At 69.4% G+C, this 55,228-nt stretch carries 56 protein-coding genes and 1 tRNA gene (1 of these 57 only partly in view); 32 read left to right on the top strand and 25 right to left on the bottom strand.

Features of this window, described 5'->3' with window-relative positions; genetic code table 11:
* The 6 genes from ACFV8T_RS24765 to ACFV8T_RS24740 all read right to left on the bottom strand — a co-directional run.
* Window positions 1–618 carry the 5' end (the start) of a hypothetical protein gene (locus tag ACFV8T_RS24765; RefSeq protein ID WP_385331220.1) on the bottom strand. 717 nt of this gene lie to the left of the window's left edge, so 618 of the gene's 1,335 nt are visible here — the first part of the coding sequence; its start codon is at window positions 616–618; its stop codon lies beyond the left edge, outside the window.
* A 25-nt stretch (window positions 619–643) separates the two neighbouring features.
* On the bottom strand, window positions 644–1,096 hold the full coding sequence (locus ACFV8T_RS24760; RefSeq protein ID WP_385331217.1) for a hypothetical protein: 453 nt from the start codon (window positions 1,094–1,096) through the stop codon (window positions 644–646).
* A gap of 874 nt (window positions 1,097–1,970) precedes the next feature.
* Window positions 1,971–2,459, bottom strand: coding sequence for a toxin-antitoxin system, toxin component, PIN family protein (locus tag ACFV8T_RS24755; protein WP_385331214.1), 489 nt, complete (start codon window positions 2,457–2,459; stop codon window positions 1,971–1,973).
* Window positions 2,347–2,994 (bottom strand): DUF433 domain-containing protein, encoded by a 648-nt coding sequence (locus ACFV8T_RS24750; protein WP_385331211.1) that lies wholly within the window; start codon window positions 2,992–2,994, stop codon window positions 2,347–2,349. Before ACFV8T_RS24750 ends, ACFV8T_RS24755 begins: the two co-directional genes overlap by 113 nt.
* Before the next feature lie 149 nt (window positions 2,995–3,143).
* Window positions 3,144–4,406, bottom strand: coding sequence for a cytochrome P450 (locus ACFV8T_RS24745; RefSeq protein ID WP_385331208.1), 1,263 nt, complete (start codon window positions 4,404–4,406; stop codon window positions 3,144–3,146).
* Entirely contained in the window at window positions 4,403–5,197 is a 795-nt protein-coding gene (locus tag ACFV8T_RS24740; protein WP_385331205.1) for an alpha/beta fold hydrolase, read from the bottom strand. Before ACFV8T_RS24740 ends, ACFV8T_RS24745 begins: the two co-directional genes overlap by 4 nt.
* A gap of 438 nt (window positions 5,198–5,635) precedes the next feature.
* On the opposite strand from ACFV8T_RS24740, the gene ACFV8T_RS24735 reads away from it, so the two are divergent.
* Entirely contained in the window at window positions 5,636–6,001 is a 366-nt protein-coding gene (locus ACFV8T_RS24735) for a type II toxin-antitoxin system RelE/ParE family toxin (protein ID WP_385331203.1), read from the top strand.
* On the top strand, window positions 5,998–6,315 hold the full coding sequence (locus ACFV8T_RS24730; RefSeq protein ID WP_383765750.1) for a helix-turn-helix domain-containing protein: 318 nt from the start codon (window positions 5,998–6,000) through the stop codon (window positions 6,313–6,315). Before ACFV8T_RS24735 ends, ACFV8T_RS24730 begins: the two co-directional genes overlap by 4 nt.
* Before the next feature lie 68 nt (window positions 6,316–6,383).
* On the opposite strand, the gene ACFV8T_RS24725 is transcribed toward ACFV8T_RS24730, so the two are convergent.
* The 4 genes from ACFV8T_RS24725 to ACFV8T_RS24710 form a co-directional block, all read right to left on the bottom strand.
* Window positions 6,384–8,462, bottom strand: coding sequence for an ATP-binding protein (locus tag ACFV8T_RS24725; protein WP_385331199.1), 2,079 nt, complete (start codon window positions 8,460–8,462; stop codon window positions 6,384–6,386).
* Window positions 8,459–9,283: a DUF4255 domain-containing protein gene (locus ACFV8T_RS24720; RefSeq protein ID WP_385331196.1), complete on the bottom strand. Its 825-nt coding sequence runs from the start codon at window positions 9,281–9,283 to the stop codon at window positions 8,459–8,461. The genes ACFV8T_RS24725 and ACFV8T_RS24720 overlap by 4 nt, the downstream gene beginning before the upstream one ends.
* Before the next feature lie 28 nt (window positions 9,284–9,311).
* Window positions 9,312–11,399: a VWA domain-containing protein gene (locus ACFV8T_RS24715; protein WP_385331193.1), complete on the bottom strand. Its 2,088-nt coding sequence runs from the start codon at window positions 11,397–11,399 to the stop codon at window positions 9,312–9,314.
* 198 nt (window positions 11,400–11,597) lie between these two features.
* Window positions 11,598–12,224, bottom strand: a complete 627-nt coding sequence (locus tag ACFV8T_RS24710) for a response regulator transcription factor (RefSeq protein WP_266416590.1) — start codon at window positions 12,222–12,224, stop codon at window positions 11,598–11,600.
* A 210-nt stretch (window positions 12,225–12,434) separates the two neighbouring features.
* Here ACFV8T_RS24710 and ACFV8T_RS24705 point away from each other — a divergent pair, with 210 nt between their 5' ends.
* Window positions 12,435–13,769, top strand: a complete 1,335-nt coding sequence (locus tag ACFV8T_RS24705) for a hypothetical protein (protein WP_385331190.1) — start codon at window positions 12,435–12,437, stop codon at window positions 13,767–13,769.
* Window positions 13,770–13,891: 122 nt separating this feature from the next.
* Here the strand turns inward: ACFV8T_RS24705 and ACFV8T_RS24700 are convergent, their stop codons facing one another.
* On the bottom strand, window positions 13,892–14,701 hold the full coding sequence (locus ACFV8T_RS24700) for a DUF4157 domain-containing protein (RefSeq protein ID WP_385331186.1): 810 nt from the start codon (window positions 14,699–14,701) through the stop codon (window positions 13,892–13,894).
* A 210-nt stretch (window positions 14,702–14,911) separates the two neighbouring features.
* Here ACFV8T_RS24700 and ACFV8T_RS24695 point away from each other — a divergent pair, with 210 nt between their 5' ends.
* On the top strand, window positions 14,912–15,529 hold the full coding sequence (locus ACFV8T_RS24695) for an HhH-GPD-type base excision DNA repair protein (RefSeq protein WP_385331183.1): 618 nt from the start codon (window positions 14,912–14,914) through the stop codon (window positions 15,527–15,529).
* 25 nt (window positions 15,530–15,554) lie between these two features.
* On the opposite strand, the gene ACFV8T_RS24690 is transcribed toward ACFV8T_RS24695, so the two are convergent.
* Entirely contained in the window at window positions 15,555–17,414 is a 1,860-nt protein-coding gene (locus ACFV8T_RS24690) for a helicase HerA-like domain-containing protein (RefSeq protein WP_385331180.1), read from the bottom strand.
* A gap of 102 nt (window positions 17,415–17,516) precedes the next feature.
* Here ACFV8T_RS24690 and ACFV8T_RS24685 point away from each other — a divergent pair, with 102 nt between their 5' ends.
* Complete coding sequence (locus ACFV8T_RS24685; protein WP_072488263.1) at window positions 17,517–17,813, top strand: type II toxin-antitoxin system VapB family antitoxin; 297 nt, start codon at window positions 17,517–17,519, stop codon at window positions 17,811–17,813.
* Between the two features lie 195 nt (window positions 17,814–18,008).
* Window positions 18,009–18,605, top strand: a complete 597-nt coding sequence (locus tag ACFV8T_RS24680; protein ID WP_385331409.1) for a LytR C-terminal domain-containing protein — start codon at window positions 18,009–18,011, stop codon at window positions 18,603–18,605.
* A 63-nt stretch (window positions 18,606–18,668) separates the two neighbouring features.
* Here the strand turns inward: ACFV8T_RS24680 and upp are convergent, their stop codons facing one another.
* The gene (gene upp, locus ACFV8T_RS24675; RefSeq protein ID WP_385331177.1) at window positions 18,669–19,304 is read right to left on the bottom strand and encodes a uracil phosphoribosyltransferase; all 636 of its coding nucleotides are present in this window, start codon (window positions 19,302–19,304) and stop codon (window positions 18,669–18,671) included.
* Window positions 19,305–19,407: 103 nt separating this feature from the next.
* On the opposite strand from upp, the gene ACFV8T_RS24670 reads away from it, so the two are divergent.
* From ACFV8T_RS24670 to ACFV8T_RS24630, 9 genes are all read left to right on the top strand, one after another.
* The gene (locus ACFV8T_RS24670) at window positions 19,408–19,635 is read left to right on the top strand and encodes a hypothetical protein (RefSeq protein WP_385331174.1); all 228 of its coding nucleotides are present in this window, start codon (window positions 19,408–19,410) and stop codon (window positions 19,633–19,635) included.
* 196 nt (window positions 19,636–19,831) lie between these two features.
* Window positions 19,832–20,401 carry a hypothetical protein gene (locus ACFV8T_RS24665; protein WP_266425606.1) on the top strand — a complete coding sequence of 190 codons (570 nt, stop codon included), beginning with the start codon at window positions 19,832–19,834 and terminating at the stop codon, window positions 20,399–20,401.
* A gap of 81 nt (window positions 20,402–20,482) precedes the next feature.
* Window positions 20,483–20,911 (top strand): tRNA adenosine(34) deaminase TadA, encoded by a 429-nt coding sequence (gene tadA, locus ACFV8T_RS24660; RefSeq protein WP_385331406.1) that lies wholly within the window; start codon window positions 20,483–20,485, stop codon window positions 20,909–20,911.
* Between the two features lie 45 nt (window positions 20,912–20,956).
* Window positions 20,957–21,044: transfer RNA gene (locus tag ACFV8T_RS24655), tRNA-Ser, on the top strand.
* A gap of 745 nt (window positions 21,045–21,789) precedes the next feature.
* Window positions 21,790–21,954: a hypothetical protein gene (locus tag ACFV8T_RS24650; RefSeq protein ID WP_176729265.1), complete on the top strand. Its 165-nt coding sequence runs from the start codon at window positions 21,790–21,792 to the stop codon at window positions 21,952–21,954.
* A 9-nt stretch (window positions 21,955–21,963) separates the two neighbouring features.
* Window positions 21,964–22,257 (top strand): Dabb family protein, encoded by a 294-nt coding sequence (locus tag ACFV8T_RS24645; RefSeq protein ID WP_385331171.1) that lies wholly within the window; start codon window positions 21,964–21,966, stop codon window positions 22,255–22,257.
* 204 nt (window positions 22,258–22,461) lie between these two features.
* On the top strand, window positions 22,462–23,343 hold the full coding sequence (locus tag ACFV8T_RS24640) for an RNA polymerase sigma factor SigF (protein ID WP_385331168.1): 882 nt from the start codon (window positions 22,462–22,464) through the stop codon (window positions 23,341–23,343).
* A 235-nt stretch (window positions 23,344–23,578) separates the two neighbouring features.
* Window positions 23,579–24,445, top strand: coding sequence for an RNA polymerase sigma factor SigF (locus ACFV8T_RS24635; RefSeq protein ID WP_266416598.1), 867 nt, complete (start codon window positions 23,579–23,581; stop codon window positions 24,443–24,445).
* A 66-nt stretch (window positions 24,446–24,511) separates the two neighbouring features.
* Complete coding sequence (locus tag ACFV8T_RS24630; protein WP_385331164.1) at window positions 24,512–25,315, top strand: hypothetical protein; 804 nt, start codon at window positions 24,512–24,514, stop codon at window positions 25,313–25,315.
* A 42-nt stretch (window positions 25,316–25,357) separates the two neighbouring features.
* On the opposite strand, the gene ACFV8T_RS24625 is transcribed toward ACFV8T_RS24630, so the two are convergent.
* Complete coding sequence (locus ACFV8T_RS24625; protein ID WP_148837043.1) at window positions 25,358–25,567, bottom strand: hypothetical protein; 210 nt, start codon at window positions 25,565–25,567, stop codon at window positions 25,358–25,360.
* Between the two features lie 545 nt (window positions 25,568–26,112).
* Between ACFV8T_RS24625 and ACFV8T_RS24620 the strand changes: the two genes are divergently transcribed.
* The 4 genes from ACFV8T_RS24620 (at window position 26,113) to ACFV8T_RS24605 (ending at window position 30,590) form a co-directional block, all read left to right on the top strand.
* A complete protein-coding gene (locus ACFV8T_RS24620; protein WP_385331161.1) occupies window positions 26,113–26,634 on the top strand; it encodes a MarR family winged helix-turn-helix transcriptional regulator in 522 nt (173 codons plus the stop codon).
* Between the two features lie 23 nt (window positions 26,635–26,657).
* Entirely contained in the window at window positions 26,658–29,144 is a 2,487-nt protein-coding gene (locus ACFV8T_RS24615) for an MFS transporter (RefSeq protein WP_385331158.1), read from the top strand.
* A 150-nt stretch (window positions 29,145–29,294) separates the two neighbouring features.
* Window positions 29,295–30,110, top strand: a complete 816-nt coding sequence (locus tag ACFV8T_RS24610) for a YceI family protein (RefSeq protein ID WP_385331155.1) — start codon at window positions 29,295–29,297, stop codon at window positions 30,108–30,110.
* A 9-nt stretch (window positions 30,111–30,119) separates the two neighbouring features.
* A complete protein-coding gene (locus tag ACFV8T_RS24605) occupies window positions 30,120–30,590 on the top strand; it encodes a PPOX class F420-dependent oxidoreductase (RefSeq protein ID WP_385331152.1) in 471 nt (156 codons plus the stop codon).
* 60 nt (window positions 30,591–30,650) lie between these two features.
* Here the strand turns inward: ACFV8T_RS24605 and ACFV8T_RS24600 are convergent, their stop codons facing one another.
* Complete coding sequence (locus tag ACFV8T_RS24600; protein ID WP_385331149.1) at window positions 30,651–31,409, bottom strand: TetR/AcrR family transcriptional regulator; 759 nt, start codon at window positions 31,407–31,409, stop codon at window positions 30,651–30,653.
* 100 nt (window positions 31,410–31,509) lie between these two features.
* Entirely contained in the window at window positions 31,510–33,039 is a 1,530-nt protein-coding gene (locus ACFV8T_RS24595) for an MFS transporter (protein ID WP_385331146.1), read from the bottom strand.
* 131 nt (window positions 33,040–33,170) lie between these two features.
* On the opposite strand from ACFV8T_RS24595, the gene ACFV8T_RS24590 reads away from it, so the two are divergent.
* Window positions 33,171–34,043 (top strand): endonuclease/exonuclease/phosphatase family protein, encoded by an 873-nt coding sequence (locus ACFV8T_RS24590; protein ID WP_385331143.1) that lies wholly within the window; start codon window positions 33,171–33,173, stop codon window positions 34,041–34,043.
* A 17-nt stretch (window positions 34,044–34,060) separates the two neighbouring features.
* Here the strand turns inward: ACFV8T_RS24590 and ACFV8T_RS24585 are convergent, their stop codons facing one another.
* The 6 genes from ACFV8T_RS24585 to ACFV8T_RS24560 form a co-directional block, all read right to left on the bottom strand.
* Window positions 34,061–36,220 (bottom strand): ArnT family glycosyltransferase, encoded by a 2,160-nt coding sequence (locus ACFV8T_RS24585; RefSeq protein ID WP_385331140.1) that lies wholly within the window; start codon window positions 36,218–36,220, stop codon window positions 34,061–34,063.
* A complete protein-coding gene (locus tag ACFV8T_RS24580; RefSeq protein ID WP_385331137.1) occupies window positions 36,217–37,557 on the bottom strand; it encodes a glycosyltransferase in 1,341 nt (446 codons plus the stop codon). Before ACFV8T_RS24580 ends, ACFV8T_RS24585 begins: the two co-directional genes overlap by 4 nt.
* Before the next feature lie 26 nt (window positions 37,558–37,583).
* A complete protein-coding gene (locus ACFV8T_RS24575; protein WP_385331134.1) occupies window positions 37,584–39,182 on the bottom strand; it encodes a sensor histidine kinase in 1,599 nt (532 codons plus the stop codon).
* Window positions 39,175–39,918, bottom strand: coding sequence for a response regulator transcription factor (locus ACFV8T_RS24570; protein WP_266416622.1), 744 nt, complete (start codon window positions 39,916–39,918; stop codon window positions 39,175–39,177). Before ACFV8T_RS24570 ends, ACFV8T_RS24575 begins: the two co-directional genes overlap by 8 nt.
* An 83-nt stretch (window positions 39,919–40,001) precedes the next feature.
* Window positions 40,002–40,880, bottom strand: a complete 879-nt coding sequence (locus ACFV8T_RS24565; RefSeq protein WP_385331131.1) for an amidohydrolase family protein — start codon at window positions 40,878–40,880, stop codon at window positions 40,002–40,004.
* Window positions 40,881–40,918: 38 nt separating this feature from the next.
* The gene (locus ACFV8T_RS24560; protein ID WP_385331128.1) at window positions 40,919–41,803 is read right to left on the bottom strand and encodes a DUF2797 domain-containing protein; all 885 of its coding nucleotides are present in this window, start codon (window positions 41,801–41,803) and stop codon (window positions 40,919–40,921) included.
* A gap of 136 nt (window positions 41,804–41,939) precedes the next feature.
* On the opposite strand from ACFV8T_RS24560, the gene ACFV8T_RS24555 reads away from it, so the two are divergent.
* Window positions 41,940–42,485 carry a hypothetical protein gene (locus tag ACFV8T_RS24555; protein WP_385331125.1) on the top strand — a complete coding sequence of 182 codons (546 nt, stop codon included), beginning with the start codon at window positions 41,940–41,942 and terminating at the stop codon, window positions 42,483–42,485.
* Between the two features lie 34 nt (window positions 42,486–42,519).
* Here ACFV8T_RS24555 and ACFV8T_RS24550 read toward each other — a convergent pair whose 3' ends face one another.
* Window positions 42,520–42,939, bottom strand: a complete 420-nt coding sequence (locus tag ACFV8T_RS24550) for a MarR family winged helix-turn-helix transcriptional regulator (RefSeq protein ID WP_385331122.1) — start codon at window positions 42,937–42,939, stop codon at window positions 42,520–42,522.
* A gap of 56 nt (window positions 42,940–42,995) precedes the next feature.
* Here ACFV8T_RS24550 and ACFV8T_RS24545 point away from each other — a divergent pair, with 56 nt between their 5' ends.
* From ACFV8T_RS24545 to ACFV8T_RS24530, 4 genes are all read left to right on the top strand, one after another.
* On the top strand, window positions 42,996–43,520 hold the full coding sequence (locus ACFV8T_RS24545) for a DUF6790 family protein (RefSeq protein ID WP_385331120.1): 525 nt from the start codon (window positions 42,996–42,998) through the stop codon (window positions 43,518–43,520).
* A gap of 535 nt (window positions 43,521–44,055) precedes the next feature.
* Window positions 44,056–44,907, top strand: a complete 852-nt coding sequence (locus ACFV8T_RS24540; protein ID WP_385331117.1) for a Hachiman antiphage defense system protein HamA — start codon at window positions 44,056–44,058, stop codon at window positions 44,905–44,907.
* Window positions 44,908–48,048: a DEAD/DEAH box helicase gene (locus ACFV8T_RS24535; RefSeq protein ID WP_385331114.1), complete on the top strand. Its 3,141-nt coding sequence runs from the start codon at window positions 44,908–44,910 to the stop codon at window positions 48,046–48,048.
* 122 nt (window positions 48,049–48,170) lie between these two features.
* A complete protein-coding gene (locus ACFV8T_RS24530; RefSeq protein WP_329873357.1) occupies window positions 48,171–48,704 on the top strand; it encodes an NUDIX hydrolase in 534 nt (177 codons plus the stop codon).
* Here ACFV8T_RS24530 and ACFV8T_RS24525 read toward each other — a convergent pair.
* Window positions 48,682–50,031, bottom strand: coding sequence for a hypothetical protein (locus ACFV8T_RS24525; RefSeq protein WP_385331111.1), 1,350 nt, complete (start codon window positions 50,029–50,031; stop codon window positions 48,682–48,684). The genes ACFV8T_RS24530 and ACFV8T_RS24525 overlap by 23 nt on opposite strands.
* A gap of 123 nt (window positions 50,032–50,154) precedes the next feature.
* Here ACFV8T_RS24525 and ACFV8T_RS24520 point away from each other — a divergent pair, with 123 nt between their 5' ends.
* The 5 genes from ACFV8T_RS24520 to ACFV8T_RS24500 all read left to right on the top strand — a co-directional run bounded on the left by ACFV8T_RS24520 (window position 50,155) and on the right by ACFV8T_RS24500 (window position 53,118).
* Entirely contained in the window at window positions 50,155–50,355 is a 201-nt protein-coding gene (locus tag ACFV8T_RS24520) for a hypothetical protein (RefSeq protein WP_385331108.1), read from the top strand.
* Window positions 50,355–50,684, top strand: coding sequence for a hypothetical protein (locus ACFV8T_RS24515; RefSeq protein WP_385331105.1), 330 nt, complete (start codon window positions 50,355–50,357; stop codon window positions 50,682–50,684). The genes ACFV8T_RS24520 and ACFV8T_RS24515 overlap by 1 nt, the downstream gene beginning before the upstream one ends.
* A 193-nt stretch (window positions 50,685–50,877) precedes the next feature.
* The gene (locus ACFV8T_RS24510; protein ID WP_385331102.1) at window positions 50,878–52,002 is read left to right on the top strand and encodes a radical SAM protein; all 1,125 of its coding nucleotides are present in this window, start codon (window positions 50,878–50,880) and stop codon (window positions 52,000–52,002) included.
* On the top strand, window positions 51,999–52,163 hold the full coding sequence (locus ACFV8T_RS24505; protein WP_162952559.1) for a hypothetical protein: 165 nt from the start codon (window positions 51,999–52,001) through the stop codon (window positions 52,161–52,163). Before ACFV8T_RS24510 ends, ACFV8T_RS24505 begins: the two co-directional genes overlap by 4 nt.
* A gap of 88 nt (window positions 52,164–52,251) precedes the next feature.
* Window positions 52,252–53,118: a GNAT family N-acetyltransferase gene (locus tag ACFV8T_RS24500; RefSeq protein ID WP_385331098.1), complete on the top strand. Its 867-nt coding sequence runs from the start codon at window positions 52,252–52,254 to the stop codon at window positions 53,116–53,118.
* 145 nt (window positions 53,119–53,263) lie between these two features.
* Here ACFV8T_RS24500 and ACFV8T_RS24495 read toward each other — a convergent pair whose 3' ends face one another.
* Window positions 53,264–53,530 carry a hypothetical protein gene (locus tag ACFV8T_RS24495; RefSeq protein WP_361629674.1) on the bottom strand — a complete coding sequence of 89 codons (267 nt, stop codon included), beginning with the start codon at window positions 53,528–53,530 and terminating at the stop codon, window positions 53,264–53,266.
* Between the two features lie 107 nt (window positions 53,531–53,637).
* On the opposite strand from ACFV8T_RS24495, the gene ACFV8T_RS24490 reads away from it, so the two are divergent.
* Both ACFV8T_RS24490 and ACFV8T_RS24485 read left to right on the top strand, forming a co-directional pair.
* Window positions 53,638–53,862, top strand: coding sequence for a hypothetical protein (locus ACFV8T_RS24490; RefSeq protein WP_385331095.1), 225 nt, complete (start codon window positions 53,638–53,640; stop codon window positions 53,860–53,862).
* A gap of 34 nt (window positions 53,863–53,896) precedes the next feature.
* The gene (locus ACFV8T_RS24485; RefSeq protein WP_385331093.1) at window positions 53,897–54,556 is read left to right on the top strand and encodes a hypothetical protein; all 660 of its coding nucleotides are present in this window, start codon (window positions 53,897–53,899) and stop codon (window positions 54,554–54,556) included.
* Window positions 54,557–55,228 lie beyond the last annotated feature (672 nt).

Below are 55,228 nucleotides of genomic sequence, written 5' to 3'. Positions count from 1 at the left end.
TACCCGCGCGTTCCGCAGATGCTTGCGCACCGGCTCGGGTGGTCCGCCGGCCATCAACCGACGGCACGCCTCCAACGCTGGAGCGAGCATCAGTTGCAGGCGCACGAAAGGGAGGCTCCCCACCTGGGCGTTGACATCCGCAACAACAGAGGCAAGCCCCGCGACGGTCTCCATGTCCAGGAGCGACGAATCCGCGAGAGCCTGCCCCAGGCCGACACCGGCTTGGGGTGCCAGCAGAGTGAGCAGACCGCCGCCGTCATCCATCACCACCCCCACCAGAGTGCTCCGCAGCTCCTCGATCCGATGTTTACTCGCCCCGAGTTCCCCCAGCGCATCGAGGTACCGCGCGAAGTCCGATCCCGCCCCGAGCGAGCGGCTTCCGACAGGCGTAGTCGCGTACAGATGGGCAAGCAGGAGTTGGTAGCGCTCGTCGGGCATCGTCGCCGACTTCGACTCCCAGCGCGCGACCGAGCGCTGGACACTCGCGACCTGCGGCAGCCTGGGCATGTCCAGGTCCTGAGCGATCTGTGCCAAAGCACGTGCCATGTTGGCCAAAGACAGGCCGCGCCGAGTCCTCAGCCTCTTCAGCGCCGCCGCGCCCGCGGTTGAGCTGTCCATCCCGTCATCGTGACGCAGACCGGCGCTATACGGGGACAATCAGCCGCGGCTTCCCCTGATCTGCGGTGTAGTTGATGGTTTGCCACGTACCCGATGACGGCTCAGTCGCGTGAGGAAAACCGATCGTCAGTGCGGAACGATCGACCATCCAGCGGTTGCGTGCGTGGTACGCCTCGGCGGACAGGACAGGAGCTCCGAGCTCGACAATCTCCTTGATGCGGTTGCCATTGTGGGCACGGGAGACGGCCTGCTGAGCCTCTTCCGGTTGCTGGGCCACCGTGCCCGGAACGACGATCGTGATGTCCGCGGATGTACTTTCCGTCAGCCACAGCAAAGCCCATGAGTCGATGCCCTTTGCACCACCGATGTAGAAGGCGCTGCGAGCGAACGCCCCGAGGTACGCGGCAAAGAGCGCCACGTACTCGTCTTGCGGGCGATGGTCTGTTGACCGAGTGCCCGTAATCGCCACGGTGTGCATGATCAACTCCGTGTCATAGATTGTCGTCTCCCGTCAGGCTCCCACGCTTGGGACCGTCGGTGCGTGGACACCTACAGGACGAACAGCGATACGCGCGGCTCCAGGATGCTTCCGGCCCCTGACTGCCTCTCGCAGGCCCAGCAGCGCGGCGCACACTGCGTGTGGTGCGATGTCGCCCTGACCCCGCGCACAGCGGTGGACCTTGGCCCGAGGAGCAGGGGCGGTCACGGTTGCACCGCCGTCTGGTTCCCTCGCTGCTGCAACACCTGCGGGAAGCGAGAGACGTCATGAAGATCTGCTGCCACTGCCAGGAAGTCATCACCGGCGAGGCCGAGGTGGTCGGCGACGGCTTCTCGATGAGCGGGGCACGGGCCAATGTCCACGCCCATCCGGAATGCGCCCTGTTCACGGTCTCTGGCGCAGATGAGGTTCCCCTGAGCTCGCCGGAGTGTGACTCAGGCGTACGTCGGTCATGAGTGTTGCGGCCCGGCTGGGCTCCAATACCCCGTACCGCTCACCGGAGTGCAGGGCTGCGAGCAACGAATGGCCCGAAGCACACCGGCTCTGCCACGGCGAACAGGCCATCCGCGTCAGGCCCGGCGAGCCACCGTTCGCGTACCTGCGTTGCGCGTGCAACTGCCACCGTGAGCGGTGTCTGCCCTCGACCTGAAGAGCTGTTCCACGACAACGGAGATCGCCGAGTGTCGCAGGAGCTTGAACGGCCGGCTCGCTGACGACCAATAAAAGAAGTGGTAGTACACGGGGCTGTCATGGGCGCGTGCAATGACGTCCCCGGCGGTGGTCGGCAGATCCGTCACTGGTCCTCCAGCAGCTTCCCGGAGCATCAGCCGATGGCCGACAGGGCTCTCCCTTGTCACGACCAGGTCAGCCGGAGGCCATCCGCTCCGATCGCGTAGGAAGCCGGTCCCTTCCTCCTGGCCGCGCGGTAGATCTCGTCCTGCGCCGCATGGATTCGGCGCACCATTTCGGCAATCGGTAACTGCTGGTTGTCCAGGTAGAAGAGGACACCGGCCTCGTCTACAAGCGGTTGCCGCTCATGGGCACGTGTCTTGATCCGGCCGTCCTTGCACAGCGGATGCCACCCGTGTTCAAGGCCGTACGCGATCCACGCCTCGTCAGGGATGTCCTGGGCATCGTCCGGGAACTCCTCGGCGATCACATGGATGCGCCATCCGAGTTCGACCAGCCGAGCCGGCACTGTCTTGCCGAGGTTGCGGTCCAGCAGGAACTCAGGCTGATTGGGCGGCTCGGAGAATGGCCTCGACCTCGTCACGCGACAGGCCGAACTCGTCGCCGACGACCTCCAGCGGCTCGCCCGCTCGCCAGAGGTCGACGATCGCATCCACCTGAACCTTGTTGGACGCAACCACCGGTGCTCCCCAGCCGAACCGTGGATCGATGATCACCGGGGCGACATCCGGGTACTGCATCAGGCGCAGCCGCTGCGGGGTCCGCCCGTCGGCTTCCCACGTGATGTAGCGCAAGTAGTCCTCGATGACCTCGCGGATCGGCCGTTGCCCATCGCGAGCCCGTGCCAGATCGCCTGCGTGGTCCACGAAGATTTCGACGCCGTCGGTCGCGATCCTGCGCGTGGCCAACCCGTAGGGTTCGCCGAACTCCCGCCGAACAGCTTCCGCAGCCTCGCGAATCTTGTGAAGGCTGAGTCCCAGGTCCCGAAGCGCGTGCAACACGTACGCCTCGACCACGGCGACGAACGGTACCGACGGCCCGCCCCTCTTCTCGGCCTCGACGGCATGGACCAGCGGCTCGCCGGCTGCCTTCTCGTGAAGCCAGCGGTACAGCGTTCTCTCGTTGATTCGAAGATGCCGAGCGGTCTCCAGCGGCGTCATGATCGGGTCCCGGAACTTGTTCACCATCAACGGCACCTCCCTCAGGCCCAGCGTTACACATCGAGTGGCTCACCCCCAGACTCAAGCGGTTCAGGAACCGTACGTTTGGTCTGAATGCCACCAGACAGCTTTCTCTGTCCGGTCACCCGTGGGGGTGAGGCCAGGGGCGGGACCAGCTACCAGGCGCCACCCACCCACACCGGCAGCGACTTCAGACCGTTGATGAAGTTCGACACCAGGCGCCTCGGTGAACCCGCAGGTTCGAACGATGCCGGAAGGGCCCGGCACACCTCCTCGTACAGCGCCCGTAGTTGCAGCCGCGCGAAGTGCGCACCCAAACAGACATGCGGGCCGTCGCCGAAGGAGACGTGGGGGTTCGGGGACCGGGAGAGGTTCAGAACGTGCGGGTCCGGGAAGGCGCGTTCGTCGTGGTTGGCGGAGGCGTGGAAGACGACCACCTTGTCGCCGGTGCGGATGCGGGTGCCCGCCAGCATCGTGTCCTCGCGGGCCGTGCGGCGGAAGGTGAGGACCGGGGGGTGGCGGCGAAGAAGTTCGTCCACGGCCGTCGCGAACCCCACCTCGCCGTTGCGCAGGCGGCGGTACGCCTCGGGGTTCTCCGCCAGTAGGTGCAGGCCGCCGGGGGCCGCGCTGCGTACGGTGTCGTTGCCTGCGATCACCAGCAGGAAGAAGAACATCTCCAGCTCGGAAGCGGTCAGTTCGGGGTCCGTGGCCAGGGACGTCATCACGTCGTCGGCGGGGTGGCGGCGCTTGTGGGCGGCCAGGGAGTGGGCGTAGTCGAACATGTCGCGCAGGGCGGACGGGGAACGCGGGTTGAGCGGTTTGCCGTCCGGGCCGAGCTCCGGGGTCCCGGCCTCGTCGGGGTCCTGGTAGCCGATGACGCGCTGGGTCCAGTGGAGGAGGAGAGCGCGGTCGGTGTCCGGTACGCCCAGCAGGTCGGTGAGGTTGAGCAGGGCGTAGTCGTCGGTGACCTGGGCGACGAGGTCGCAGGTGCCGTCGCCGGCCCGCGCCTCGGTGACCGCGCGGCTGAGCAGGAAGCGGGCGCGTTCACGGACGACGGCCTCGAAGCGGTCGATGCGCTTCGGGGTGAAGGCGCGGCTGACGAGTACGCGCAGGCGCCGGTGGTGCGGCGGGTCCTGGTTGAGCATCATGCGGCGGATGAACGGAAGGTCGGCGGGGTCCGGGTCGCGGATCTGGGTGGCGCCCACGTACGAGGAGTACGTCGCGGAGTCCTTCAGGACCCGGACCACGTCCTCGTGCCGGGTGACCGCCCAGAAGCCGGGGCCCGCCGGCCAGCCGAGCACCTCCGGCTCCTCCTGCCACGCCACGGGGTGGCGGTCGCGCAGGAGGCGGTAGTGGTCGTGGGGGATGCCCCGCCCGTACTGCCTGGGGTCGAAGACGTCCGGCACGGACCCGGTCATGCGTTTGCCCCGACGTCCTCCGCGTCCGCCCGCAGGAAGTCCTCCACCACGCGGATCAGGTCGAGCGGGGCCTCGTCCATCGCGTAGTGGCCGCACGACGGCAGCTCCACCAGTTCGGCCCGGGGGAACCAGCGCATCCAGGTGGCGCGCTGCAGTTCGGCGGACAGGGCCGGGTCCAGCGCACCCACGACGGCGAGAGCGGGCACGGGCGAACCTTCGACCTGGTCATGGAAGTCCTCGCCCGCCCAGGAGTCCAGCCACGCCCGGAACGCCTTGGCGTCACTGCACGCGACCGAGCGGCGCACCATGCGGTCCAGCCAGCCCGCCGGGCGCCGGCCCCCGGTGGTGGTGTCGAGGATGATCCGGCGGTTCTGCGGGGTGTGCGCCGCCGCGGCGAACAGTTCCCACTGCTCGGGCGGGAGCGGCAGGCCGGACGCGGGTACGGGCGAGACCCCGACGATCCTGCGCACCCGCCCCGGCGCGGCGGCCAGTGTCCGCTGGATGACGGAACCGCCCATCGAGTGACCGATCAGCGAGAACTGCTCCCAGCCCAGCCGGTCGGCCAGCGCGAGCACGTCCTCGGCCCCCTCGGCCGTGGTGTACGAGCCGTCCACGTCCCGGGCCTCGCCGTATCCCCGCAGGTCCACCACCGCGTACTGGAACGAACCGAGGTCCAGATCCGGCAGCACGGGGGCGTACGCGGAGCGGTCGGCGAGCCAGCCATGCACCGCGATCACCTTGTGCGGGCCGTCGCCGTGCAGTTCGTGGGGCAGAACAGGCAATGCGGTCACGCGGACTCCTGTCGCCGTACGGAGTGGCCCGGTCGGTCACCGGCCCGGCCCGGCCCTGACCACGGTGGCGGCAACCCCGATCTCGCGCAAGGCTCCACGCAAATGCCTCTGAAGCCAGGCCGGCAGCATCACTCCGGCAACCCCAGGTACGGCCCGGCGCATCCGGACGGAGCCACGGGCTGACGTCGACCGCCAGGGGAAGCCGTTCGAAGCCCGATGGTGAACAGCGAACTCAGTCGGGCAGTGCAATGGTGAGGTCCACCTCGACGAGCAGACCCGACACCAGGGCACAGAGACCGTGCCAGCTTCTGCGGGGCTCCGCGCGCCACCCGTTTGAGGGACAACTAACACGTTTCGGTCTCGCCTCGCCCACAGCATGCCAGCGTACTAGTATGCATACGTACTATACGGCGAGGGTATATGTCCTGGAGCCTTGAAATGGTGGGCGAGGTCCGCGAGTGGCTGCTCGGCTTGCGAAAGGATGACCGGGGCACAGCTCGGCTTGTGGGGCAGGCACTCCAAGCGCTTGTCGAGGAAGGGCCCGACCTTGGACGCCCTCTGGTGGACAGGATCAAAGGGTCGTCGATACACAACCTCAAAGAACTGCGGCCCGGCTCTGGCGGGAGAAGCGAAATTCGCATCCTGTTCGTCTTCGACCCTGACCGCAACGCGGTTCTACTGGTAGCCGGCAACAAGTCGGGAAGGTGGCGTGAGTGGTACAGCCAGTCGATCCCCGTAGCCGAGGGGCGGTACGACGACTGGTTGGCACACTTGGCTCAGCGGCAGAAGGGCACGTCGAAATGACTACTTTCCATTCCTGGGACGAAGTTAAGAATGAGGTCTTCGACGCCGAGGATCTTGAGGAGATCGAGCGCGGAGCCCATCGCATGGTGGCCGAGGCGCGAGCGCATCGGCTGGTCGAAATGCGGAAACAACTGGGTCTGACCCAGAGCGAGATCGCTGATCGTATGCATGTGCGGCAGGAGCGAGTGTCGGCCATCGAACGTGGGAGGACAACAGCCACGGAGGTCGGAACCATCGCTGCGTACATTGCCGCGCTCGGTGGGCAGTTGGAGATCGTTGCCAACTTCAACGGCTCCCGTGTCGTGATCGCCTGACGCTGAGCCCGACCGGCTCGTCGGGCACAGCAAGCGGATCTTCCAGGCGATCAACAGATGTCGGGCGCTCAGGCCAGCAGCTCCAGATACGGGCCGAACTCCGACGCCAGGGTCAGCCGGCCCAGCTTCTGGTACTCGCGCTGGATCGCGTGGATCAGCGTCGGCATCGTCACCGGCTCGTCCGTGTCCGCCGCCAGATACGCGGACGTCACCGCGATCGAGCGGATGTTGCCGCCCGCCAGCTCGAAGTTCTCCGCGCAGAAGGCGAGGTCCAGGTCCTTGCCCCGGGGGAGTACGGGGCCCAGGCAGCGCTCCCAGAGGACAAGGCGCTGTTCGGGGTCGGGGACCGGGAAGTCGATGACGAGGTCCAGGCGGCGGGTGAACGCGTCGTCCAGGTTGGCCCGGAGGTTGGTGGCCAGGATGGCCAGGCCGTCGAAGGACTCCATGCGCTGGAGGAGGTACGCGCTCTCGACGTTCGCGTAGCGGTCGTGGGCGTCCTTCACGTCCGAGCGTTTGCCGAAGATCGCGTCCGCCTCGTCGAAGAGCAGCACTCCGTTCACGCCCGCCGCTTCGGAGAAGATCCGTTCCAGGTTCTTCTCCGTCTCGCCCACGTACTTGTCGATCACCGTCGCCAGATCGACCGTGTAGAGGTCGAGGCCGAGGTCGGCGGCGATGACCTCGGCCGACATCGTCTTGCCGGTACCGGAGTCGCCCGCGAAGAGGGCGGACACGCCCCGTCCCCTGCCGCCGCCGGGGCGCATGCCCCACTCCCCCAGGACCCGGTCGCGGTGCCTCGCGCGGGCCGTGAGTTCGCGGAGCTGGGCGTGGGTGTCGGGTGGGAGGACCAGGTCGTTCCAGGTGACGGTGGGTTCGATGCGGCGGGCCAGGCGGTCCAGGCCCGCCGCGTTCTGGGCGCGGGCGCCCTGGCGGACGTGGTCGGGGGTGAGGGTGCCGCCGTCCAGATGGGTGGTCTGGGCGGCGCCCCGGGCGGCGCGGGTGATCTGTTCCGGGGTGAGGAGGAACGGCGCGAGCAGCCGGTCCACGTCGATGGTCCCGGGGACGGGGGCGTCGTACGCGTCGGTCCAGAGGGCCGCCCTGGTGGAGGGTTCCACGCGTGGGGCGTGCAGGAGGAGGGGCGGGGCGGCGGACCAGGCCGCGTCCCAGGGGGCCCGGCCCACCAGGATCGTGGGGACCGGGGTGCCGGTGAGCAGCCGGAGGAGCTCCGGGTGCTCGCGGGAGACCGCGTCGAGCGGGGCGCAGACCACGCCCGCACCGGTCAACCGGGCCTCCCGGACCAGGGAGCGGACCGCCTCGGCGGGGGACGGGTCCTCGGCGAGGCGCGCCAGGTCCAGGCCCAGGACCCGGTGGCCCGCACGGGTCAGCGCGGAGGCGGCGAGCGCCGTACCCGCGCCGCCCTGGTCCTCGCGGAGGTAGGCCAGCGAGGCGCCGTGGGCGAGCGCCCCGGCGAGCGGGGCCGGGTCGCCGACGCCCGGTACGGCGTGCCAGGGGGCGAGGAGATCGGCCAGCCGCGGGTCGTGGGTGTCGTCGCCCAGCAGGTGCGCGGTGACCCGGTCGGGGACGCGCAGAGCCCGGCTCAGGAACGGGCGGTCCAGGTCCTCGACCAGGAGGAGGCGGCCCTCGCGGAGCGGGGCACGGGCCGCCAGCCGGCCGCGCGCCACCTGGTCGGCGGGGGACAGCCCGCACAGGCCCAGCGCCAGGCCGATGGACGGACGGCGGCGGGTGACGTCGTCGTTCAGGTAGCCGTAGAACGCCTCGAACCGATCGTCGAGATCCGGTACGAGCGCGATGAGGAGGATCTCGACGTCCAGGGCGGTGAGTCCGAACTCGGCGGCCAGGGACGTGAGTCTGGACCGTTCCTCCGATGCCTCACCGGAGTCGGGAGCGGAGGGCGGCGGAACGGGGTGCGGGAAGGCGCGGGCCTCGTCCTCGTCCAGCAGGCGGGCGATGTTCTCGTCCGTGAGGTAGAGGCCGCGGAAGGCGTCGTCCGGGTCCGGATCGGTGACCTGCCGGGCCTCGACCGCTTGTCGGATGCGCTGCTCCACCGCCACCGCGCGAGCGAGGAGATGGCGCAGGTTCGGATCACCCGCGTGGTCGTTCGGCGCTGCTCTCTCACCCGCGGCGGTCATTCGGCGCCATCCTCCGTACGGCCCTTCCGGGCTTCCGCGCGAGCGTCCCGGCCCTTCCGGGTCTCCGTGATGCGGAGGGACAGGCCGCGTCGTCGTTCCGCATCGGGAGCAGGCGAGGCGGCGTCCCCACCCGGACGCCCCGGACCTCCCGGACCTCCCGGACGCCCCGGCCGCCCCGGACGGCCTCCGTACACCGGGAGGCCCCCGCGGCCCGGCATCGGTTCCGATACGGGCTCGGTGTCCTCGGGCACGTCCCCGAAGCGGGCCTGCAAGCCCTCGTCGCCCACCGGCGGCCCGACCACATAGCTCGGCGACGCCGTCACCGGCACACTGATGACCAGGTCCAGCGAGGGTTTCAACTCCCCGCCCAGCGCGCTCCATACGTCGGCGAACGAGCGGTCCTCCGGCGGCGGCAGCGCGATCGACATCGGTACGGCCGCCCCGATCTCGGCCAGGGTGCCGGTCATCCGCTCCGGCGGCAGCGCCTCGTAACGCAGCAGGCAGCCGAGCAGCGACGAGAGCAGCCGGTGCTCGTCCTCCGGGCGCTTCGTCCATGCCGTGATCAGGTACGACAGCTTGAAGAACCGGGGCGGGCGGCGACGCGCGATGATCGTGCCGCGCTCGTCGTAGTCGTTGTGCAGACCCCGCTCGCGTCTGCGCATGTCCTCGCGGATGTCGTAGAGGTACAGGTTGACCATGGGCGCGTTGACCTTCGCCGCCCATTCCCGGGTGGGGGCGTCGAAGACCACCGCGATCTGGCCGCCTTCGAGCACCTCCGCCCTGATCAGCGCCCGTAGTACGTCGTCGACCTCGTGGATCACCTGATCACTCCCGTGCGGTCACCGGCGCTCATGCGCGGCCCGCGAAGTCCGGTGGCTGGAGATTCCGCTGCACCACCAGGACCGGTTTCTGCAGCCGGTCGAGGTCGCGCGAGTCCGCCCTCAGCTTGCGCGGACCCAGCTTGTCCTTGCGCAGGACCAGGACCTGCACCTCGAAGGTGCCGTCGCGGCCCACCGTGGCAGTCGCTCCCCCGGGGGTGATGCCGGTGTTCCACGTGAAACGTACCGTCGCGCCCGGTGGGTAGTCCTTGCCGCGGGCCAGCACCGGCTGGCCCGGCTTGGCGACCTGCGGGGTGACGGTCAGCGAGGGCTTCAGGACGCGCAGCCGGTCGCTGTCCTGGTTGTTGGCCTCGCGGCGGTCCGGCAGCGTGCCGCGCACGGTGGCCCGTACGTCCCCGGTGACCGCCGCGCGGTACGTCGCCGTCTGGGTCACCTCGATGCGGCCGCCGGCCGGGACGGTGCACGGTTTCGCCGCCGAGCAGCGGGTCAGGGCGGGCAGGCTGCGGTCCTTCCCCTTGGACGGTTTCGGCCAGGTGGAACCGATGACCACGCCGGTCGCCGGGTCCGGGCCGGCATTGGTGATGGTGAAGCGGGCACGGGCCGGGCGGCCGGTGTAGGTACGGTCCGGGCTGACGTCGACCTTCATCGCCACGTCCGCCGAGGGCGGGACGGGGGCCTCCAGGACCTCGATATCCGCCGTGTCCGTCCCCGTATTGCCCGCGGAGTCGGTCGCCGAGCAGGTCACCGTGGTGCGGCCGACCGGGAAGAGCGAACCGGAGGCAGGGCTGCACGTCACCGGGAGCGTGCCGTCGGTGGCGTCCTCGGCGGTGGCGGCGTACGTCACCCGCGCGCCCTTCTTGTCCTTGGCCCGGACGATCAGATCGTCCACGGTGACGACGGGCGCGTCGATGTCGTTCACATCAATGTTGATCTGTTCCTGGAAGTCGGGATCGGCCGCCGCGGCCGGCCCGATCGTGTCCGTGCCCGGGGCCTGGGTGCCCATCAGGAACTGGACGGTGCAGGTCAGCCGGGTGCCCTGGGGCGCGTCCGCGGAGACGTCGATGTTCTCGGCGAAGTGCGCGGTGTCGCCGCTGGTGAGCTGCTGGGTCGGTGGGTCGAGGCTGACGGACAGATGCGGATCGCAGTTGTCCAGGCGATAACTCACATTGGTGGGGAGGTTGTTGAACCCCTCGATGATGGCGTCCACGACGTCATCGCCCTCGATGCCTTCGATCATGCGGCCGTTGGTGGCGGTCGCCAGTCGCCGGGCCTGGTCCGGATCATGCTTTGCGTCATTGGGGTACTCGGGTATTCGGCCGTTCCCGTTGAGGCCGTCGCCCCTGTCGCTGGTCAGACCGACCGCGATCAGCCGCACCCCCGCGTCCTGAAGGGCGAACTCGGCGTCGCTGAAAGAATATTTGTAGTTGCTGGGATCGTGGCTGGACGCGTCGCCGACCAGCACGATGACGGGGCTGGAGTCGGGGCGGAACACGGTCTTTCCGTCACCACCGTTGGCCAGCTTCCACAGGGCGTAGATCCAGTCCTCGGGCGGGCCGATACTGAAGCCGCCCATGTCGGAGTTGAGCTGGTTGACGCCTGCCTGCACCTCGTCCAGGTCGTCGGTCAGTCCTTGCAGCACCTTGAAACCCGCGTCGGGGTCCACCTGCTGGTCGCCGAAGGTGGCCACGGCGAAACGCGAATCCTTCTGCTCGTCGCGGATCGCCTTCGTGATCGCGGGGATCCGCTCCTTCACCCGCTGGATGGGGACATCCATGCTGCCCGTGCCGTCCACCAGCAGGATCACATCCGGCCTCGGCGGAATCGCCGGCGTACGCACCTGCTTGTCCACGCCCGTGGAGCCGCCCGGGTCGACCGCGTCGGTGAACTCGGCGGGCGTGACCCAGGGTTCGGGCATCGCCACCGCCGGAGTGCCGGTGGTGACGGCCGAACCGGGGGCGATGCCGGTGGCCACGAGAAGCAGCGCGAGGGCCGGGACACGGAGCGCGGTGAGCGCGCGGCGCGAGGCGGACGGCCTGGCCCGGCCCGGCCCGCCCGGCCGCGACCGCGGCACCCGCCGAAGCGGCTGGAACCAGCGCACGGAAGTCCTCCCCCACCTTCGCCCGATCGGCACACCGGACGTCAGGGTCCTGCACCGGCGGCGGACGCACAGCGGTGCGGGAGTCACACCCTCGGGAAGCCCCCGCTGCCCGAAAGGGCAGCGGGGGCTTTAGCGAGGCGACGTACGTAACCGCGCCGTGCGTACCCGCGCCGTACGCACCCGCGCGGGCGGGATTGATCAGATCAGTCCCTGCCGCATCGCGTAGGCCACCGCGTGCGAGCGGTTCCGCAACTGCAGCCGGGTCATCACCGAATGCAGCACGTTCTTTATGGTGCGCTCGGAGTAGGCCAGCTTCGTCGCGATGTCCGCGGTGTCGTACCCCTCCGCGACCAGCCTCAGCACATCCACCTCGCGCGCCGCGAGACCGGTGAAATGCAGCCCGCGGGGGCCGAGCACCTGCCCCTGGAGGCGGCCCACCTCCTCAAGCAGCCTTCCCAGCAGGTCGGAAGGGAGATGGCCCTCGCCCCGCGCCACCGTCCCGATGACCTGCACCAGATGCTCCGGAGTCGACTCGGAGCGCCTGACCACACCGGCGACACCGCACTCCGCGGCGCTCACCAGCTTCTGCTCGTCGATGTCCGTGGTGACCAGAACGGTGCGCGAGGTGCTGGTGCGCTGGATGTGGCGCAGCATCGTCAACACCGCCTCGTCGACCGTGTCCACGACGACGATCACGATCTGAGGGGAGGCATCGCCCTCCCCCCACTCCATCACGCTGACTTCGGGTCGGGTACGTAACTGACTGGCCACGCCCGCTTGCGAGATCGGGTCCTGGGCCCGTAATGCGACAGTGGTGCGCTCCATGGCAATGCTCCCCCTGGGCAACAGCCGATGGCGTCACGTCGAACACAACCAACACGGCTGTTTTCGTTTGCCTCACTCGTCTGAGGCGGTCAAAAGATGCCCGCGTTTCCTTACAGGGAAACAAAAAAGCCGATCCGGGCACGGAATCTGCCCGGAAGTGTTCCTTCACGGTCGATGTCGGGGTTCGGTGGCGAACCTACGGTGCGCCGTATGAGTCTCACGGCAAGCCTCGACGAATCGTCCGTCACTGCCGCACCGGGCGAGGAGACGGCCCTCCCCCTGCGGATCCTGAACTCCGGCAGCACCGTCGAGGAGTACCGCTTCGAGGTGATCGGTGCGTGTGCCGCCTGGTCGACGGTCGAGCCTGCGACGCTTTCCCTGTATCCGGGCGACTCGCAGACGGTTTCCCTCATGCTGCGTCCGCCCCGGGACTCGACCGTACTCGCGGGGGAGACGCCCTTCGGCATACGGGTGGTGCCCACCAGCGAGCAGGGCGACACGGTGGTGCCCGAAGGCCGGGTGACGGTACTTCCCTTCACCGAGACGACCGCCGAACTCGTACCGCGCAGCTCGCACGGCGCCTGGCGCGGCAGGCACCAACTCGCCGTCGACAACCGGGGGAACGCCCCGGTCACCGTACGGCTGGGGGCTCAGTCGGGCACGGAGCGGGCGCGGGTCTCGTTCGCGGCGGACACACTGCAGATCGCCCCCGGGCGGGCGGAGTTCGGGAAGGTGCGGATCCGGCCCGCCAAGCGCGTGTGGCGCGGCATCCCGATCACTCATCCCTTCCAGCTGGTCGCCACCCCGGACGTGGCCGAGGACCAGGCCCCGGTCGCCCCGGTGGTCGTGGACGGCTCGTACCAGCAGGAGCCGATCCTGCCGCGCTGGCTGCCCCGGGCGCTGATCACTGCGGCCGTTCTGCTGATCGCGCTGGTGGGGCTCTGGTACGCGCTGCTGCGCCCGGCCGTGAAGTCGGCGGCCCGGGAGGCGATCACACCGGACGCGGTACGGTCCGCAGCCGCGGCCGACAAGAGCAAGGCCCCCGACAAGGGCTCCTCGGCCGGCGCGGCGTCGGGCGGAGGTGACTCCTCCGGGGCGAACGGGGGCTCGCCGAAGCCCAGCCCCTCACCGAGCCCCGATGCGTCCTCCGACGCGTCCTCCGACGCGTCGGCCGCGGCCCCGACCAGTGCGCAGGTGCAGGTCAGGGACTCGGTGGGCGGCGGGTCGAACACCTCGACGGCCCTGCAGGTGCCCCGCGGGCACACGTTCCAGCTGACCGACATCGTGGTCCAGAACCCGCAGGGCGACGCGGGGACGCTCGTGGTCTCCTCGGGCCGGGACGCGCCCGTGCTCCGGCTGGCGATGGAGAACTTCCGCGACTCCGACTACCACTTCGTCACCCCGATCATGGTGTCCGCCGGTGGCAAGGTCACGATGACGGTCGACTGCCGGAAGGTGGGCAAGCCGGTGAACGCGCCGACGCCTTCGCGGTGCTCGGAGTCGCTGTTCCTCGGCGGCACGATGAAGACGGACACGGCGGACTGACACGACGGGCGAACGGGCGGTGGACGGGCGGTGGACGGGCGGACGGATACGGCGAACGGGCGCGGCGGACTCGCGGACGGATACGGCGGACGGGCCACGAGGCACCGTCCGCCGAAGGCCCGTCACTCGGGCGGAGCCTCTTCCTCCTCCTCCGCGCCCTCCTTCGCCCGCTGCACGAAGGAGCCCTGTACATCGGCCGGTTGCTCGTCCTCGTCCTCCGTCGCGGCCCGCTGCACAGCGGCCGCCCCCGCTGCCGGAGCCGAAGCGGGAGCCTGAGCCGGGTCCGAAGCCGGGGCCGGGTCCGACAGCACCCGGTCGGCGTTCGCGACGGCCTCCCGCTCGAAGCGGTCGGAGGGGTCGCTCACCCGGATCCCGCCCGCCGCCTCCGTACCCTCCACAGGCCCGTTGCGCTGCTGGATCACATGGGTCAGCTCATGGGCCAGCGTGGTGCGGCCCTGCGGCGAGGACGGGTCGTAGGCGTCCCGCTGGAAGACCACGTTGTTGCCGACCGTGTACGCGTGAGCGCCCACGCCCTTCGCGGACTCGTGGGCGGCGGAGTCCGTGTGGATCCGTACGTCGGAGAAGTCCGCGCCCATCCGGCCCTCCAGATCGGCCCGGGTGTCGGTGTCCAGGGGCTGTCCTCCGCCCGACGAGACCACATCGTGCACGGGGGAGCGCTCTTCCTCCTCCTTGCGCTGGAGCATCGACCTCACGGCACTGTTGCCGACCGCTCGCTGGAGCACGCTCATGCCGCCCGCCCCGACCACATCGGCCCGACCTGCGGCCGCCGCCCGGTAGAGGTGCGGGGTGTCCGCCGCCTCCCGGCCCCCGGACGCCCTCGACGCGTGCACGGGCTCGTCGTGCTCATGCCCGTGTCCGTGATCCCGCTCGTGGTCGTGCTCCTGGTCCCATTCCTGTGCGTGCATCGTCATCTCCCCTGCCCGCGCCCCGGTCGAAGACGCGTCGTGATGGCCTCACCACTCCACCTTCACGACGCCCCGCTGCCCCGTCCAGCCCGGACCCCGCCGGCCGGGGGCAGCCGGTCCTGCCCCTTCGGGCACCCGATCCGTCCGTACGGCAAACGGCTGCACCGCCGGCCGGCGGAGTGGCCGGGCCGCTCCGCCGTCGGGATGATCGAAGGCATGACCAAGAGCGACAAGGACCAGCACATCACCCTGCGGATCGCCCAGGAGCCGCAGGCGGACGAGCTCCTCGCGCGCAGCCCGCTCGCCGCTCTGGTGGGCATGCTGCTGGACCAGCAGGTGCCGATGGAGTGGGCCTTCTCCGGCCCGTACTCCCTGGCGCAGCGGATGGGTGCGGACGACCTGGACGCCCATGAGATCGCCGCCCACGACCCGGAGACGTTCACCGAGCTCTTCACCGCGAAGCCCGCCCTGCACCGCTATCCCGGTTCGATGGCCAAGCGGGTCCAGCAGCTGTGCCAGTACCTGGTGGCGGAGTACGACGGCGACGCGAGCGCGGTGTGGACCGATGTCTCCGACGGGGCGGAGCTACGGAAACGGCTGAACGCACTGCCCGGGTTCGGCACCCAGAAGGCACAGATCTTCCTGGCGCTGCTGGGCAAGCAGTTCGGGGTCCGGCCGACGGGCTGGCGAGAGGCGGCCGGACCGTACGGGGAGGCCGGCTCGCACCGGTCGGTCGCCGACATCACGGGCCCGGAATCGCTCGCCGAGGTCCGCGCGTACAAACAGCACGCGAAGCAGGCGGCCAAGGCGGCCAAACGCGCCGCCGAGCAGTAGCGCCGCGGCCCGCGGCGGACCCCGCCTACCGCCGGCGGCGGGCCGTACCGAAGAGCGACCGCGAGATCTCCCGCCCCAGCTGCGTCCCGACGGACCGGGCCAGCGACCGGAACATCCCGCTCCCCACCACCTGCTCGACCAGCGAGGTGTCCTCCTTGGCCGCCCCCTCGGCCGCCTTCCCGGCCCCGCGCGCCTTCTCACCGCGCACCGCTTCCTCCACCGCCGCCCGGTCCGCGGCCTCCGCGACCTCCGCCTCGGCGGCCCGGCACCGCGCCTCCTGACCGGCGCTCAGCTTCTCGTACGCCGACTCCCGGTCCACCGCCTGTGCGTAACGCCCATACAGCGCAGAGCCCTTCACGGCCGCGTCGAGTTCCGCCGCCGGGTACGGCCCCATCAGCGACTGCGGCGCCCGCAGCCGGGTCGCGGCGACCGGAGTCGGCGCGCCGTTCTCGCTCAGTACCGTGATCACGGCCTCGCCGATGCCCAGCCGGGTCAGCAACTCCGCCAGGTCGTAGGGCGAGTTCGGGAACGTCTTCACCGTCGACCGCAAGGCCTTCGCGTCGTCCGGGGTGAAGGCGCGCAGCGCGTGCTGCACCCGGTTCCCGAGCTGTGCCAGCACCTCCGCGGGCACATCGCGCGGCGTCTGCGTGACGAAGAAGACGCCCACACCCTTGGACCGGATCAGCCGCACGGTCTGGGTGATCGATTCCAGGAACGCCTTCGAGGCCCCGTTGAAGAGCAGATGCGCCTCGTCGAAGAAGAAGACGAGCTTCGGCCGGTCGAGATCGCCGACCTCCGGCAGATCGTGGAAGAGGTCGGCGAGCAGCCACATCAGAAAGGTGGAGAAGAGCTGGGGCTTGTCCTGCACCGCCGCGAGTTCCAGTACGGAGACGAGCCCGCGCCCGTCCGGCGCCTGCCGCAGCAACTCGGCCGTGTCGAACTCGGGCTCCCCGAAGAAGTCGCCCGCGCCCTGCTGCTCGAAGGCGGTGATCGACCGCAGGATCACTCCCGCGGTCGCCGTGGAGAGTCCGCCGATCTCCTTGAGCTCGGCCTTTCCGGTGTCCGAGACGAGGAACGCGACCACGGCCCGCAGGTCCTTGAGGTCCAGCAGCTCCAGGCCCTTGGCGTCGGCGTAATGGAAGATCAGGCCGAGCGACTGTTCCTGCGTCCGGTTGAGCTGAAGCACCTTGGACAGGAGTACGGGTCCGAAGCTGGTGACCGTCGCGCGCAGCGGGATGCCGGGGCCGATGCCGCCGAGCGCGTAGAACTCGCACGGGAAGCCCTTGGCCTCCCACACCTGCCCCACCTGTCCGGCACGCCCGGTGACCCGGTCCCCCGGCGCGCCGGGGGCGGCGATGCCCGAGACATCTCCCTTGATGTCGGCGAGGAAGACGGGGACACCGCCGGCCGAGAGCTGTTCGGCGATCAGCTGGAGCGTCTTGGTCTTCCCGGTTCCGGTGGCGCCCGCGACGAGCCCGTGCCGGTTGAGCATCGCCAGCGGAATCCGGATCTGAGCGTCCGGCAGGCAGGCGCCGTCCCAGAGCAACGCGCCCAGATCGAGGGCGGCCCCGGAAACGGCGTACCCGGCGGCGATCTCCCGAGCCGGCTCCGGCAGAACACCTACCCCCTCGGCCCGCACACCACCCTCCTCGGCCTGCGCACCGGCCCCCGCAGCTTCCCGCACACCACCCTCCTCAGCCTGCGCACCGGCCCCCGCAGCTTCCCGCACACCGGCGCTCGCGCCTTGCGCACCGGCGCCCGCGGCCCGCACATCGGCGCCCGCCCCTTGCGGCGCATCCGCGTCCGGACCGCCGGTCGTGCCCGGAGTCGTGGCTCCGCCCATGCCCGCGCCCGTGCCACCGCCCGTGCTGTCGCTGTCATTCATCGAGGCCCCATTCCGGAATGCCTGCTTTTGTGGCGTTCTTGCCAGCATCGCAGTCCGGCCCCGTGGCTGCGCCCGGAGGCTCTTGCCCGGTAGGCTTTCCGTGTGATCTTCAAGCGCATCGGAAATGGGCGGCCTTATCCCGACCACGGCCGGGAAAGCACCCGGCAGTGGGCGGACGTCGCGCCGCGCCCGGTCCGCCTCGATCAGCTGGTGACCACCAAGGGCAACCTGGACCTCGAAACCCTCCTCGCCGAGGATTCGACGTTCTACGGTGACCTGTTCGCGCACGTCGTGAAGTGGCAGGGCGACCTCTATCTGGAGGACGGACTGCACCGCGCGGTCCGCGCCGCACTTCAGCAGCGCCAGGTACTGCACGCCCGCGTGCTCGAACTCGGCTGACCGAAGCGGGTCCCTCCACGGACCGGCAGGACGGACAGGACCGTCAGGACCCACGGACCCCGCGACACCTTCGGGTGCTCCGGGGTTCGTTCGGGTGCTTTCGCACCCGGACGGGTGCGATCCATTGATCATTTAGTAGGCATCATCACCGGGTCGCACTACGCTGCGCCCATGAGCATGCTCACTCCCCCCGGCATGGGCGGAAAGTACCGCATCACGGGCGACAAGTATCCGAAGATGCGCCGCCCCCGGCGCCGCGGCAAACTGATCCTCGCTGCCACCGCTTCCGTGGTCGCCCTCGGGCTGGCCGGATGGGGCACGATGCAGCTCATCGACGTCTTCACCGGCGGCGACCGGAAGGCCAGCGCCGCCGACCACAGGACCGACTGCCCTTCCGTCAAGTCCTCCGCGCCCGCGAAGGCGCTGCCGAAGCCCGCGAAGATCACCGTCAACGTCTACAACGCGACACCGCGCAGCGGGCTCGCGAAGCAGGCGGCCGACGAACTGAAGAAGCGCGGCTTCACCATCGGCAAGGTGGGCAACGCCCCGGCCGCGTACGACAAGAAGGTCCCCGGCCCCGGGGTGCTGCTGGGCGCCCCCTCGGCCACGAACGGCTCGTTCCCGGTCCTCGGTACGCAGTTGCGGGGCGCCACCCCGAAGACCGACGCCCGCAGGACGGCGGACGTCGATCTGATTCTCGGTACGAAGTTCAAGACGTTCAGCACGCCCCGGTCGGCGGCCGCGGCCCTCGCCGCCCTGACGAAGCCGGCCCCCGCACCGTCGTCCTGCTGACGGCTGCCGGGTCGCCCCGGCAGCCCGGCGCGGCCCGACAGCCCGGGGCGACTCGCTCGGGTCCTAGTCGGCCGTGCCGTACATCCGGTCGCCCGCGTCACCCAGGCCCGGGACGATGTAGCCGTTCTCGTTGAGCCGCTCGTCGACCGAGGCGGTGACGACGGTCACCGGCGTACCGGCCAGCTCGCGCTCCATCACCTCGACGCCCTCGGGCGCCGCGAGCAGCACGACCGCGGTGACATCGTCCGCACCGCGCTTGATCAGCTCCTGGATGGCCGCGACCAGCGTGCCGCCGGTGGCCAGCATCGGGTCCAGGACGTACACCTGACGGCCGGAGAGGTCCTCCGGCATCCGGGTGGCGTACGTCTCCGCCTTGAGCGTCTCCTCATTGCGGATCATGCCCAGGAAGCCGACCTCGGCGGTCGGCAGCAGCCGAACCATGCCGTCGAGCATGCCGAGACCGGCCCGCAGGATCGGCACGACCAGCGGCCGCGGGTGCGACAGCTTCACGCCGGTCGTCGGTGTGACCGGGGTCTCGATGTCGACCTGTTCGGTGCGCACATCCCGGGTGGCCTCGTAGGCGAGCAGGGTGACCAGCTCGTCGGCGAGCCGCCGGAAAGTCGGGGAGTCGGTGCGCTTGTCGCGCAGGGTGGTGAGTTTGTGCGCGACCAGTGGGTGGTCGACGACGTGGATCCGCATGGGTTCAACAGTAACCGTGCCTCCCGCACCCGTGCGCTGGCATCAACCGCATGTTCGGGGGGAAGGTGGGGGCATACGGACCCAGCCTTGGGGTGATGAGCCGATGCCGGACGGGGAAAAGTGGAAGCGGGACCAGCCGGACGCGCCGGTCCCGCAGGACACACAGGTCCAGCAGGACCCGGAGGAGAACGACGCGGCACGCCGTAGGCGGCGCGCCCAGTTCCTGCGCGAGCTCCACGAGGCGAAGGCGCTCCGCGACCGGGTGCAGCCCCGCCGCGCGAGGGCGGCCCGGATGCGCCAGGCCATGCGCATGCGCACCTTCCGCTGGTAGCCGGGACGGCCGTCCGGCATCCCCGGCGTCCCCCTGGTGGCGGCGTCCAGGAGAACTGATGGCCGACGCAACGGCCGAACTCCTCTCGCGGAGCCCATGTTTCTGCCACGATTCCGATGGGCGGGACGCAGGACAGCCGGGCCACCGACTGCCCTCCCGTCGGACCTTCAGCCCTATGACCAGTGGGAGAGTCACGGTGTACTTCGCCGCACTGCTCGCGCGCACCGAAGACGGGTGGGAAGCGAGCGATACGGAGCTCGACGATGTGGAGACCCTGTCCGACCTGACGGATCTGGCCCGCGAGGCCTCGGTGGACGAGGACACGGTGCTCGTCTTCATCGAGCAGGAGGACGCCTGGTTCGGCGTCGTCCGGGTGGATGGTGAGGACGACCCCCGTATTTTCGTCTCGGACGCCACCGCCGCAGCACGCTCCTCGTACGGGGAGATCCTGCTCACCGATGAACTGCTCGGCCGCGAACCCGGGGCCGAGGACACGATTGCCGCCCTCGAAGAGCTCGTCGGCCTCGACGGTACGGAGGACGGCGACCCGGACACCACCCCCGACAACGACACCGACACAGATACCGACGACGACGATGACGACGGACTCGACGCCGACGCCGTACCGGCGGGCCCGCTCGGCGACACCCGGATCCTGGCCGACCTCGGGCTCCCCGAGGCCGAGCTGCTGATGCTGCGCACGGACGCGATGGTGGAGATCGCGGACGCGCTGGGCGCGGCCGAGGTTCTGGAAACCGTCCGTTAGGGTCCGCGGGTGAGCGAACCACCGCACCCGCAAGGACCGCCGGAACCGTACGACCCCGTACGGGACCCGTGGCGGGCGCACATGCGCCGCGCCCTGGCCGAGGCCGATCTGGCGGCGCTGGCCGGCGATGTGCCGGTCGGCGCCGTCGTGCTCGGCCCGGACGGCACCCTGCTCGCCACGGGCCACAACGAACGCGAGGCGACCGGCGACCCGACCGCGCACGCCGAGATCCTCGCCGTCCGCAGGGCCGCGGCGGCCCTCGGCCGGTGGCGGCTGTCCGGATGCACCCTGGTCGTCACCCTGGAGCCCTGCACGATGTGCGCGGGCGCACTGGTGCAGTCCCGCGTGGACCGAGTGGTCTACGGGGCCCGGGACGAGAAGGCGGGCGCGGCGGGCTCCCTCTGGGACGTCGTACGCGACCGCCGGCTCAACCACCGTCCCGAGGTCATCCAAGGAGTCCTGGAGGACGTCTGCGCCGACCGCCTGACGGCCTTCTTCCGCACCCTCTGAGAACCGATTTCTGTCCGCGGCCCGGAATGGTCTAAGCTCTCTCTCGGTAGCGTGTCCGAGCGGCCGAAGGAGCTCGCCTCGAAAGCGAGTGTGGGGAAACTCACCGAGGGTTCAAATCCCTCCGCTACCGCCATCGACGCCCTCCCGGACTGCGGAAACGCAGACCGGGAGGGCGTTCGCGCGTCACGGAGACAGTGAGGTCGCCCCCACCGCGCACCGACTACCGCGTGGACGGAGGGCGCCCCGGAGTCCTGACCACTCCGAAAACGCCCCGCTTCCACCGCCCCACCGAGGCGCCCCCGCCACATGCGGATGCGCATCCGCCACGCCCCTCAGGGCCGTTGGCCTCGGACGGCTGCGCGTATCGCACAACACGGTGCGCGCCCGGCCCTCTTCGAACGTGGTCCCCGCGCACGCGGGGCCAGGCCCGCGAAGGGGTCGAGGCCGGAGTCGGGCCGAAGCGGTTCGGAGGGGGCTCGGGTACGGCCGTGGCCCCGCACGACGGATGTCGTGCCGGGGCCACAGTTCACCGAAGCTCAGGTCGGGGGAAGCGGCATCGGGGGGACAAGCCGCTTCCCCCGGTGAGAACGGGGCCCTCAAGCCCTCGCCGCGGTCAGGGGGTGGCCTGCGGTGAGGGCCCCACAGTGGGGGCCCGTTCCGAGCCCCTCGGATTCCTGCCTCATCCGCTGGGCTCACCGTCCATCCTGCTCCCCCGCAGAGGCCGTGCGGGTGGGCGAAGGGCCCCGATCGCCGGGTCCTTGGTCCTTAAAGGTCGCGTGAGTGGTCGGAATCCTCCACGGGGTACGACCATCCGTGCGGATAGAATCGCCCGACTGCACAGGAGATCGAAACAGGGGATCGAAGGGGAGGCAGGGGCTGTGGTGCAAGCGAAGAAGATAGCTCTCTACGTGATAGTCGTCTTCGTGCTGTACACGATCATCACCTCCCCGGCTCGGGCGGCTGATCTCGTCCAGGTAGGGTTCGAGGGCGTTTCGAGTGCCGCACAGGGCGTCGGCGACTTCATGTCCGAGCTCGTGAAGTAGGAGTACACCGTGATCCGCCATCTGGTCCTGTTCAAGCTGAACGACGGCGTCGAGCGGGACGACCCGCGGGTCGTCGCAGGGGCGCAGGCCTTCCGGGAGCTGGCGGGGCAGGTCCCGGAGCTGGAGTTCTGGGAGTGCGCCTGGAACATCACCGACCGGCCGATCGCGTACGACTTCGCCATCAACTCCGCGGTCGCCGACCAGGACGCCCTGAAGCGGTACATCGAGCACCCCGCCCATCAGGCCGCCGCCGGGCAGTGGCGGGAATTCGCCACCTGGGTGATCGCCGACTACCCGTTCTGATCCGGCCGGTCCGGCTTTCGTTCCGGTCCGGACGGCCCCCGAGCCCCTCACCATCACGGTGAGGGGCTTTTTTTGGTGTTTAAACCAAGTTGAACCCAACACGACGCTATACGGTGCTTGCACACAGTGGACATGTCTTGTGATGCTATGACCGCTTTTGACGGATGAGTTGACCGAAGTTGACCGCAAAGGGGTGGCCTCATCATGCCGGCCAGTACAGCGCCTCAAGTGCCTCCCCAGTCCGTCCAGACGAGCCAGGTGGCCGAGCCCAGTCAGGCGATCCAGACCGAGACGCCCGACAGCACGACGACGCCCGCCAGGACCCGGGGCGCGGACACCAGGGCGCTCACCCAGGTGCTCTTCGGACAGCTCAAGAACCTGGAGCCGGGGACCCCGGAGCACGGCCGGGTGCGGGCGGCCCTCATCGAGGCGAACCTCCCGCTGGTGCGGTACGCCGCGGCGCGGTTCCGCAGCCGCAACGAGCCGATGGAGGACGTCGTCCAGGTCGGCACGATCGGCCTGATCAACGCCATCGACCGGTTCGACCCCGAACGCGGCGTCCAGTTCCCGACGTTCGCGATGCCGACCGTCGTCGGCGAGATCAAGCGGTACTTCCGGGACAACGTACGGACCGTCCACGTCCCCCGGCGGCTTCACGAGCTGTGGGTCCAGGTCACCGGCGCCACCGAGGACCTGACGACCGCTCACGGCCGTTCACCCACCACCGCGGAGATCGCCGAGCGACTGAGGATCTCCGAGGACGAGGTGCTCGCCTGCATCGAGGCCGGGCGCTCCTACCACGCGACCTCGCTGGAGGCCGCCCAGGAGGGCGACGGGCTGCCCGGACTGCTGGACCGGCTCGGCTACGAGGACCCGGCGCTCGCCGGGGTCGAGCACCGCGATCTCGTCCGGCATCTGCTCGTCCAGCTCCCCGAGCGCGAGCAGCGCATCCTCCTGCTGCGCTACTACAGCAATCTGACCCAGTCACAGATCAGTGCCGAACTGGGAGTCTCCCAGATGCATGTGTCAAGACTGCTGGCTCGCAGCTTTGCCCGACTTCGATCCGCAAACAGGATCGAGGCCTAACCGGATCGGGTAGAGCGCTCGAAGTCCGGTTCACGCGACCCAAATGCCTCGCACCCCCTGTTAACTGCGCAGACGCCACAAAGACTTGTCGACATGTCACTACAGCGTGTTGCCGACATGTGACATTCTGCGGGAACCGCGTTTGCCGTGGCCTCGCCTCCGGTATTCAGGTGGAGGCTGCGTTCCTCCGATGGTCGCGGCTCCACGCGACCGTCCGCGACCTCAAGGGGGTGGCATGTCCGCAGAACAGGGCAGCTCGAAGGTGCTCACGCTCACGAAGAGCGAACCCGCACCCGTTGTGCTCACCAGCTCGCCGGAAGCCATCGACACCCGCACTCTGTCCCGCTCCCTGTTCCAGCGGCTCGCCGCGCTGGGGCCGGCACCAGGCCCTGAAGGAACGGACAGCCCGGAGCGTGCCTACGTACGGGACACACTCATCGAGCTCAACCTCCCGCTGGTGCGGTACGCCGCGGCGCGGTTCCGCAGCCGCAACGAGCCGATGGAGGACATCGTCCAGGTCGGCACGATCGGCCTGATCAAGGCGATCGACCGGTTCGACTGCGAACGGGGCGTGGAATTCCCGACGTTCGCGATGCCGACCGTCGTCGGGGAGATCAAGCGGTTCTTCCGCGACACCTCGTGGTCGGTGCGCGTCCCGCGCCGGCTCCAGGAGCTGCGGCTGGCGCTGACCAAGACCAGCGACGAGCTCGCGCAGAAGCTCGACCGCTCGCCGACCGTGCCCGAGCTGGCCAAGGCGCTCGGGGTCTCCGAGGAGGACGTGGTCGACGGTCTGGCCGTCGGCAACGCGTACACCGCCTCCTCGCTGGACTCGCCCTCGCCCGAGGACGACGGCGGCGAGGGCTCCCTCGCGGACCGGCTCGGTTACGAGGACTCGGCGCTGGAAGGCGTCGAGTACCGCGAATCGCTCAAGCCGCTGCTGGCCAAGCTCCCGCCGCGCGAGCGCCAGATCATCATGCTGCGGTTCTTCGCCAACATGACCCAGTCGCAGATCGGCGAGGAGGTCGGCATCTCGCAGATGCATGTCTCGCGCCTGCTGACCCGTACGCTCGCCCAGCTCAGGGAAGGGCTCATCGCCGACTGACGCCGTGGACTCCCGTACCGGAGCACAAGGGTTCCGATTTGACGGACCGTCAGCCACACTGGCGCGATGCGACGTCAGATGCTCGGCTCGAACGGCCGCCGGGGCACCGTGATCGCCGCCTCGGCGGCCGTGCTGTGTCTGGGCGGCGTGCTGGCCGCCTGCGGCGGCGGTACGGCGGACGAGGGCTACGTGGCGCTCGGCGCGGCGGGAACGGATCCCGGGAGAGCTCCGACGGGGGCGGTGGCACCGTCGGGGAAGGTGACGCTGGTCCCGCTGGACCGGGGCGGCGGCGAGGGCCGTGGCGACGGTGGCGGTGAGGGCGCTGGAGGGCGTCCCGGGGGGCGCGGGCCCTCGCCGAGCGCCTCCGGCAGTGCCGACGGCGCCGGAGCCACGGGCGCGGCGAGCGGTGGAACCCCCAGGCCGTCCGGCACGCCCGGCGCATCAGGCCCCGGCAGCGGCGGCGGTACGGGGGGCGCATCCGGCTCCGGCGGCGCGGGCGGGACCGGAGGAGGCTCCGCCGGGCCCACGGCCCCCTCGGTGCCCGGATCTCCCGCACCCGGCGGGCCCGCCGAGCTGACGGTGGGCGCCCCCGTGCGGGCGGCGGCGGACGAGCGGTGGTGCGAGAAGGTGACCGTGGAGTTCCGGAACACCGGAGGATCAGCGGCGCGCTCGGGAACCGTCACCTTCGCCACGCACGTGATCGGCGGGCTGGGGATCGACTGGGCGACCATCGAGTCGACCGGACCGCTGCCCGCGCCGATCGACGCGGGAGCGGCGCGGACGAAGACGTACACCGTCTGCGTGGACGCCTGGCGGGTGCCCCTGGGCATGCATGTCGAGACCCGGGACGTCACCGCCGTATTGAAGTGACGGGTGGACGTGTTGCGCGGTGCGCGGTGACCGGGGTGCCGGTCAGCCCAGCGCGAGCCAGGCGACCGCTCCGAGGACGACGACCACCGCGACGACGGCGGCGATCACCCCGACCTTCGGTCCGGACGAGGCGGCCGGCTGCTGCCTGCGCTGCGGCTCGCCCTCGTCGACGAAGGCGCGGAACATCTGGGTGCTGCCGGCCGGGTCGTGGTTGCCCTCGGGGCCCTGCGGGGCGTGGGGGTTGTGTGCCATGGGCCAGGACCCTAGCGAACTCGGCGTTCCGGCCCAACCCCCGGGTCGGTGAAGGGCCGAGGCCGGAGCCGGGGGACCGGTGCGGATGCGGCCGGTGCGCCGTGGCGGAGCGGGGCTCGGGCAGCGGGGTCGCGAGGGTGCGTCGGGGCGGATCCAGGCGCGTACACAGGTCAGTTGCGGAGTCCGGTGCGGATCGTTTCCGGCAGCTCGCGCTTCCAGCAAGGCAGTTGAAGTGCGCCCCGTGTCCGGTTCGGGCGCGGGGCCCGTACCCCGTACATACGGCGCGGCCGCACTCCGTACACGCGGTGCGCCCGATCCTTCGCGCAGCCGCACCCGCCCCGGAACGGGGCCCCGTCCGCCCCGACTGTGGCGCGACACACACTCCGCACCACCCGCACCCCACACGCTGGGGCTTTGACCGGAGACGTACGCAGCCTTTTGCTTTCCTTTACTTCTGCAAGCCCCTTTTCGTTTGCCTGCAGCAACCAACGGCTTCTATGGTTGCCCTAAGCAACAAGATGAACCGGTAGATGTCTGGGGGTCCCGTGGCCGCACGGAGTCAGTACGAAGAACTGGCCCGGCAGCTCAGCGCCGTCGGGGCCGTCAAGCGCGGCCTCGCCCGAATCCTGCCCGCCGAATGTCCGGGCGGCTCCGCCGCCGTACTGGCTCTTCTCAGGCAGCACGGCGAGATGCGGATCAGCCGGCTGGCCGAGCTGCTGGACGTCGACATGTCGGTGACCAGCCGTCATGTCGCCCATGTGGCAGAGCGTGGCTGGATCGAACGGTCTCCGGATCCGGCGGACAAGCGGTCCCGCATCCTGCGGCTGACCCCCGACGGACGTGACGTACTCGCCGACCTGAACCGACGGACGACCGAGATGTTCGCCCACAACCTCTCCGACTGGTCGGACGACGAGGTCGGACAGCTCAACACGCTGTTGGCCCGGCTGCGCGACAGTTTCGCCTGTCGCGGGCCCAGCGGGTGCGGCCCCGGAAAGCACAGCGGCGACTGCCGTTCCCGGCATGCCGACAGCGACAACGACGCGCACACCCGTACACCCGTGTAACAGAAGCAAAGACAAGGACTTAAATGGCTACGACCACACCGACCGGTGTGCGGGGCGGCCACGCCAAGCACGGGGGATCGTCCGATCCCTCGTCCGGCGCGCCGATGACACACCGGCAGATCATGGAGGCACTGGCCGGGCTGATGCTCGGCATGTTCGTCGCGATCCTGTCGTCGACGGTCGTCTCGAACGCACTTCCCGAGATCATCTCCGACCTCGGCGGCGGCCAGAGCGCCTACACCTGGGTCGTCACGGCCTCGCTGCTGGCGATGACCGCCACCACTCCCCTGTGGGGCAAGCTCTCCGACCTGTTCAGCAAGAAGCTGCTGGTCCAGATAGCCCTCGTCATCTATGTCGCGGGCTCGGTCGTCGCCGGTATGTCGACCAGCAGCGGCATGCTGATCGCCTGCCGTGTCGTCCAGGGCATCGGCGTCGGCGGTCTCTCCGCCCTCGCGCAGATCGTGATGGCGGCGATGATCGCCCCGCGTGAGCGCGGTCGCTACAGCGGATACATCGGTGCGGTGTTCGCCGTCGCCACCGTCGGTGGTCCGCTGCTCGGCGGTGTCATCACCGACACCAGCTGGATGGGCTGGCGCTGGTGCTTCTACGTCGGTGTGCCGTTCGCCGTCATCGCGCTGATCGTGCTCCAGAAGACGCTGAAGCTCCCGGTCGTGAAGCGTCAGGTCAAGGTCGACTGGTGGGGCGCGTTCTTCATCAGCGCCGCCGTGTCGCTGCTGCTGCTCTGGGTGACCTTCGCCGGTGACAAGTACGACTGGCTCTCCTGGCAGACCGCCGCGATGCTCATCGGCTCCGTCGCGCTCGCCGGGCTCTTCGTCGTCGTCGAGTCCAAGGCCAGCGAGCCGATCATCCCGCTGCGCCTCTTCCGCAACCGCACCATCACGCTGGCCTCGCTGGCCTCGCTGTTCGTCGGTGTCGCGATGTTCGCGGGCACCGTCTTCTTCAGCCAGTACTTCCAGCTGGCGCGTGGCAAGTCGCCGACGATGTCGGGCGTCATGACGATCCCGATGATCGCGGGTCTGTTCATCTCCTCGACGGTCTCCGGCCAGGTCATCACCAAGACCGGCCGCTGGAAGGCCTGGCTGGTCAGCGGAGGCTTCCTGGTCACCGCCGGGCTCGGGCTGCTGGGCACCATCCGGTACGACACGGAGTACTGGCACATCGCGGTCTTCATGGCCGTCATGGGTCTCGGCATCGGCATGATGATGCAGAACCTGGTGCTCGCCACGCAGAACCAGGTCGCTCCGTCCGACCTCGGCTCGGCCAGCTCCGTCGTCACCTTCTTCCGTTCCCTCGGCGGTGCGATCGGCGTCTCGGCGCTGGGCGCCGTCATGGCGAACCGCGTCACCCACTACGTCAAGGACGGCCTCGCGGAGCTCGGCCCCAAGGGTGCGGCCATGGGTCACGGCGGCACCGGCGGCGGGGGCATCCCCGACCTGGACAAGCTGCCCGCGCCGTTCCGTACGGTCGTGGAGAGCGCCTACGGGCACGGGGTCGGCGATGTCTTCCTGTACGCGGCTCCGGCCGCGCTGGTCGCCTTCCTGATCACGATCTTCATCAAGGAGGTCGCCCTGAAGTCGAACGCTTCGAGCGAGGCCCCGGCCACGGCCGAGACCCCCGTCGCCGACGCGGTCGAGGCCGCGGCCGCCACCGCCGAGCCGATCTCCGAGGCAGCGGCCGGGATCACCGCGGTCGACACCCTGGAGGCCCCGGTCGTCACCCTGCAGGGCACGGCCGTGCACGGTGTGGTGCGCGGTGCCGAGGGCGCACCCGTCGCCCGTGCCGCCGTCACGCTGATCTCGCTGGCCGGCCGGCAGCTCGGGCGCTCCGTCGCCCAGGCGGACGGCAGCTACGGTCTGGACGCGCCGGGCTCCGGCTCCTACGTCCTGATCGCCTCCGCCGACGGCTTCCAGCCGCAGGCGTCCACGGTGGTCGTCGGTACCGAGCCGCTGGCGTACGACATCCTGCTCTCCGGTACGAGCGGACTGGCCGGCGTCGTGCGGGCCGCGGAGTCCGCCGCCCCGGTGGAGGGCGCCATGGTCATCGTGACCGATGTGCGCGGCGATGTGCTGGCCACCGGCAAGTCCGGCGAGACCGGCGAGTTCACCTTCGGTGAGCTGGTGCCCGGGTCGGTGACCGTCGCGGTGAACGCCGCCGGGTTCCGTCCGCTGGCGCTGCCGGTGGAGATCGGCGGCCAGGGCGTCACCCGGGTCGAGGCCGCACTGCAGTCCGGTGCGCTGGTCCAGGGCGTCGTGCGGGCCGGTGCCGTCCGTCGACCGCTGCCGGACGCACGGGTCACACTGGTCGACGCGGCGGGCAATGTGGTCGCCACCTCGACGACCGGGGAGGACGGGGCGTACGCCTTCGCCGACCTGGACGCGGGTGAGTACTCGGTCATCGCGACCGGCTACCCGCCGGTGGCAAGCGCGCTGACCGTGGCCGGCCGCGGGGCCGACGGTCACGACATCGAGCTCGCCCACCCCGGCGAGTAACAGACCCCCGGCGGGTCGGCGCTTCGAGCGGAGACGCCGTACCGGCAGGTGGAAATGGGCCCCGGTGGCGGGGACGGCAGGCAGGGGACGGCCTGCCGTCCCGCCCCGGGGCCCGACTCATTGAGTCATGGAGCAAGGAGAGAGAACGGGATGGGACTTCGCGCACAGGTACGGACGCGGGACGGCTGGGCGGTCCAGCACGCGGTCGTGACGGTCACCGACATGACCGGCACGCAGGTGCTGCGGGCCACCGCCGACGAGGACGGGGCGGTGCGGACCGAGACCTCCCTGGAGGCCGGCGCGTACACGGTGATCGTCACGGCGGTCGGGTACGCCCCCGCCGCCTCCACCGCCCTCGTCACGGCGAGCGGGCGGGTCGAGGCCGGCACGGTGGTGCTGGCCCGCCAGGGCGGTGTGGAGCTGCCGCCGCCGGGTGCCTGGTCGCTGGACCCGGCGCACTCCTCGGTGGCCGCGGTCGCGCAGCACCTGGGTATCTCCAGCGTGCACGGCCGGTTCACCGAGTTCGGCGGCCGGATCGAGATCGCGGAGGAGATCCACCGCTCCCGGGTCGACGCCGTCATCAGCGCGGCGAGCATCGAGACCGGCAACAGCATGCGCGACAAGCACCTGCGTTCGCCCGACTTCCTGGACTCGGACCGATTCCCGGAGATCACGTACCGCTCGAACGGACTGACCCCGGCGGGCCCGGACCGCTGGCTGGTCCACGGCGAGCTGACGATGCACGGTGTCGTGCGCCCGGTCGACCTGAACCTGAGCTACCTCGGGACGGGCCCGGACCCGTGGGGCGGGGTGCGTGCGGCATTCAGCGCAACGGCGGAACTGCGCCGCGAGGACTTCGCCATGAACTACAACCAGGTGGTGCAGGCGGGCATCTCGGCCATCGGTACGACGCTGCGGGTGGAGCTCGACATCCAGGCCGTGCAGGGTGAGTCCCTGCCGTCGTAGTCTGCGGACATGGCACCCAATATCGCGACGAACACGGCCGTGGAACTCGACGAGTTGCTGGCCTTCGTACGGCCCAGGCACCGGGCGATCCTGCTGACCACCCGGTCCGACGGCCGCCCCCAGGGCTCCCCGCTGACCTGCGGGGTCGACGACGCGGGCCGGATCGTCGTCTCGACCTACCCCGAGCGGGCCAAGACCCGCAACGCGAAGCGGGACGAGCGGGTCAGTGTGATCGTGCTGTCCGACGAGTGGAACGGGCCCTGGGTCCAGATCGACGGTTCGGCCGAGGTGATCGACTCACCGGACTCGGTCGAACCGCTCGTCGAGTACTTCCGGAACATCTCGGGCGAGCACCCGGACTGGGACGAGTACCGGGCGGCGATGGTGAAGCAGGGGAAGTCGATCATCCGGATCACTCCGGAGCGGTGGGGGCCGGTCGCCGTCGGCGGCTTCCCGGCCCGGTTGGCGTCCGACGGCTGACCACGCGGGTACCGAGGGCGAACGGGGCGGGCGGGGCCTTCAGCGGTCCCGCATCGCCCCTCAGCGGTCCCGCATCGCCTCGATGCCCGCGATCAGCAGGTCCAGGGCGAAGGTGAAGTCCCGGTCGCGCATCTCCTCGACCGTGTCCCCGCCGCGGGCGTCCATCAGGTCCTGCGAGGACTCGACGATCTGCCGGAGCTGCGGCTGGGCCCGGACCGTGCCCATCGCCTGCTGGTAGTACTGCTCCTGGCTGAGCCCCGCCGCCGCGCTGCGCTCCGCGAAATGGCCCTCGATGGTGCCGAATCCGTACACGAACTGGAAGACCGCGGCGAGCGCCCCGGTCTGATGTCGCAGCGGCAGGCCGGTCGCCCGGATGACGTCCTGGACGGCGTACGACATCAGCATCGCGTGCGGGCCGATGTTGAGGAAGTGACCGGCGAGCGTCGACACCCAGACGTGCCGGACCAGCAGCTCCCGGTACTCGGTGGCCAGCCCGCGCAGCCGGTCGTGCCAGTGCGCGTCCTCGCGAGGTGGTGTGAACTCGCTGTAGACCGAGTCCATGGCCAGCTCCAGCAGGTCGTCCTTGGTGTCCACGTACCAGTACAGGGACATCGCGGTGACGTCGAGCTCGGCGGCGAGCCGGCGCATGGAGAACTTGGCGAGCCCCTCGGCGTCCAGCAGCCGGACCGAGGTCGCGGTGATCCGCTCCCGGTCCAGGCCCGCCGTCTGGTCCGGTTTGCGGGTGCGCGACGGTGTCCGCCGGTCCAGCCACACGCTGGTCCTGGCAGGGTTCTTCACACGGTCGGCCGCGGACACCATGGCGCACTCTCCTCGTCTTGCCGGCGGGGCGGACCGGCCACGTACTCGTGGATCACACACGGATCCGATGCGTACGGTCCGGTACGCCCCGTCCCCGATGCTATGCCGCCGCAGCGGTCCCGGCGGAGTCCGCCCGAGCGGATTCCGTCCGCTCCGCGCGGCGCAGCAGCACGGCGGCGAGCAGGCCGCCGACCAGCACGGCGACCGCCCCGAAGAGCTGGCTGGTCTCCAGTCCGGAGGCGAAGGCGTCGGTGATCCGCGCCCGCTCGCCGGCGTCGGTGGCCGAGGCGAGTGCGGCGGGCAGCGACGCGGCCCCGACGGCCGCCGGCACGAGCGCCGCGAACCGCGAGTTGAGCACCGCGCCGAGGACGGCGACCCCGAGTCCGTTGCCGAATTCGGCGAGTGTGCCGTTGACCCCGGCGCCCACGCCCGCCTTCTCCGGCGGAATGGCGCCCATGATCGCGTTGGCCATGGCGGGCATGGCGAGCGCGATGCCCGCGCCCATCACGACCAGGCCGAGCAGCATGCCGCCGTAGCCGTCGCCGCCGAGCAGCGCGATGGCGGCGAGACCCGCGGCCAGCAGGCTCATCCCGGACGCGATGGTGACCGGCGTGCCCAGCTTGGGCACCAGCCTGGCTCCCAGTCCGGTGAGGTTGAGCGCGACGACGCTCAGCGCCAGCGGAGCCGTGCGCAGACCGGCCTCCAGCGGCTCGTAGCCGAGGACGAACTGGAGTTGCTGGGTGAGCAGGAAGAGCGAGCCGCCCATCCCGAAGGCGACCAGGATCGCGCCCGCGACCGCCCCGACGAACTTCTGGTTCCGGAAGAAGTGCATGTCCAGCATCGGGTACGGGATGTGCAGCTCCCACAGCACGAATCCGGTGAGGACGGCGACCCCGACGAAGGCGGTCAGCAGCACCTGGCCCGACGCCCAGCCATGTGCCGGGCCGGAGATGATCGCGTACACGACGGATGCCATGCCGATGGTGGAGAGCAGTGCGCCGAGCAGGTCGGGGCGCTCGCCGCTCGGGTTCTTGGACTCCGGGACCAGCCGGGCCACGGCGACCAGCCCGATGACCGCGACCGGGATGTTGATCAGGAAGATCGCGCCCCACCAGAAGTGGTCGAGCATCACTCCGCCGATCAGCGGTCCGACGGCGAACCCGAGCGAGCTGACGGTCGACCAGATGCCGATCGCCTTGACCCGCTCGGTCTCGTCGAAGATCTGCACGACGACGGCCAGCGTCGTGGTCATCAGCAGCGCACCGCCGATGCCCATGCCCGCGCGGGCGGCGATCAGTTGTACGGAGGTCTGGGCCAGTCCGGCCACCAGCGAGCCGATGCCGAACAGGGCGAGCCCGGCGATCAGCATCTTCTTGCGGCCGTAGCGGTCGGCGGAGCTGCCGGCCGTGAGCAGCAGCCCCGACTGGACCAGCGAATAGGCGTTGATCATCCACTGCACATCGGCGGTGGAGGCGTCCAGCTCCTGGGTGAGGGAGGGGATCGCGACGTTGAGAACGGTGTTGTCGAGCAGCACGGTCAGCTGGGCGAGGCAGATGACGCCGAGGATCAGCCAGCGTTGCGGGTGGCTGGGCGACGAGAGGTGGTTCTGCTCGGCGGCGGTCGCCGTCATACGGACTCCTGATCCCTTATACGGTGTACGAGTAGCAGGCGTTGTACACCGTATAGCAGATCCTGTACGGCGTACAACGCATTTCCGCGCGGTACCGTGCTCGCCGCTGATCCGACAAGGGCTGGAGTGGTATGTCACTGCGTCGTCGTACGGTGGAAGTGCTCGTCGCGGCAGGGCTGTTGGGGACCGCGCTCGCGCCTCCCGCAGCAGCAGCGGCCGGGGAGGGGCAGGGGCGTGCGGTGCCGCTGCGCGTGGCCACGTACAACATCCATGCGGGCGCGGGCATGGACAACGTCTTCGATCTGGACCGGCAGGCCGCCGAGCTCCGCTCGCTGGACGCCGATGTGATCGGGCTCCAGGAGGTCGACGTCCACTGGGGCACCCGCAGCGAGTGGCGCGACCTGGCGGGCGAGCTGGCGGAACGGCTGGACATGCGGGTGTCGTTCGCCCCGGTCTACAGCCTCGACCCGCAGACCCCCGGTGCACCACGTCGCGAGTTCGGGGTCGCGGTGCTGTCCAGGTACCGCATCGTGAGCGCCGAGAACCACGAGATCACCCGGCTCTCCACCCAGGTCCCGGACCCGGTACCGGCCCCGGCGCCCGGCTTCGGCGAGGTGGTCGTACGGGTGAAGGGGCTGCCCGTGCACGTCTATGTGACGCATCTGGACTACCGCGCCGACCCGTCCGTACGGAATGCCCAGGTCGCCGACACCCGCCGGATCATGGCCGAGGACCGGGAGCCGGGGGCGGGCCGTCGGCAGGTGCGGCAGATCCTGCTCGGCGACTTCAACGCGGCGCCTGCCGCTCCGGAGCTCGCCCCGCTGTGGCAGGAACTCACGGACGTCGAGCCCGGCGGACCCACGTACCCGGCGCAGGACCCGGTGCAGCGGATCGACTACGTGGCGGTGTCGAAGGATTCCGTGCGGGTACGCGACGCGGCGGTGGCCGAGACTCTCGCCTCGGACCACCGCCCCGTGGTCGCCGATCTGTTGCTGCGGCGCTGAGAGACAGTCTCTGAGCCCTACGCTCCGCTCTTCGGCCGGGTCAGGTCGTAGAAGGTGGCGCTGCCCGCGGTGACCTTCTCGAAGTTGTCCTCCACCCAGGAGGAGATCTGCGAGGAGGCGCCGCTGTCGCCGCCGCCCCCGCCCATTCCGCCCGCGATGAAGTAGTGGACCCTGCCGTCCTCGACGTACTGCTTGAACCGGGCGAGCGTCGGGGACGGGTCGCTGCCGTTGAAACCGCCGATCGCCATCACCGGCTCACCGGTGGCGAGTTGGTAGCTCGCGGCGTTCTGGGATCCGATGGCGGCGGCGGCCCAGGTGTAGTCCCCGGCGTCCTTCTCCAGGAGCGCCTCGGCCTCGGCGCCGACGGACGCGCCGTTGAGCAGTCCGCCCATGCCGCCACCGCCGCCGCCACCGAAGCCTTCGCCCATGCCGGGCATGGCGCCGGGCTGCTGCCCGTTCCGCGACGTGCCGGGGCCACCCTGCATCTGGCCCTGCATCTGGCCCTGGCCCTGGCCGGGCGGGGTGCCGGTCGGCGGCCGGCCCATGCCACCACCCTGCTGGTTGCCCTGCCCCGGGGGACGCATGCCGCCGCCGGGACCACCGCGACCGCCGCCACCACCGGGGCCGCCCATGCCGCCGGAGGACGGGCCGGCCGTGACGATCGAGCCCTGGTGTCCGGTGTTCAGCGTGCTCACGGTGTACGCGGCCGGCCCGGCCAGCGACACGACGAGGCCCAGGCCCACGGCGACGAGCGCCGGTCGACGCCCCAGCCGGGACGCGAGCAGCAGCCCCAACGCGCCGGCGATCCCCGCGACGAGCACGGCCGTGCGCAGCCACGGCAGGTGGTCCGGGGTCCGCCCCAGCAGCACGTACGACCAGTACGCCGTCACGGCCACCGTGACGCCGAGTGTCGCACCCGCCCACCAGCGGGAGCGCTCCTCCCACAGGACCGTGGCGCCCATGCCGATCAGCGCCGCGAGGCAGGGGGCCAGGGCCACCGTGTAGTACTGGTGGAAGATGCCGGCCATGAAGCTGAACACCGCCGCGGTCATCAGCAGCGAGCTGCCCCAGGCGAGGAAGGCCGCGCGGGCCGTGTCCGTCCGCTTCGCCCGCCAGGTCAGCCAGACGCCCGCGACCAGCAGGATCAGCGCGGCGGGCAGCAGCCAGGAGATCTGGCCGCCGATCTCGGAGTTGAACATCCGGCCGATGCCGGTCTCGCCCCACTGACCGCCGGAGCCGCCGCCCGGACCGCCCCCGCCGCCGACGCTGCCGGTCTCCTCGCCGTTGATCCGGCCGAGCCCGTTGTAGCCGAAGGTCAGCTCCAGGAAGGAGTTGTTCTGCGAGCCGCCGATGTACGGACGCGAGGAGGCGGGCCACAGTTCGACGATCGCGACCCACCAGCCGCCCGCGACGGCCACCACGAGGGCCGAGAGCCCGAGTTGGCCGAGCCGCCTGCGCACGGGGACCGGCGCGAACACCGCGTACAGCACGGCCAGCGGCGGCAGGATCAGGAACGCCTGGAGGGTCTTCGCCAGAAACGCGAACCCGACCGCGACACCCGCCCACACCAGCCACTTGGTGCGGCCGTGCTCCATCGCGCGCAGCACGCAGTAGACGGTGACGGTCATCAGCAGCGCCAGCAGCGCGTCCGGGTTGTTGAAGCGGAACATCAGCGCGGCCACGGGCGTGAGCGCGAACACCGCCATCGCGATCAGCCCCGCCACGGCGTTGAAACGGCGGCGTACGCCCGCGTACAGCACCCCGGCCGTGGCCACCCCCATCAGCACCTGCGGGGCCAGGATCGCCCAGGAGTTGAGGCCGAGGATCCGCACCGACAGGGCCATGGGCCAGAGGGCGGCCGGGGGCTTGTCGACGGTGATGGCGTTGGCCGCGTCCAGCGAGCCGAAGAAGAAGGCCTTCCAGCTCCGGCTGCCCGCCTGGGCGGCGGCGGAGTAGAAGGAGTTGGCGTATCCGGAAGCGCTGAGGTTCCACAGGTACGCGAGGCCGATGACCAGCAGCAACGTGAGAAAGGCCGGCCTCGCCCAGCGCGGGTCCTCGGGCCTGCCCCGCCACACGCGGTGCGCCAGGGGCCGGTTCGGGCGTCCGTGGGCCGGTGCGGTGGGCGGCGCGGGCGCACCCGGCGGGGCCGGGAGGTGGTCGGGATGCAGCCTGGTCATCGGAGGTTCCCCCGTTCGTGGTGGGTGTCATCGGCGTGCCCGGCCGAAGGGGCGGCGGGGGCGGCCTCGGGCGCCGTGGGGTTGCGGTGCCGGCGTTCCGGGAAGACCCAGGCGCGGAGGAGCAGGAACCGCAGCACCGTCGCCGCGAGGTTGGCCGCGATCAGCACGGCGAGTTCCGTGGCGTGCGACGGCGATCCGGACGCCGCTCCCAGCGCGGCCAGTGAGCCACTGGTCAGCGCGAGGCCGATGGCGAAGACGACCAGGCCCTGCGCCTGATGGCGTACGGCCCCGCCCCGGCCCCGTACGCCGAAGGTGAGCCTCCGGTTGGCTGCCGTATTGGCGACGGCCGACACCAGCAGCGCGCCGCCGTTGGCGATCTGCGGCCCGACGCCCAGCCGGAACAGCGAGTACAGGACGAGGTAGCAGAGCGTGGAGAGCGCGCCGACGACACAGAACCCGACCAGCTGCCGGGCCAGTCCGCCCGGCACCCCGCTCAGCGCGCGGTCGCGCGGATCGTCCCCGAAGGGCCGGGCCAGCCGGTCCAGCGGCAGCGCGCCGACCGCCAGCGCCCGCCCCACCCGCCACACGCCTTTCAGGTCCTCGGTCGCCGTCCGCACGATGTGGACGGTGGAGTCGGGATCGTCCACCCAGTCGACCGGCACCTCGTGGATGCGCAGCCCGGCGCGTTCGGCGAGCACCAGCAACTCGGTGTCGAAGAACCACCCCGAGTCCTCCACCATCGGCAGAAGCCGCTCCGCGACATCGCGCCGGATGGCCTTGAACCCGCACTGCGCGTCGCTGAACCGGGCAGCGAGCGAGGAGCGGAGGATGAGGTTGTAGGCGCGCGAGATGAACTCCCGCTTCGATCCGCGCACCACCCGCGAGCTGCGGGCCAGCCGGGAGCCGATGGCCAGGTCGGAGTGGCCCGAGATCAGCGGGGCGACCAGCGGCAGCAGCGCGTTGAGGTCGGTGGAGAGGTCGACGTCCATGTAGGCCAGCACCGGTGCGTCCGAGCCCGACCAGACGGTACGCAGCGCCCGCCCCCGGCCCTTCTCCGCCAGCCGGTACGACCGAACCCGGGGCAGCGCCGCCGCGAGCCGGGCCGCCACCTGCGGCGTCCGGTCGGTGCTCGCGTTGTCCGCGACGGTGATCCGGAAGGCGTACGGGAAGGTGCGCACCAGATGGTCGTGCAGGCGCAGCACACACGGTTCGAGGTCCTTCTCCTCGTTGTGGACGGGTACCACCACATCGAGTACGGGCGCACCCGCCGCATCGACCGCTCCGGCGAGGAGGTGATCCCGGGCCGGCAGGGTGCTCCAAGGAGTGTCGGTTCGCATGTGACCGACATTTGCCAACCCCGCTGTCACGCCGGTGTGCTGAGCCTGTTCCCATGCTGTGAGTGCGACCCGACCGCAGACCGGACCGCAGACCCGACCGAAGACCCGACCGCAGCCTCCGCGGGCAGGTGGACGGCGAACACCGTGCGTCCCGGCACCGAGTCCACCTCGACCCGGCCGCCGTGCGCGGCGACGACGGCCTGCACGATGGCGAGCCCGAGCCCGGTGGAACCCGCGCTGCGGGAGCGCGAGGCGTCACCGCGCGCGAACCGCTCGAAGACATGAGGCAGCAGTTCGGGCGGAATGCCGGGCCCGTCGTCCCCGACCTCCAGCGTCACCCATGGCCGGTCGGCCGCGGACCGCACCCGCACGGTGACGGTCGTACCGGACGGGGTGTGAGTACGGGCGTTCGCCAGCAGATTGACCAGCACCTGATGGAGCCGGGTCGGATCACCGTGCACGGTCGCGGGCTCGTCCGGCAGTTCCAGGCGCCAGTGGTGGCCGCGCTCCCCGGCGGCACGGGCATCGCTCACCGCGTCGACGACGACCGGGGAGAGATCGGTGCTCTCCGGGCTGAGCGGGCGTCCGGCGTCCAGCCGGGCGAGCAGCAGCAGATCCTCCACCATGCCCGTCATCCGCTCCGCCTCGGACTCGATCCGCCCCAGGGCGTGCCGGGTGTCGGGGCCGGTCTCCTCGTGGCCGCGCCGGGTCAGTTCGGCGTATCCGCGGATCGAGGCCAGCGGGGTGCGCAGCTCGTGGCTGGCGTCCGCGACGAACTGGCGCACCCGCGTCTCGCTCTCCTGCCGCGCCTCCAGCGCCGAACCGACGTGGCCCAGCATCCGGTTGAGCGCCGCGCCCACCTGGCCGACCTCGGTCCGCGGATCGGCCTGGGCCTGCGGGACCCGCTCCAGGAGGGCCACCTCACCGCTGTGCAGCGGGAGTTCGGAGACCAGGGCCGCGGTCGCGGCGACCCGGCGCAGCGGCCGCAGCGCGACCCCGACCATGGCGGCGCCCGCGAGCCCGGCCGCGATCAGCCCGGCGCCGGTGACACAGACCTCGACGAGGATCAGGGTGGTGAGGGCACCGCTCACCTCGGCTGCGGGGATGCCGACGACGATCGTCCTCCCGTGCGGGTCCGTGACCGCCTCCACCCGGCTGCCCCCGAGCCCCGGCAGGTCGACGCTCCTCGCCCCGCTCCCGGCGGTGACACCCGCCGCCGCCAGGGCGCTGCGCTGGGCGCCGGTCATCGGCTGCCCGCTGTCCTCGGCCCCGGGCCCCGGCGTGGTGGTGCTCTCCACGACCACGCGCGAGGCGGTGACCGCGCCGTCCGCCACCACGGCGCCGAAGGCGCCGACGGGCAGCCCGCGCGCGTCGACGAAGGCCAGCGGGTCGAGGCCCTGCGGCAGACCGCCACCGGGCATCGGTCCCCCGCCGGGCGGCTTCGCGGCCCGCACGGCGATGGCGGCCAGCTGGTCGTCGAGCTTGCCGTACATGTAGCTGTGGAACGCGATGGTGGTGACCGACCCGATGACCGCGGCGACGACGGCGATCAGCGTGACCGCCGAGACCACCAGCCGGGTCCGCAGCGTCCACGACCCCCGCCACCGGTACGGGCGCCTACTCACCGGGCTTGATGAGATATCCCGCCCCGCGCCGGGTGTGGATCATCGACGACCGCCCCGCGTCGATCTTCTTGCGCAGATACGAGATGTACAGCTCGACGACGTTCGCCTGCCCGCCGAAGTCGTAGTTCCACACCCGGTCGAGGATCTGCGCCTTGCTCAGCACCCGCCGCGGATTGCGCATCAGGAAGCGCAGCAGCTCGAACTCGGTCGCGGTGAGATGGATGGACACCCCGGCCCGGCTCACCTCGTGGCTGTCCTCGTCCAGGACCAGATCGCCGACGACGAGCGTCGACTCGCTGCGCACGGCCGCCGCCGTGCCGGACCGCCGGATCAGCCCGCGCAGCCGCGCCACGACCTCCTCCAGGCTGAACGGCTTGGTCACGTAGTCGTCGCCGCCCGCCGTGAGGCCGGCGATCCGGTCCTCCACCGCGTCGCGCGCGGTCAGGAACAGGACGGGGACCTCGGAGAGCTCCCGCCGCAGTCTGCCGAGCACGGCGAACCCGTCCGTGTCGGGCAGCATCACGTCGAGGATCACCACGTCGGGCCGGAAGTCGCGCGCCATCCGGACGGCCCCGGCACCGTCCCCGGCGCTGCGCACCTCCCAGCCCTCGTAACGCAGGGCCATGGACAGCAGCTCGGCGAGCGGAGCCTCGTCGTCCACCACCAGCACACGGACGGGGGTGCGGTCCGCCCTCAGCAGTTCGGTACGCCCCTGGGGCGAGGTCGTCGTCGTCATGCCCCAACCCTGTGAGGCTCCTCTGAAAGGGTCCTTACCCGATTCTGTGAATTCCCTGAGAAAGCAGGACCGCCGAGGGACCGTCAGCCAACCTCGAACAAGGCGCTCGCGTTCCCGTGACAGACCGCCCGCAGCCAGTCGTCGCCCAGCTCCAGCCGTTCCAGCGCGTGCAGTTGATGCGCGTACGGATACGGAATGTTCGGGAAGTCCGTGCCCAGCAGAATCCGGTCCCCGAGCGCGGCGAGCCGCCCCCGCTCGGTCGGCGGGAACGGGGTGAAGTCCTCCGTGAAGTCCGTGAACGCCATCGTCGTGTCGAGCCGCACCCGCGGATACGTCTCCGCGAGCGCCAGGAACTCCGCGTACTCCGGCATCCCCATGTGCGCCACGATCAACGGCAGCCGCGGATGCCGGGCCAGCAGCCGGCCGACCGGCTCGGGGCCCGTGTACTTGCCGGGCGCCGGCCCCGAGCCGCAGTGCATCACCACCGGGATCCCGGCCTCCGCGAGCAGCCCCCAGACCGGGTCCAGCAGCGGGTCGTTGGCGTCGTACGCGCCGACCTGGAGGTGCGACTTGAAGACCCGCGCCCCCGCCTCGACGGCCTCGCGCACATACCGCTCCACGCCCTCCTCCGGGAAGAAGGTCGCGGTGTGCAGGCAGTCGGGCACCCGGCGCGCGAAGCCGGCCGCCCAGCCGTTCAGCCAGGCGGCCATCTGGGCCTTGTGCGGGTAGAGCATCGAGGTGAACCGGAGCACGCCGAACGAACGCAGCAGGGCCAGCCGTTCGTCCTCGTCGTGGCGGTACTCGATCGGCCACTCCATCCCGGTCAGCGGCCCCGCGGAGTCGAAGTACGCCCAGACCTTCCGGAGCACCCGCTCCGGCATGAAGTGCGTATGGACATCGATGATCCCGGGCAGCCCCAGCCGCTCCCAGAACCGCACGACGTCATCGGCGTCACCACTCATCACGCACCCCTCTCACCGTCCGGACGGATCCGACGATCTCAGAACAGCCCGCCCTGCACGCCACCGCCCCCGATGTCGGCCACCGGCACCCCGACCCCGGCCCGCGCGTCCGCCGCCACCAGCTCCCACCCGGTCATCAGCCGGGTGTCCAGCACCACGACCCCGTCCGCCGTCGCCAGATGCAGATCGGGCCCGGCCGCCGCCACCAGCCGCCCCGCGACCGCACCCCCGGCCACCAACTCGGTCACCGCCCACGCCACCTCGACCGCGCCGTCGAGCCCGAACAGCCCGGCGTGATCGACGGCCTCGAACGGCAGCCGCTCCAGCGACTCCGGCCACCCGGCCCCCTCCAGCGCCGCGGCCCGCCCGTAGAGCTCCGCCACCTCGGCACCACGCTCCGCCGCCCCCGGCAGCGCCCCGCGAACGGCCCGTTTCCTCGCGTACGGAATCCGGTCCGGCACCCCGAGCGCCGAGCGCAGCAGCTCCTCGGTCCGCCGGCAGGCCATCAACGGCCCCCGCCCCAGCCAGCTGAACACCACGGCCCCCTGCTCGCGCAGCCGCGCCGCTTCCCGCTGCTCGGCGGTGATCCCGACCTTCACCATCCCCGGCCCGAACCAGGCCAGATACACGCGGTACGTCCTCGGGTCATCGGCGATCGTGTCGGCGGCCACCGAATGCGCCCGGTCCAGCCGCGCACACTCCGGACACCGCGCCCCCGTGCTCCGCCCCGACACCACGGCCCCCACCGGACACGCGTTCCCACGCGCCCCGACACAGCGCCGCTCCCCCTCGGCCCGGAACCCGAACTCCGTCCCGTACGCCGGCGCACTCACCCGTACGGCCCGGCCCCGCCGCCAGCCCAGCACCGGCGGCCCCTGCGCGTCCGGCCACCGCAGCCCGGTGCACTGCCACCCCATACCCATGAACGAACCCCCGGAATGACGTTAGCGGACGGCCGCGACGGCTCCGCGCCGAGACCGGGAAACCGGAGGCCGTCGGAGAGACGCGCTCAGTATTCTGATCAACTTCTTTCCAAACATGCCCGGTTGGAGACTCCACGTGTCCGACTCCGACGACACCCGCACCACCGGCGACACGGCCGGAAGGGCCGATCACAGCCACCGGACAGTGATCATCGCGGCTGTCATCACCGGCTCGGCCACCGTCATCGCCGCCGTGATCGCGACAATGGTCGCGGGCGGCCACTCCCCGAAGGCGCCCGCCGCCGTCGCGGCGCCCCCGGCCTCGCAACAGGCCTCGGCCACCCCGCGCCCCGTGCAGAGCCTTCCGACCACGCCTTCGGCCCCGGCACCGTCCCCCACGGCCGCCCGCGTCATGGCCGGCCCCGACTCGACCGCCATCGGGGCCACCGTCACGATCACGGGCTCCGGCTTCGCGGCCGGGGAACAGGTGCGCATCACGTTCAGCGGAACGTACGGCGCCACCCTCGACCTCCGTGACATCACGGCCGGACCGGACGGCGGCTTCGCCGCAGAGGTCACGGTCCCGGACGACAGCGTCGATTCGGACCAGCAGCAGTCGTTCGAAGTCCGCGGCCTGGACAGCGACAAGCACGCCGACACCCCGTTCCACATCACGGGCTGAGGGCTGTCCCGTAGCCGAACACGCAGAGGCGTCCTCAGTCCGACGCGAGGAACTCGGCCAGCCGAAGGGTGTCTTCGAGATAGCGCTCGTAAGGAAACCCGGCCGCGACGAGCCCGGCGCGGAGCTCGTCGTAGAGCGGCTTTCCGGCGGTGTGGAAGGCTTTCCGGCCGGCCTCGGTGAGACGGACCAGCCGCCGCCGCGCGTGTTCGGGGTCGATGGTGATCTGCACCAGGCCACCCGCTTCGAGTGGCCGTAGCGCCCGGCTGATCGCCGGGTCCGACACCGACAGCGCCTGCGCCAGCCGATGCTGCGTCGCCGGCTCGATGTCCTCCAGCGTGCCCAGAAGTCGTATCTGGCTGTAGGTCAAGCCGTCGGGGTCATCCGTGCGCTGCCGGGTGGCCTCGCCCAGCAGCATGACCACGCGGTGCAGCAGGTCTGCGAGTCCGTCGTCCACACCACCACCATACCCCAACTCTTGCCTGGTTAATATTAACCAGGCAAGATTGAGTCATGGGCAACTTCTCCTATCTCACCCAGTCCGCGTTCCCCCTGGTCTGGATCCTGGTGCCAGCCGTCGGAGCCTTCGTGCGGACCCGCCGCGCCCCGTCCCCCCAGCAAGCTCTGGAAACCTGGCAGCGCTGGTGGGCCATCGGCGCCTTCGGCTGCGGCAGCCTGTGGATGACGGTCGCGTTCCTCACCTTCCCGGACGTCATGGCCACCGCGATCGGCTTCGACCGGACTCCCTTCATGTTCGAGATCGCCTTCGCCAACCTCGGACTGGCCGTCATGGGCTTCCGGGCCGCCTCGGCATCCGCACGCGAGCGCATCACCATCGGGCTCGGCGGCGGGATGTTCCTCTGGGGAGCCGCGGCCGGCCACGTCTACCAGTGGTTCGCCAACGGTGACCACGCCCCCGGCAACACCGTCGGAGTCCTCGTCAACGACCTCCTGATCCCGGCGGTCGTGATCATCCTGGCCGTGCGGTCCCGGCGGCTGGAGGCCACACCCCGGCCGGCCGCGGACATCGCCGCCTGACCGACCTCACCCCTGCATGGCCGTTCACGCAGACCCTGAAAGCAAAAGCCAGAGGCCCTGTGGACTGATCCACAGGGCCTCTGAACTGCTGTGCACTCGGCAGGATTCGAACCTGCAACCTTCTGATCCGTAGGATCGGGCACCCCATAGCGCAAAGCCACCGGAGCCTCACGCCTTGGGTGCTCACGCTAGTGGTCGCGCGTCACTGTGAGCTGCGGTTGCCGTCAACCTTGCCGTCAACTCGCCTCCAGAACACATCGCTCCAAGGGGCTTCCACAACCTGCCGGAACCCACCTGATGCTCTGCGGCAAGCGGGAACCCCATACACACAGTGCCACCAGCGCAACCTCGCCTACCCCCTCCTGGCTAGTCCGCAGACTCGCGCCAACTGCTGCCCCGCTCGCGGCGACGCCTGTGCCAGCTGGTTCCCCATCCGTGCCTGGAGCCGTAGATTTGGGGCAACTAGGCACAGCTGTAGCTCGTGGGCCGGCCACAGGGGGGCACCGTGGCAGGGCCACGCGGGATGGGGGGACAGTTGACAGGGCTCTTCAGCATTGTGTCCGACGAGGTCATCGATGGGCACAGGTACGTGCACGTGGTCCCGGCAGATCAGGCGCAGTTCGCCCATGCCATCGCACCTCTGGTCACAGCTCACTACTTCGACGAGGCCGACGTACGCGAGCGGCTCCTCCGGTCAGCCCAAGAGCTGACGCTCTTCAGTGGAGAGTCGTTCGAGATATCCGAGCAGGACGTACAGCTGGCACTCACCGAGGAGCGCGATGCGGTAATTCCAGAGCCCTGGAAGGGTGACCGGAAGAAGCACCTCGATGTACAGCGAAGTGAATTTGGCGAAATACTAGCCAGCGAGGCACTGAAGCAGATATTCGGGACCTCCATACCGGCTTCACGAATCAAGCACAAAGAGATCCCTGATCAGCAGACCCGCGGGGCTGACGTCATCGGCCTTGAAGACATTGACCAACCAAGCGTTTCCCTGATTCTCGGCGAAGTGAAGGGATCCCAAGACAAGAAAAGCCCACCGGGAGTTGTATCCGGGATGGAGGAGAAACTCGGCGAACTGATCGGAAATCGCCGAGCCCTTCTTCAAGAACTATGCTGGCTACGCGATCACGCCGAGGAAGGGTACGCCGCAGTCTGCTCCAGACTTCACGCGTCATTTGTCCTCAAAAGAGAAAAGTTCAAGATAACACTGGCGCCCCTCCTCGTCAGGACTTCCGACACCCACCACGAGAAGGATCCCGGAACCTTCAAGAGCAACCCGCAAAGCTTCGGCAAGAGAATCCGCTGGGTTAGCATTGTGGTGGAAGGCGATCTCTTCGAGATCGCGCAGGAGGTCTACCGAATCGCTAGAGAGGGGGCAGCTTAAATGGACCGTGACCAGATCTTCATCGACGCCTTCGCCGACGAGGGCGGTGACGAATACGTGGGATCGCTGCGCCTGAACTACCTAGCGCAGTTCCTGGACGCCCTGACACTCGATGCCGAGGATGTAGACCCAGAGTCTGTAGACGAGATCGCCTGGTCGTTCGAGTCGCTTGCAATATCAGCCGCTCGCGCGGAAAAAGACGAAAAACACGTAGCAAATCTGGCGCAGCGCGCATTCCAACTTCGAACAGTCCTTTGGACCTCGCCTGAACGAGTCTCACTATACGACCTTTGGATGTTGATTGTTTCAGGAGTCCTAGCTCAAAAGCAGCCCGAGCTTAGACTGCTGTTGACTGGAGAAAGAATCCAGGAGCTGGAAACAGGACAAGACCTCGGGGAATGGAGTGATCGCGTCTGGTCCCACTCGGCTCTGTCACTCGCAATGCTCGCAAGGAAGAGCAACTCGTGGCGCGACGTAGATAACGGGATCGCCTATCTCGCACGACTCTCCGAATTGCAGCGCGAAGGCGAGGCAAGTATCTTCAGGGAATCCCCGGGAGCGGATTGGCGCGAGGATAAGCAAAAATGCAAACTCCTGGGCCTCTATCACATCGGCGAGGCCCTGTCCGTGTTGGGATCATATATCAGAACAGGCGCTCCTGAAAGCATTCTCGTCACACTACAAAGGCATAGCGAGAATGCGCGTCTACTGCTGGGGGCTAGTGGCGACATAGAGCTGGAGAGGATCGGCGAATCAATCGAGCCTCTCGCCACAGCAATGGCGAAGTCATCGATCTGGTACAACACATCACGGCTTTCCAGCGCTGCACGCGAATTCGCCCAGCAGATCGCATCTGATGATCACGAGTATCCGGTCGCTGAGCTTTGGTGGTCTCAGCGCGAGGCACTTTCTCAGAGTCTTCTGGACCCGTTCAAGACTGCCATCAGCGTCCAGATGCCCACGAGCGCCGGCAAAACGCTTCTGGCAGAATTCTCGATCGTCCAGACCATGGCTCTTAATCCCGGATCAGTAATCGCCTATGTTGTTCCCACGCGCGCACTGGTGAATCAGATGACGCGTCGCCTGAGGCGCGATCTTTCAGGTGCAAGCTCTGATGGTTCTCAGATCTCAGTAGAAGCAGCGGTACCTGTTTTCGAGTTGGACCCTACGGAGAGCTCCCTGCTGAGCAACCGGCCCGACGTACTCGTAACAACTCCGGAAAAGCTTGACCTACTGGTTAAATCTGACCACGCAAGCGTACGAGATCTCTCTCTTGTTGTTGTGGATGAAGCCCATCACATCGCCGACGAAAGCCGTGGCCCCCGCCTTGAATTGCTGCTCGCTACCCTTAAGAAAGAAAGAGGCCGACGCTGCCGATTCCTGCTGCTGACGCCTTTCCTTCCTAATGCATCCGACCTGGCTAAGTGGCTAGGTTCGGGCGAGGGTTCTGCTATTGAGCTGAGCTGGAAGCCTAGCGAGCAAATTAGGGCACTTGGCCACTGGACCCGAGATCGCAAGGAGAAGCGCTACAACGACACCCTTGAACTGGTGCCGTCTGCTACGCAGCCCTCAAACTGGGATGGCGTGGTGATGGATCTGGGGCCGGCTTCTATCCCATGCGAGTCCCGTCAGAGAGAGAGCATGTCGGCTTCCTTGGCAATCTCGATGAGCGAGAGGGCACAGGGGGGCACCCTAATCCTGACGGGGGGTCCAGGGAAATCTGAGAAGCGCGCACAGCAAGTAGCAGATCAATTGCCGCCGGTAACAAGCGCCACCTGCCCTGATATCAATCTCCTCAATGCAGTTATCGACTACGTGGAAAATGAGCTGGGCTCGGAATACCCGCTCGCGAAGACACTTCGCTCAGGTGTCGCGTTCCACCACGCTGGGCTGCCACCCGAGGTGAGGAGCCTTATCGAGGTTCTTCTCGATAAGGGATGCATTCGAGTCGTCGCGGGGACATCCACTCTTGCGCAAGGTGTCGACTTCCCCCTGTCCTCGGTGATTGTCGAAACGCTAAAGATGCCCCAGGGCAGGGGGGAAAAGTACCGACCTCTCCGTTACTCCGAGTTTTGGAACATTGCCGGAAGAGCCGGGCGCGCCCTGCGCGACCGCGTGGGTGTCGTCATCTACCCATCAATAAACAAGACGCAGGATGCAGAATTTCGCCAGTATCTTGAGGGTGAAGCGGCCGAGGTAGTGTCGGCCCTGCTTCAAGCCATCATGATGCTGGACGAGACACGACCTGAATATAATCTCCGTCTCGTACGTGGAAATCCGCAGATCAGCCACTTCTTTCAGTATCTTGCGCATGCACTTAAAGTGGGCGGATTCGACGCAGCCAGCGCTGAAGTTGAAGAAATCCTGCGTTCCTCTCTGGTGTTTCACGGACTGCAGGCAGAAGACAGGGAGGTGGCTGAGCGACTGGTTACATGGTCGAGAGGATTCATGGAGGAGTTCAGGTCGAGTTCACTCCTTGGTGTTGCCGATGTGACAGGCCTCTCTCTGCCCAGTGTCGGGCTCCTTTCTGCAACCTCTCCAAGAATATTCAAGGACCCAGAGTTCTGGGCGCCAGAGAACCTCTTCGGCGATAGCCTTAATCCGCTGATGCAAGTTATCGAGGTGCTAGCAGAGGTTCCAGAGATGTCGCTTGCGCCTTCCGATGAGGCAGGCGGTTTGAATTCTAGGAGAGTCGCCGGAATCCTTCGTGACTGGGTGTCCGGGAAGGCTCTTCCGGAAATCGCCGACAACTGGTTCTCTCACTCAGACAAGCCACTTACAGATGCCGGTCGATACCTGTTTCGAGATCTTTCCGGGTACCTCCCGTGGGGGCTCGGTGCGCTGCAATTGATCGAGCTAGCTGGAAAGTCCAGCGAAGAGACAAGCAGGGCGTTTCACGTTCCGGCCATGTCTTTCTACGGGGTAGATAAGATCGAGTCTCTTCCCCTTCGGATGGTCGGCGTTCCACGCGCTGCAGCATCGCATTTCGGCGCCATAGCCCCCCGTTTCACATCGTTCCAAGAGGCGCGCGCGTGGGTGGCCTCTCAACCAGCTTCTTCCTGGGAAGAGTCTTCAACGCGGGAGTTCTCGCCCACAACGTTGAAGACAATCTGGGATGCGGTAGGAGGCTCGACGGCCTAACCCGTGCGCAGGTCCAAGTAGGGCGTCACAGCTGCGTGTCCACCGCGCCGTGATGCCCTGAACAGGGTCTGCCTACCTACTTGCTCTGCGATGCTGGAGGTCGATCGAGAGGGGCCGCAGCGATGCAGTGGAAGATCCACGGTGAACGTCCGATCTACGAGAACAGCTGGGTGAACCTGTGGCTCACCGACGTCGAGACGCCGGACGGGAACCGCTGGGAACACCACGTCGTCAAGCTCCGCCACCTGGCCGTGGCCGCCGTGGTCAACGAGCGGCGCGAGGTTCTGATGATGTGGCGGCACCGCTTCATCACGGACGCCTGGGCGTGGGAGTTGCCCATGGGCCTGGTCGAAGAGGGCGAGACGCCGGCTGATGCAGCGGTCCGTGAGGTTCTGGAGGAGACCGGCTGGCGGCCCGGTCCAATCAAGTCGCTGATCTACGCCGAGCCAGCCAACGGCATCACCGACTCCCAGCATCACGTCTTCCGCGCTGACGGGGCGACGTACGAGGGTCCGCCGACCGAGAAGAACGAGTCGGACCGGATCGAGTGGATCCCGCTGGCCGACGTGCGGGGCATGATCGACCGCCGGGAGATCGTCAGCAGCGGCTCCCTCGTTGGGCTGCTCTATGTGCTCATGGACGAGGCGATCCGCTGATCTGGCGGGGCAGCGCTTCCCGGAGCCGGGACTCGAACGCCACCGCGGCCGGTTCGCGGCGGAAGGGCTCCAGCTGTTCGTAGAACTCCCGGAGATGGCCGGCGACTCGTTGTGAGCTGACGGCCGCCGCTGGGGCCAGGGCGTCCATGGCTGTATGGCACGCCTCGTCGAGTTTGCCGCGCTGGAGCTGGGTGCGGGCGAGCCAGAAGGCGTGGAAGGCGCGGCCCCGGTGGTTCAACTGGTGTTCTCGGCGAAGAGCGTCCGCGATGAGTGGTTCAGCGAGGGCGGCTTCGCCCAAGCGGCCGTGCGCGATGCCGGTGTCCACGATCAGCTTCGGTTCGTCGAAGTAGGCGACCCAGGCCGGATCCGGATCACCGGTGCCGATCCGTCCGAACTGGGAGTGGGCTTCCGAGATCGCGGTGTGGGTCGCGCCGTGGTTGCCGAGGGTGGCGTGGGCGAAGGCTTCGCGCATCGCGAGCATGGCCAGGACGCGCGGTGTCGTACCCGCTGCCGCTCGGGCCTGGTCCTGGGCGGCTGTGACGAGTGCGAGGGCGTCGCCGGGCTTGTCCTGGTAGGTGGCCTGGAGGCTCATACAGGCGAGGACGTTGGCCATGAACTGGCGGTCGTCGATGGCCTTGGCCAGTCCGAGGGATTCAGTGAAGTAGGCGCGTGCCTGGTTGTACTGGCGGGCGTCGAAGTAGGTCCATCCGGTGAGCCGGGCCAGTTCGGCCGCGATGCTGTGCAGGCCGTCCCGTAAAGGAGCCGGACGCTGCTCCTTGAGGAGGTCGACGACGTAGCGGAGCTGGCCGACGACCGCCGGCCGTAAGGTCTCGCCGCCGTGCTCGTCGTCCCGGCGCCAGTAGTCCGCGATCGACGAATGCAGCGCGTCCAGCGTCGAGGCGCTGAGATCCCGCTCGGCCGCCAGGGCGAGGATGCTGTCGACGTCCGCCCCCGGTAGTCCGGCGGCCAGTGGTCCGACGGCTGAGGGGGCCTGTACCTCGACCGGTTCGCGGGGCGTGACCGTCAGACTGGGCGGCGTCTCCCAGGAACGACGGGCAAGTCCGAGCATGTGTCCGGGGATGCGCAGTCCGTCCGAGATCCGTTCGATCACGTCCATGTGCAGCAACTGCCGCCGCCCGGCGATCACCTCGCCCACGCGGCTCGGGGTCAGGTCGCAGCGGCGCGCGATCATCGACGGATAGATGCCTGCTCGTGCCTTGACCAGCTGAAAGATGCGGCCGAAGTCTCTGGCCTGGCATGCCTCGATCATCACTGGGTCCGTGAGCAGGCTGACCGGGAGTTCCTTCGAGCGAGATGGCTCGGGCATCGGGCACGCTCCGGCATGAGGACTACGGATCGCTGCACTTGGGCAACCGAGGGTGATGTTACCCAAGTTGGGTAATCCGCTTGGCCTTTCTGGCCGGGCTTGCGGATCGCGATGCTCCTGACCATGGCGAACGGACAGGACAACGTACGGATGACGTTGCGGGTCTCCCGCGACTCCGGCCAGACGTGGGGACCTCGCACGAAGGTACGCGTGGGCGAGGACCCGGTGGTCCCGGAGAACCCGGGCCGCTACCCGCCGTGCGTCTGCCCCCGGTGCTCGCAGCAGGCCCGGAACGCTGTCGCGTCCTTCCGGATGGTGTCGTGATGCAGTGCGCGCACTGGCGCCGGGTGCCCCTCGACCTGGCACAGGAGGCACGGGAGAAGTCGGCCGCCCCGTACATCGACAGGGCAGTGCAGTGCCAGCTGTCCGCGCACGACGGGGGTGAGCACTTCGGTCTCCTCACCGACGCCGGGGCGTACGGGACCGCGCTGTGGCTCCGCTGGCACGGGGCGGACGAGGGGGAACTTGTTGTACTGCCGGACTGCCCGGTGGCCGCCCCGGGTCCTGACGGTGAGGGCTGCTGTCTGTTCGCCGACCACGCCAAGCAGCACACCTGGGAAGACGCCTTGGAGGAGGTCTCGTGCACCAACTGATCGCGAGCCCGCACAAGACCTGGCGCCCTCGCTCGCCTCGCAACGAACAGTGCGGGGACTGCGGTGGCAGCGGCGCCAATTCGTCCGGGAGAACCTGCGGCACCTGCAACGGGCTTGGCGAGATCCACTGCCGCGCTGGCCGCCAGGAGTCCCGTGTGTTGTCCCGCTCCGTGATCCGGAAGGAGGGCCACCGATGGCCCACGCTCTGATCGCCTCCCCGTTCCTCGACGGGCACCTTCTCCTCAAGCCGGGAGCAAGGGCCGGCGCCCGAATCTCCCCCGACCACTACGAGGGCCTGCGCCAGGCCGCCACTGACGGTGAGTCGCTTCCCGCCTGGGCGGTGCAGACCGCTGCCGACGTGTGGGGCCTGGACCTGGGTGGCCAGACCGCACAGGGCACCGTGCTGGTGCGCGAGCCGTCCCCGTACGGCTACTGCCGGGCCTCCTGGGAGATCAACCTCGGCTGCAACTTCGGCTGCAAGCACTGCTACCTCGGCGAGCGGCCCTTCTCCGGCCTCGGCTGGGAGGACAAGGTGCGGTTGCTGGACATCATGCGCGAGGCAGGCGTCCTCTGGCTCCAGATCACCGGCGGCGAGCCCACCATGGATCCCCACTTCCAGGGCGCTTACCGGTACGCCTGGCAGGCCGGGATGATGCTCACCATCTCCACCAACGGCTCGCTGCTCTGGCGTCCGGACCTCCTGAAGCTCTTCCGCGACTGCCCGCCCTACCGGCTGGTGGTCAGCATGTACGGGGCGAGTGAGGAGTCCTTCGACGCGCTCACCCAGCGTCGCGGGGCGTGGAAGGCGTTCCGGCGCGGCATGGACGCCGCCCGTGAGGCGGGGCTGCCGCTGCGGATCAACGTCGTGGTGACCGAGGACAACGCCTCCGAGGCCGACGAGATGGCCGCCCTCGCCGACGAGTGGAACGTCGAGAACCACGCGTACACGAACATGACGCCCACGATCTACGGCGGTGGTGAGCCGCTGCTCGCCCAGTCCGCCGCTCACCTGCGGCAGCGCAAGCCGTTCGCCGGCTGCAACGCGGGACACACCTTCTTCCACGCCGATCCGCACGCCAAGGTCTCGATCTGCAAGGTCGGCCGCGACGACCAGATCGACCTGATGGCCGAGGGCATCGACGGCCTCACTCGGCTCGGTGCCATCGCCGACCGCCTCATGCTTCGCACCGGTGGGTGCGAGGGCTGCGCCCTGTCCGGCACCTGCCGGGTCTGCCGCCCCCTGGCCAAGCACTACCAGGAGGCAAAGGCGCCGCTGCACAGCTACTGCCAGCACGGAGATAAGGAGAACGCCTCATGACCCCGCCCGTACCGGTGACCATCCTCCCCGGCCCGCCAGCCTCGGCCCGCCGCGCCGCCCCGCCCGTCGCAACCGCGTCGATCACCGCCGTCCAGGACCTCGACGTGATCGTGGAGAGCGCGGAGTGCTCCTGCGATGCCGGTGACGACAACCCCCACTGACCGACACGATCCGGTCAACTCCGTTCAGGCCCCGGCGCGCTCGCGTCGGGGCCTGAGCCCTGCCCGTCCCGCCGCTAGGGTGCCGCTCATGCTCTTCCGCTGGGACTGGCTGCGGCCCGTGCTCACCGCGCCTATCGTGCCGACCCTTGGTCCCGTCCACCCCGACACACTGTCCGTCGGCTTCTTTGAGGACGTCCTTCGAGCGGCCGACACCGGGGGTTTCCTGCCGTACGACAAGGACCGGCGCTGGGGTGGCGAGAAGGACGAGAGAGCCCTCCGCGAGGACGTCGTCCACCAGCCCGGACGCACCCTCGTTCCCACCCTGACCCGGCGCGGATGCGGCGCCGTGAAGGTCTTCGCCTACGGGCTCCACGGCAGCGTCGTGGAGGAGGCCGCCGAGCTGGCCGCCAAGCTCGCCTCCGTACACGACGTCGCCCGTGCCCGGGTCGTACGGCCCCTCGGTCCCGAGACCGCGCACCCGCGCGGCACCCGTATTCAGCTGAAGGACTTCACCACCGGCCCTTGCCCTGCCCCGGACGGTTCGGTCCGCCCCGTCGCCGCCTGGCCGACCGCTGTGCAGGAGACCTTCGCGCCGTTCGCCGAGGCCATGGCCGCCGACGGCTTGGCCTTCCTCCACGCCCGAATGCAGGCCGGCCGGTGCGGCCCGGTCCTCACCGCCACCGTCGACGACCGCATCGTGGGCGCGATCGGCCCCATGGAGATCCAACCCGACGCCATCGGACGCCCTCAGCTCCTCCCCCAGTACTTCGCCGTCCTGCCCGAAACCCGGGGCCAGGGCCTCGGACGCGTCCTGTGGCGGGCCGCCATGCACTGGGGCCAGACCCACGGCGCCGCCTACCAACTCCTCCAGACCGAGGTCGACGGCCCCTCCGACCACCTCTGCCAGACCGAAGGACTCACCTCCCTCGGCTTCACCCACACCACAGCCGCCTAGCTCCGGACCGCACCGCTTTCTCTGGTCGGCGAGAAGAAGGCGCTCTGATGGCGAAGCAGCAGAAGCGAGCCTCGGAACCGGTTCGCGGTCCCAGGCTCGCTCGTTTGCTGTGGCGGTGAGAACACACCATTTGTGCGCCGGAAATCTACCTCCTGGAGATGGCGAGGAAAGCGGCGATCGCACCTGTGATCGTGACGACGAGGGTCACGCCGGCGACCGCGACTGTGAGCGGGGTCGCGAGCGAGGGGTGCGCGATCGTCACGTAGAGCAGGCCGGCTCCGATGATGAGGATGACGAGGACGAAGAGCAGGATCAGGAGAGGGAGCAGGGCCGCGGCAGCCGGGCCTGCGGGAGCCGGGTAGGACTGCTGGGGCTGGGCGGAAGGCGTCTGAGTGGAGCTGCTGTTGGTCATGGCACGAGCATCGTTGCGATCGTCGGGAGATCCTGCCCGACAAAATCGGGGGTGTTCTCTGGACGACCGGGACGGTGCCGAACGAGGGCTTGCGAGATAGTGGCCGTATGGCATTCGGGATGGGGTTCGGTGAGATCGAGATGGACCTCACCGAGACCGGCGTCACCCTGCGGAATCTCTACGGGTGGCCGGGGTGGGTGCTAGAGGTCGACATCAGCTGGTCGACCTGGAGCGCGCGCCGTCCGGGACATCCCGCCCCCTCGGACCCGGAGCAACGCCCGGCGACCGACCGACGACCCCGAACTGATCCGGCGCATCAGGAAGGCGGCTGAGGCAGCCAAGGAACTCCCCCGCAGCTCGATCTGGGTGGTCTCCCTGGCCCTTCCCACACCGCACAAGAAAAAGACGGACGGTGTGCAGTTGCGGGCCGCCACCATCGGCACGATGTACAACTACGCGCTCAAGCTCGGCCTCTCCCCGAAGCGCGCCATCTCGGAGGTCTACGACCTCCCTCTGGTGGAAGCCGAGGGTGAGCGCGCGCAGCCCTCCCGCAAATACGAGCGATGGATCGAGCAGGCCCGTAAGACCATCAACCCAGAAACCGGCAGGCCGTACCTCCAGCCCTACATCAGCGAGCTTCACGCCCCCAGGCTGTGGCCGATCGGCCGCGGACACCCACTGGAGCCGCGCCGCGCGCAGCCAGCGATTCCCGAGCCCGTCCGAGAAGGACGGTACGCCGGCCGCGTCCTGACCTTGAGGGTGTCAAGAACGGCGCCGCCGGACTGGGCAGTCCAAGAGGCCCGGGAACGAGGATCCCGGATGATCGGCCCGGACCTGGTCATCGAAGGGTCTTGGTCCAACGGCGAGGAATCGCCGCCACTTCCCGTGTTGCGGGGCGTCAGCCCGGGGGAGACCCCTCGCCGGGTGCAGAGCCTGGTCAAGGAGCTGGAGGGGCGCTATCCCGGGGCGAAGGTCACGGCCACGGTCAGCGCCCAGGCGATGGGACAGCCCCCCAGAGCGGGCTGATCGCGGCGTCGGACCGGAACCCCAGTCGTACCGCGGAAAGTTCTGCGGAAGGGCATGCTCGACTGCGCCGGAGGACCGCTACTGCCGAAGCAATACCAACCGGATGGGCGGGGCTGAGCCAAAGGTGCCGCGGTCGCCGACATGTCTTCGGGACAGATCTGTTCCTCTGACCCGTGCCGTTGGCGACCTCAGCCACAGAAAGTCAGCCACGACGGTGGGTGCGCCGAACAAGCACCCGCCACGTGTGTCTCCAGCAACCACCCACCGGCCCCGGCCACGCTTCCCCAGTGCGTCACGGTCTCGGCCACGTTGCAGCCTGAGCGCTGCCTCCAACCTCGCCTGATGGATGGGCGGGAGACCGATCGCCGGGTCACGACTGGCTGACCGGCAATTTGCGGTGTCCGATGCGGACTTGGCAAGCGTCCCGCTCCTTCTGGCCGTGCTCGCCGTGGGGCAGCTGTCGGGGTTCTTCACGGGTCTGACTGCCCGCTTCTCGGGCTTTTGCGGCGCGAGCGGGCGGGGCCGTCGCGGGCGGTGGCGGAGACATGGAGCCAGCGGCGGCCTGGGGCCGCCGCGCCGCGGGGGGGGGGGGCGGGGGGGGCCCGGGGGTAGTCCCTGGGCGCCACGGGAAGGCGTGATTCGGCGGAGGCCGAGCGGTGACCGCCGCGGCCA

The sequence above is a fragment of the Streptomyces sp. NPDC059832 genome, from assembly GCF_042731715.1.
Classification (GTDB): domain Bacteria; phylum Actinomycetota; class Actinomycetes; order Streptomycetales; family Streptomycetaceae; genus Streptomyces.
This window is presented reverse-complemented; position numbering and strand designations above follow the sequence as displayed.

Bases quoted from the DNA above. Each gene is read 5' to 3' on its own strand.
- ACFV8T_RS24545 (WP_385331120.1), top strand. From the start codon at position 42,996: ATGGGCAACTTCTCCTATCTCACCCAGTCCGCGTTCCCCCTGGTCTGG.
- ACFV8T_RS24500 (WP_385331098.1), top strand. From the start codon at position 52,252: ATGCTCTTCCGCTGGGACTGGCTGCGGCCCGTGCTCACCGCGCCTATC.
- ACFV8T_RS24635 (WP_266416598.1), top strand. From the start codon at position 23,579: ATGTCCGCAGAACAGGGCAGCTCGAAGGTGCTCACGCTCACGAAGAGC.
- ACFV8T_RS24730 (WP_383765750.1), top strand. From the start codon at position 5,998: ATGACTACTTTCCATTCCTGGGACGAAGTTAAGAATGAGGTCTTCGAC.
- ACFV8T_RS24490 (WP_385331095.1), top strand. From the start codon at position 53,638: ATGGCATTCGGGATGGGGTTCGGTGAGATCGAGATGGACCTCACCGAG.
- ACFV8T_RS24605 (WP_385331152.1), top strand. From the start codon at position 30,120: ATGGCACCCAATATCGCGACGAACACGGCCGTGGAACTCGACGAGTTG.
- ACFV8T_RS24595 (WP_385331146.1), bottom strand. From the start codon at position 33,039: ATGACGGCGACCGCCGCCGAGCAGAACCACCTCTCGTCGCCCAGCCAC.
- ACFV8T_RS24520 (WP_385331108.1), top strand. From the start codon at position 50,155: ATGGCGAACGGACAGGACAACGTACGGATGACGTTGCGGGTCTCCCGC.
- ACFV8T_RS24505 (WP_162952559.1), top strand. From the start codon at position 51,999: ATGACCCCGCCCGTACCGGTGACCATCCTCCCCGGCCCGCCAGCCTCG.
- ACFV8T_RS24630 (WP_385331164.1), top strand. From the start codon at position 24,512: ATGCGACGTCAGATGCTCGGCTCGAACGGCCGCCGGGGCACCGTGATC.
- ACFV8T_RS24560 (WP_385331128.1), bottom strand. From the start codon at position 41,803: ATGGGTATGGGGTGGCAGTGCACCGGGCTGCGGTGGCCGGACGCGCAG.
- ACFV8T_RS24640 (WP_385331168.1), top strand. From the start codon at position 22,462: ATGCCGGCCAGTACAGCGCCTCAAGTGCCTCCCCAGTCCGTCCAGACG.
- ACFV8T_RS24495 (WP_361629674.1), bottom strand. From the start codon at position 53,530: ATGACCAACAGCAGCTCCACTCAGACGCCTTCCGCCCAGCCCCAGCAG.
- ACFV8T_RS24690 (WP_385331180.1), bottom strand. From the start codon at position 17,414: ATGAATGACAGCGACAGCACGGGCGGTGGCACGGGCGCGGGCATGGGC.
- ACFV8T_RS24680 (WP_385331409.1), top strand. From the start codon at position 18,009: ATGGGCGGAAAGTACCGCATCACGGGCGACAAGTATCCGAAGATGCGC.
- ACFV8T_RS24610 (WP_385331155.1), top strand. From the start codon at position 29,295: ATGGGACTTCGCGCACAGGTACGGACGCGGGACGGCTGGGCGGTCCAG.
- ACFV8T_RS24615 (WP_385331158.1), top strand. From the start codon at position 26,658: ATGGCTACGACCACACCGACCGGTGTGCGGGGCGGCCACGCCAAGCAC.
- ACFV8T_RS24590 (WP_385331143.1), top strand. From the start codon at position 33,171: ATGTCACTGCGTCGTCGTACGGTGGAAGTGCTCGTCGCGGCAGGGCTG.
- ACFV8T_RS24525 (WP_385331111.1), bottom strand. From the start codon at position 50,031: ATGCCCGAGCCATCTCGCTCGAAGGAACTCCCGGTCAGCCTGCTCACG.
- ACFV8T_RS24760 (WP_385331217.1), bottom strand. From the start codon at position 1,096: ATGCACACCGTGGCGATTACGGGCACTCGGTCAACAGACCATCGCCCG.
- ACFV8T_RS24580 (WP_385331137.1), bottom strand. From the start codon at position 37,557: ATGCGAACCGACACTCCTTGGAGCACCCTGCCGGCCCGGGATCACCTC.
- ACFV8T_RS24585 (WP_385331140.1), bottom strand. From the start codon at position 36,220: ATGACCAGGCTGCATCCCGACCACCTCCCGGCCCCGCCGGGTGCGCCC.
- ACFV8T_RS24695 (WP_385331183.1), top strand. From the start codon at position 14,912: ATGACCAAGAGCGACAAGGACCAGCACATCACCCTGCGGATCGCCCAG.
- ACFV8T_RS24710 (WP_266416590.1), bottom strand. From the start codon at position 12,224: ATGGAGCGCACCACTGTCGCATTACGGGCCCAGGACCCGATCTCGCAA.
- ACFV8T_RS24750 (WP_385331211.1), bottom strand. From the start codon at position 2,994: ATGGTGAACAAGTTCCGGGACCCGATCATGACGCCGCTGGAGACCGCT.
- ACFV8T_RS24700 (WP_385331186.1), bottom strand. From the start codon at position 14,701: ATGACGATGCACGCACAGGAATGGGACCAGGAGCACGACCACGAGCGG.
- upp (WP_385331177.1), bottom strand. From the start codon at position 19,304: ATGCGGATCCACGTCGTCGACCACCCACTGGTCGCGCACAAACTCACC.
- ACFV8T_RS24725 (WP_385331199.1), bottom strand. From the start codon at position 8,462: ATGACCGCCGCGGGTGAGAGAGCAGCGCCGAACGACCACGCGGGTGAT.
- ACFV8T_RS24530 (WP_329873357.1), top strand. From the start codon at position 48,171: ATGCAGTGGAAGATCCACGGTGAACGTCCGATCTACGAGAACAGCTGG.
- ACFV8T_RS24515 (WP_385331105.1), top strand. From the start codon at position 50,355: ATGCAGTGCGCGCACTGGCGCCGGGTGCCCCTCGACCTGGCACAGGAG.
- ACFV8T_RS24535 (WP_385331114.1), top strand. From the start codon at position 44,908: ATGGACCGTGACCAGATCTTCATCGACGCCTTCGCCGACGAGGGCGGT.
- ACFV8T_RS24735 (WP_385331203.1), top strand. From the start codon at position 5,636: ATGGTGGGCGAGGTCCGCGAGTGGCTGCTCGGCTTGCGAAAGGATGAC.
- ACFV8T_RS24745 (WP_385331208.1), bottom strand. From the start codon at position 4,406: ATGACCGGGTCCGTGCCGGACGTCTTCGACCCCAGGCAGTACGGGCGG.
- ACFV8T_RS24705 (WP_385331190.1), top strand. From the start codon at position 12,435: ATGAGTCTCACGGCAAGCCTCGACGAATCGTCCGTCACTGCCGCACCG.
- ACFV8T_RS24570 (WP_266416622.1), bottom strand. From the start codon at position 39,918: ATGACGACGACGACCTCGCCCCAGGGGCGTACCGAACTGCTGAGGGCG.
- ACFV8T_RS24670 (WP_385331174.1), top strand. From the start codon at position 19,408: ATGCCGGACGGGGAAAAGTGGAAGCGGGACCAGCCGGACGCGCCGGTC.
- ACFV8T_RS24625 (WP_148837043.1), bottom strand. From the start codon at position 25,567: ATGGCACACAACCCCCACGCCCCGCAGGGCCCCGAGGGCAACCACGAC.
- ACFV8T_RS24755 (WP_385331214.1), bottom strand. From the start codon at position 2,459: ATGCGATCGTCGACCTCTGGCGAGCGGGCGAGCCGCTGGAGGTCGTCG.
- ACFV8T_RS24600 (WP_385331149.1), bottom strand. From the start codon at position 31,409: ATGGTGTCCGCGGCCGACCGTGTGAAGAACCCTGCCAGGACCAGCGTG.
- tadA (WP_385331406.1), top strand. From the start codon at position 20,483: ATGCGCCGCGCCCTGGCCGAGGCCGATCTGGCGGCGCTGGCCGGCGAT.
- ACFV8T_RS24510 (WP_385331102.1), top strand. From the start codon at position 50,878: ATGGCCCACGCTCTGATCGCCTCCCCGTTCCTCGACGGGCACCTTCTC.
- ACFV8T_RS24565 (WP_385331131.1), bottom strand. From the start codon at position 40,880: ATGAGTGGTGACGCCGATGACGTCGTGCGGTTCTGGGAGCGGCTGGGG.